The 57,671-nt window shown below is 58.5% G+C and carries 49 protein-coding genes and 4 pseudogenes (1 of these 53 running past the window's edge); 34 read left to right on the top strand and 19 right to left on the bottom strand.

Annotated features, from left to right (window positions below):
• A protein-coding gene (gene lpxO / locus ACIOWA_RS00265; RefSeq protein WP_339465106.1) for a lipid A hydroxylase LpxO crosses the window boundary here: on the bottom strand, positions 1–794 show its 5' portion. The gene continues 106 nt to the left of window position 1, outside the view; the window shows 794 of its 900 coding nt (coding positions 1–794); its start codon is at positions 792–794; the stop codon falls past the left edge of the window.
• A 383-nt stretch (positions 795–1,177) separates the two neighbouring features.
• Here lpxO and ACIOWA_RS00260 point away from each other — a divergent pair, with 383 nt between their 5' ends.
• Both ACIOWA_RS00260 and ACIOWA_RS00255 read left to right on the top strand, forming a co-directional pair.
• Positions 1,178–2,764, top strand: a complete 1,587-nt coding sequence (locus ACIOWA_RS00260; protein WP_401157582.1) for an ABC-F family ATPase — start codon at positions 1,178–1,180, stop codon at positions 2,762–2,764.
• Between the two features lie 251 nt (positions 2,765–3,015).
• A complete protein-coding gene (locus ACIOWA_RS00255) occupies positions 3,016–4,197 on the top strand; it encodes an MFS transporter (RefSeq protein ID WP_401157580.1) in 1,182 nt (393 codons plus the stop codon).
• Between the two features lie 30 nt (positions 4,198–4,227).
• Here ACIOWA_RS00255 and ACIOWA_RS00250 read toward each other — a convergent pair whose 3' ends face one another.
• Both ACIOWA_RS00250 and ACIOWA_RS00245 read right to left on the bottom strand, forming a co-directional pair.
• On the bottom strand, positions 4,228–5,265 hold the full coding sequence (locus ACIOWA_RS00250; protein WP_339494386.1) for a dienelactone hydrolase: 1,038 nt from the start codon (positions 5,263–5,265) through the stop codon (positions 4,228–4,230).
• 236 nt (positions 5,266–5,501) lie between these two features.
• Entirely contained in the window at positions 5,502–6,113 is a 612-nt protein-coding gene (locus ACIOWA_RS00245; protein WP_339465698.1) for an FMN-dependent NADH-azoreductase, read from the bottom strand.
• Positions 6,114–6,241: 128 nt separating this feature from the next.
• Here ACIOWA_RS00245 and ACIOWA_RS00240 point away from each other — a divergent pair, with 128 nt between their 5' ends.
• Both ACIOWA_RS00240 and ACIOWA_RS00235 read left to right on the top strand, forming a co-directional pair.
• Complete coding sequence (locus ACIOWA_RS00240) at positions 6,242–7,150, top strand: LysR substrate-binding domain-containing protein (RefSeq protein ID WP_401157577.1); 909 nt, start codon at positions 6,242–6,244, stop codon at positions 7,148–7,150.
• The gene (locus tag ACIOWA_RS00235; RefSeq protein ID WP_339465701.1) at positions 7,147–7,506 is read left to right on the top strand and encodes an MmcQ/YjbR family DNA-binding protein; all 360 of its coding nucleotides are present in this window, start codon (positions 7,147–7,149) and stop codon (positions 7,504–7,506) included. Before ACIOWA_RS00240 ends, ACIOWA_RS00235 begins: the two co-directional genes overlap by 4 nt.
• A 75-nt stretch (positions 7,507–7,581) precedes the next feature.
• Here ACIOWA_RS00235 and ACIOWA_RS00230 read toward each other — a convergent pair whose 3' ends face one another.
• The gene (locus ACIOWA_RS00230; RefSeq protein ID WP_401157575.1) at positions 7,582–8,010 is read right to left on the bottom strand and encodes a DUF1294 domain-containing protein; all 429 of its coding nucleotides are present in this window, start codon (positions 8,008–8,010) and stop codon (positions 7,582–7,584) included.
• The gene (locus tag ACIOWA_RS00225; protein WP_401157573.1) at positions 8,007–8,837 is read right to left on the bottom strand and encodes an undecaprenyl-diphosphate phosphatase; all 831 of its coding nucleotides are present in this window, start codon (positions 8,835–8,837) and stop codon (positions 8,007–8,009) included. The genes ACIOWA_RS00230 and ACIOWA_RS00225 overlap by 4 nt, the downstream gene beginning before the upstream one ends.
• 229 nt (positions 8,838–9,066) lie before the next feature.
• Here ACIOWA_RS00225 and ACIOWA_RS00220 point away from each other — a divergent pair.
• The 10 genes and pseudogenes from ACIOWA_RS00220 to ACIOWA_RS00175 all read left to right on the top strand — a co-directional run.
• Positions 9,067–9,918 (top strand): annotated as a pseudogene (locus ACIOWA_RS00220) (cache domain-containing protein); the annotation flags it as partial.
• Between the two features lie 123 nt (positions 9,919–10,041).
• Positions 10,042–10,776 (top strand): methyl-accepting chemotaxis protein, encoded by a 735-nt coding sequence (locus ACIOWA_RS00215; RefSeq protein ID WP_401138962.1) that lies wholly within the window; start codon positions 10,042–10,044, stop codon positions 10,774–10,776.
• A 118-nt stretch (positions 10,777–10,894) separates the two neighbouring features.
• Complete coding sequence (pnuC, locus tag ACIOWA_RS00210) at positions 10,895–11,458, top strand: nicotinamide riboside transporter PnuC (protein WP_339465706.1); 564 nt, start codon at positions 10,895–10,897, stop codon at positions 11,456–11,458.
• Entirely contained in the window at positions 11,455–11,991 is a 537-nt protein-coding gene (locus ACIOWA_RS00205) for an AAA family ATPase (RefSeq protein ID WP_401157572.1), read from the top strand. The genes pnuC and ACIOWA_RS00205 overlap by 4 nt, the downstream gene beginning before the upstream one ends.
• Positions 11,992–12,334: 343 nt before the next feature.
• Positions 12,335–12,784: a hypothetical protein gene (locus ACIOWA_RS00200; RefSeq protein WP_339507666.1), complete on the top strand. Its 450-nt coding sequence runs from the start codon at positions 12,335–12,337 to the stop codon at positions 12,782–12,784.
• Position 12,785: 1 nt separating this feature from the next.
• A complete protein-coding gene (locus ACIOWA_RS00195) occupies positions 12,786–13,361 on the top strand; it encodes an adhesin (protein WP_339465711.1) in 576 nt (191 codons plus the stop codon).
• Between the two features lie 71 nt (positions 13,362–13,432).
• The gene (locus ACIOWA_RS00190; RefSeq protein WP_339465713.1) at positions 13,433–14,422 is read left to right on the top strand and encodes a heme utilization protein; all 990 of its coding nucleotides are present in this window, start codon (positions 13,433–13,435) and stop codon (positions 14,420–14,422) included.
• Positions 14,423–14,485: 63 nt separating this feature from the next.
• Positions 14,486–15,166, top strand: coding sequence for a C39 family peptidase (locus ACIOWA_RS00185; RefSeq protein ID WP_339465715.1), 681 nt, complete (start codon positions 14,486–14,488; stop codon positions 15,164–15,166).
• Positions 15,167–15,208: 42 nt separating this feature from the next.
• Entirely contained in the window at positions 15,209–15,955 is a 747-nt protein-coding gene (locus ACIOWA_RS00180) for a hypothetical protein (protein WP_339465716.1), read from the top strand.
• 45 nt (positions 15,956–16,000) lie between these two features.
• Positions 16,001–17,299 (top strand): hypothetical protein, encoded by a 1,299-nt coding sequence (locus ACIOWA_RS00175; protein WP_339465717.1) that lies wholly within the window; start codon positions 16,001–16,003, stop codon positions 17,297–17,299.
• A gap of 65 nt (positions 17,300–17,364) precedes the next feature.
• Here the strand turns inward: ACIOWA_RS00175 and ACIOWA_RS00170 are convergent, their stop codons facing one another.
• Entirely contained in the window at positions 17,365–18,690 is a 1,326-nt protein-coding gene (locus ACIOWA_RS00170; RefSeq protein WP_401157569.1) for a sigma 54-interacting transcriptional regulator, read from the bottom strand.
• 345 nt (positions 18,691–19,035) lie between these two features.
• Between ACIOWA_RS00170 and ACIOWA_RS00165 the strand changes: the two genes are divergently transcribed.
• From ACIOWA_RS00165 to nhaB, 3 genes are all read left to right on the top strand, one after another.
• On the top strand, positions 19,036–19,302 hold the full coding sequence (locus ACIOWA_RS00165) for a hypothetical protein (protein ID WP_221731656.1): 267 nt from the start codon (positions 19,036–19,038) through the stop codon (positions 19,300–19,302).
• 282 nt (positions 19,303–19,584) lie between these two features.
• Positions 19,585–20,874, top strand: coding sequence for a hypothetical protein (locus tag ACIOWA_RS00160; protein ID WP_401157567.1), 1,290 nt, complete (start codon positions 19,585–19,587; stop codon positions 20,872–20,874).
• A gap of 61 nt (positions 20,875–20,935) precedes the next feature.
• Entirely contained in the window at positions 20,936–22,438 is a 1,503-nt protein-coding gene (nhaB, locus tag ACIOWA_RS00155; protein WP_401157565.1) for a sodium/proton antiporter NhaB, read from the top strand.
• A 117-nt stretch (positions 22,439–22,555) separates the two neighbouring features.
• Here the strand turns inward: nhaB and ACIOWA_RS00150 are convergent, their stop codons facing one another.
• The 3 genes from ACIOWA_RS00150 to gnd are packed head-to-tail and all read right to left on the bottom strand — an operon-like array spanning position 22,556 to position 25,874.
• Positions 22,556–23,377, bottom strand: coding sequence for an HAD family hydrolase (locus ACIOWA_RS00150; protein ID WP_339507667.1), 822 nt, complete (start codon positions 23,375–23,377; stop codon positions 22,556–22,558).
• The gene (gene zwf / locus ACIOWA_RS00145; protein ID WP_401157563.1) at positions 23,374–24,897 is read right to left on the bottom strand and encodes a glucose-6-phosphate dehydrogenase; all 1,524 of its coding nucleotides are present in this window, start codon (positions 24,895–24,897) and stop codon (positions 23,374–23,376) included. The genes ACIOWA_RS00150 and zwf overlap by 4 nt, the downstream gene beginning before the upstream one ends.
• Positions 24,894–25,874: a phosphogluconate dehydrogenase (NAD(+)-dependent, decarboxylating) gene (gnd, locus tag ACIOWA_RS00140; protein ID WP_339465725.1), complete on the bottom strand. Its 981-nt coding sequence runs from the start codon at positions 25,872–25,874 to the stop codon at positions 24,894–24,896. The genes zwf and gnd overlap by 4 nt, the downstream gene beginning before the upstream one ends.
• 273 nt (positions 25,875–26,147) lie before the next feature.
• On the opposite strand from gnd, the gene ACIOWA_RS00135 reads away from it, so the two are divergent.
• The 3 genes from ACIOWA_RS00135 to ACIOWA_RS00125 all read left to right on the top strand — a co-directional run bounded on the left by ACIOWA_RS00135 (position 26,148) and on the right by ACIOWA_RS00125 (position 30,669).
• The gene (locus ACIOWA_RS00135; RefSeq protein WP_221731650.1) at positions 26,148–26,330 is read left to right on the top strand and encodes a DUF6026 family protein; all 183 of its coding nucleotides are present in this window, start codon (positions 26,148–26,150) and stop codon (positions 26,328–26,330) included.
• A 202-nt stretch (positions 26,331–26,532) separates the two neighbouring features.
• A complete protein-coding gene (locus ACIOWA_RS00130) occupies positions 26,533–28,281 on the top strand; it encodes a phosphoethanolamine transferase CptA (RefSeq protein WP_339465728.1) in 1,749 nt (582 codons plus the stop codon).
• Between the two features lie 144 nt (positions 28,282–28,425).
• A complete protein-coding gene (locus tag ACIOWA_RS00125; protein WP_401157560.1) occupies positions 28,426–30,669 on the top strand; it encodes a TonB-dependent siderophore receptor in 2,244 nt (747 codons plus the stop codon).
• A 115-nt stretch (positions 30,670–30,784) separates the two neighbouring features.
• Here ACIOWA_RS00125 and ACIOWA_RS00120 read toward each other — a convergent pair whose 3' ends face one another.
• From ACIOWA_RS00120 to ACIOWA_RS00105, 4 genes and pseudogenes are all read right to left on the bottom strand, one after another.
• On the bottom strand, positions 30,785–31,276 hold the full coding sequence (locus tag ACIOWA_RS00120; protein WP_401157558.1) for a GNAT family N-acetyltransferase: 492 nt from the start codon (positions 31,274–31,276) through the stop codon (positions 30,785–30,787).
• Positions 31,277–31,521: 245 nt separating this feature from the next.
• Positions 31,522–32,640, bottom strand: coding sequence for a cell division protein ZapE (zapE, locus tag ACIOWA_RS00115; RefSeq protein WP_401157556.1), 1,119 nt, complete (start codon positions 32,638–32,640; stop codon positions 31,522–31,524).
• An 89-nt stretch (positions 32,641–32,729) separates the two neighbouring features.
• Positions 32,730–32,852, bottom strand: a pseudogene (locus ACIOWA_RS00110) (arginase family protein); the annotation flags it as partial.
• Positions 32,853–32,855: 3 nt separating this feature from the next.
• Positions 32,856–33,047 (bottom strand): annotated as a pseudogene (locus ACIOWA_RS00105) (spermidine/putrescine ABC transporter substrate-binding protein PotF); the annotation flags it as partial.
• Here ACIOWA_RS00105 and ACIOWA_RS00100 point away from each other — a divergent pair.
• The 3 genes and pseudogenes from ACIOWA_RS00100 to ACIOWA_RS00090 form a co-directional block, all read left to right on the top strand.
• Positions 33,043–33,375: pseudogene (locus ACIOWA_RS00100) on the top strand (LysR family transcriptional regulator); the annotation flags it as partial. The pseudogenes ACIOWA_RS00105 and ACIOWA_RS00100 sit on opposite strands and share 5 nt — an antisense overlap.
• 232 nt (positions 33,376–33,607) lie before the next feature.
• Positions 33,608–35,074, top strand: a complete 1,467-nt coding sequence (locus ACIOWA_RS00095; protein WP_339496148.1) for a nucleobase:cation symporter-2 family protein — start codon at positions 33,608–33,610, stop codon at positions 35,072–35,074.
• A 66-nt stretch (positions 35,075–35,140) separates the two neighbouring features.
• The gene (locus tag ACIOWA_RS00090; RefSeq protein WP_339465738.1) at positions 35,141–35,614 is read left to right on the top strand and encodes an LEA type 2 family protein; all 474 of its coding nucleotides are present in this window, start codon (positions 35,141–35,143) and stop codon (positions 35,612–35,614) included.
• Between the two features lie 227 nt (positions 35,615–35,841).
• On the opposite strand, the gene ACIOWA_RS00085 is transcribed toward ACIOWA_RS00090, so the two are convergent.
• Positions 35,842–36,765 (bottom strand): carbon-nitrogen hydrolase family protein, encoded by a 924-nt coding sequence (locus ACIOWA_RS00085; RefSeq protein WP_401157553.1) that lies wholly within the window; start codon positions 36,763–36,765, stop codon positions 35,842–35,844.
• 84 nt (positions 36,766–36,849) lie between these two features.
• Between ACIOWA_RS00085 and ACIOWA_RS00080 the strand changes: the two genes are divergently transcribed.
• Positions 36,850–37,758 carry a LysR family transcriptional regulator gene (locus ACIOWA_RS00080; RefSeq protein ID WP_401157551.1) on the top strand — a complete coding sequence of 303 codons (909 nt, stop codon included), beginning with the start codon at positions 36,850–36,852 and terminating at the stop codon, positions 37,756–37,758.
• A gap of 6 nt (positions 37,759–37,764) precedes the next feature.
• Here the strand turns inward: ACIOWA_RS00080 and ACIOWA_RS00075 are convergent, their stop codons facing one another.
• Positions 37,765–38,019, bottom strand: coding sequence for a hypothetical protein (locus ACIOWA_RS00075; RefSeq protein WP_038363082.1), 255 nt, complete (start codon positions 38,017–38,019; stop codon positions 37,765–37,767).
• Positions 38,020–38,173: 154 nt separating this feature from the next.
• On the opposite strand from ACIOWA_RS00075, the gene ACIOWA_RS00070 reads away from it, so the two are divergent.
• On the top strand, positions 38,174–38,491 hold the full coding sequence (locus tag ACIOWA_RS00070) for a DUF883 family protein (RefSeq protein ID WP_339465752.1): 318 nt from the start codon (positions 38,174–38,176) through the stop codon (positions 38,489–38,491).
• Between the two features lie 61 nt (positions 38,492–38,552).
• On the opposite strand, the gene ACIOWA_RS00065 is transcribed toward ACIOWA_RS00070, so the two are convergent.
• Positions 38,553–39,593: an Ldh family oxidoreductase gene (locus ACIOWA_RS00065; RefSeq protein WP_339465756.1), complete on the bottom strand. Its 1,041-nt coding sequence runs from the start codon at positions 39,591–39,593 to the stop codon at positions 38,553–38,555.
• 214 nt (positions 39,594–39,807) lie between these two features.
• On the opposite strand from ACIOWA_RS00065, the gene ACIOWA_RS00060 reads away from it, so the two are divergent.
• Positions 39,808–44,658 carry a dermonecrotic toxin domain-containing protein gene (locus ACIOWA_RS00060; RefSeq protein ID WP_401157548.1) on the top strand — a complete coding sequence of 1,617 codons (4,851 nt, stop codon included), beginning with the start codon at positions 39,808–39,810 and terminating at the stop codon, positions 44,656–44,658.
• Positions 44,659–44,848: 190 nt separating this feature from the next.
• Entirely contained in the window at positions 44,849–45,850 is a 1,002-nt protein-coding gene (locus ACIOWA_RS00055; RefSeq protein WP_401157546.1) for a FecR family protein, read from the top strand.
• Positions 45,851–45,904: 54 nt separating this feature from the next.
• Here the strand turns inward: ACIOWA_RS00055 and ACIOWA_RS00050 are convergent, their stop codons facing one another.
• Positions 45,905–48,250, bottom strand: a complete 2,346-nt coding sequence (locus tag ACIOWA_RS00050; protein WP_401157544.1) for an acylase — start codon at positions 48,248–48,250, stop codon at positions 45,905–45,907.
• A gap of 301 nt (positions 48,251–48,551) precedes the next feature.
• Here ACIOWA_RS00050 and ACIOWA_RS00045 point away from each other — a divergent pair, with 301 nt between their 5' ends.
• Positions 48,552–48,929 (top strand): fe2+ zn2+ uptake regulation protein, encoded by a 378-nt coding sequence (locus ACIOWA_RS00045; protein WP_339465762.1) that lies wholly within the window; start codon positions 48,552–48,554, stop codon positions 48,927–48,929.
• An 18-nt stretch (positions 48,930–48,947) separates the two neighbouring features.
• Here the strand turns inward: ACIOWA_RS00045 and ACIOWA_RS00040 are convergent, their stop codons facing one another.
• Positions 48,948–49,136, bottom strand: a complete 189-nt coding sequence (locus tag ACIOWA_RS00040; protein WP_221731631.1) for a hypothetical protein — start codon at positions 49,134–49,136, stop codon at positions 48,948–48,950.
• Positions 49,137–49,293: 157 nt separating this feature from the next.
• On the opposite strand from ACIOWA_RS00040, the gene ACIOWA_RS00035 reads away from it, so the two are divergent.
• The 6 genes from ACIOWA_RS00035 (at position 49,294) to ACIOWA_RS00010 (ending at position 56,746) form a co-directional block, all read left to right on the top strand.
• Complete coding sequence (locus tag ACIOWA_RS00035) at positions 49,294–49,434, top strand: hypothetical protein (protein WP_221731630.1); 141 nt, start codon at positions 49,294–49,296, stop codon at positions 49,432–49,434.
• A 261-nt stretch (positions 49,435–49,695) separates the two neighbouring features.
• On the top strand, positions 49,696–50,943 hold the full coding sequence (locus ACIOWA_RS00030) for an MFS transporter (protein ID WP_401157542.1): 1,248 nt from the start codon (positions 49,696–49,698) through the stop codon (positions 50,941–50,943).
• Between the two features lie 10 nt (positions 50,944–50,953).
• On the top strand, positions 50,954–52,084 hold the full coding sequence (locus tag ACIOWA_RS00025) for an acyl-protein synthase (protein ID WP_401157540.1): 1,131 nt from the start codon (positions 50,954–50,956) through the stop codon (positions 52,082–52,084).
• A 1-nt stretch (position 52,085) separates the two neighbouring features.
• A complete protein-coding gene (locus ACIOWA_RS00020) occupies positions 52,086–54,491 on the top strand; it encodes an aldehyde dehydrogenase family protein (protein WP_401157538.1) in 2,406 nt (801 codons plus the stop codon).
• A gap of 43 nt (positions 54,492–54,534) precedes the next feature.
• Positions 54,535–55,845: a phenylacetate--CoA ligase family protein gene (locus ACIOWA_RS00015; protein WP_401157536.1), complete on the top strand. Its 1,311-nt coding sequence runs from the start codon at positions 54,535–54,537 to the stop codon at positions 55,843–55,845.
• Positions 55,823–56,746 (top strand): GNAT family N-acetyltransferase, encoded by a 924-nt coding sequence (locus ACIOWA_RS00010; protein ID WP_221731625.1) that lies wholly within the window; start codon positions 55,823–55,825, stop codon positions 56,744–56,746. The genes ACIOWA_RS00015 and ACIOWA_RS00010 overlap by 23 nt, the downstream gene beginning before the upstream one ends.
• Positions 56,747–56,791: 45 nt before the next feature.
• Here ACIOWA_RS00010 and ACIOWA_RS00005 read toward each other — a convergent pair whose 3' ends face one another.
• The gene (locus ACIOWA_RS00005) at positions 56,792–57,325 is read right to left on the bottom strand and encodes a hypothetical protein (RefSeq protein WP_221731624.1); all 534 of its coding nucleotides are present in this window, start codon (positions 57,323–57,325) and stop codon (positions 56,792–56,794) included.
• Positions 57,326–57,671: the final 346 nt, after the last annotated feature.

The raw sequence follows: 57,671 nt of genomic DNA, 5'->3' as shown, positions 1-57,671 counted from the left end.
TTGTAGATTTTGGTAAACAACCGGTTGATCCCGCCAGTACGGTCCCCCGCATCATTCGGCGCACCCGCTGCCGACATCACAGTGCGGCTAAACCAGCCGTTGAACGCTGCGGCCCATCGATACTTCAGCGGCCGCTCGATGTCACAGAACAGGATGATCCGGTTCTTGTCGGTCTTGTTTTCAGCATAGTGAATGAACGTTTCGTCGAACATCACCGCTTCGCCATCGCGCCAGTGATAGTTCTCACCGTCTACATTGATATAGCAACCCTCATCGTTCGGCGTTTCCAGGCCCAAGTGATAACGATAAGAACCGGCATACGGGTCGCGGTGACGCACCAGTTTCGATCCCGGAGGCAACTCGGCAAACATTGCCGCCTTGATCGAACCGATGCTTTGTACCAGTTCGGTCGTTCTTGGGCACAACTTCATCGCCGACGGGTGACTGTCGCCGTACCATTTCAGGTAGAACCGCTTCCAGCCGGTTTTGAAAAACGAGTTGAACCCCACATCGTTGTATTGATCGGAACGTTTGATCTCGCCAGCGCGCAGCAGATTCTGCCCTTCTTCGCGAATCTCCTTCCAATGGGCTTGCAATGGGCTCAGATCAGGAAAGTCTGCCGGATCGAGATAAGGCTTGTTCGGCTTCTTCGAGAACAGATAGAGGAAGCAATTGATCGGCGCGAGAAACGTCGAGTGATCACTCAGTTGCCGGCCCAGTTTGTGGCGCACACGGCCACGCAGGTGTACGTATGCAATGGAAATGACATAAATAGCAGCAATGATAAGTTTCACGAAAAATCGTCACACGTCAGAAGTGAACAAACTGCGCGCACCCGGGAGCATGAACTCTGGCGTCTTATGCAGTGGTCTGAGTACACATGGCGCGTCCTTGAGCCCACGCCGTTCTAGGGCGCTAGGTGAATGGATGGCATTTTAGCCACACTTTGTAACCGATAGTGAGCTTTCATCTGTGAAAAACTGTCCCGCGATTGTGCCAATCGGCGTTCGTGGCGTGTTCGCCCTATCGTTTAAAGAGCCAGACCAGTACAATCGCCGCCAAACTTTACGCGCCCCCCTTGGTTGATGACGGGACCTCCCCGCTTCAGCGCACTTTGACTCGGGCCAAGCGCTCCGGCCGCACCCTCGCAATTCAGAATGCTTCGCAGGAAAAACTCTTGATCTCTACAGCTAACATCACGATGCAGTTCGGCGCCAAGCCGCTCTTCGAAAACGTTTCGGTCAAATTTGGCGCGGGCAACCGTTACGGCCTGATCGGCGCCAACGGTTGCGGCAAGTCGACCTTCATGAAAATCCTTGGCGGCGACCTTGACCCGTCCGGTGGTCAGGTCATGCTCGAGCCGAACGTGCGCCTGGGTAAATTGCGCCAGGATCAGTTCGCCTACGAAGAATTCACCGTGATCGACACCGTGATCATGGGTCACGAAGAGCTGTGGAAGGTCAAGGCCGAGCGCGATCGCATCTATTCGCTGCCGGAAATGACTGAAGAAGACGGCATGGCCGTGGCCGAGCTGGAAACCGAGTTCGCCGAAATGGACGGCTACACTGCCGAATCCCGTGCCGGCGAGTTGCTGCTGGGCCTGGGCATTCCACTGGAACAGCATTTCGGCCCGATGAGCGAAGTCTCGCCAGGCTGGAAACTGCGCGTATTGCTGGCTCAGGCGCTGTTCTCCGATCCGGAAGTGTTGTTGCTCGACGAACCGACCAACCACCTGGACATCAACACCATTCGCTGGCTGGAAAACATTCTGACCCAGCGCAACAGCCTGATGATCATCATCTCTCACGACCGTCACTTCCTCAACAGCGTGTGCACCCACATGGCTGACCTGGATTACGGCGAGCTGCGTCTGTTCCCGGGCAACTACGACGAGTACATGACCGTGGCGACCCAGTCCCGCGAGCAACTGCTGTCGGACAACGCCAAGAAGAAAGCGCAGATTTCCGAACTGCAATCGTTCGTCAGCCGCTTCTCGGCCAACGCCTCGAAAGCCAAGCAGGCCACTTCCCGCGCCAAGGCGATCGACAAGATCCAGTTGGCCGAGGTCAAGCCTTCGAGCCGTGTCAGCCCATTCATCCGTTTCGATCAAAACAAGAAGCTGCATCGCCAGGCCGTCATGGTCGAAAAAATGGCCAAAGGCTTCGACGGCAAGCCGTTGTTCAAGGATTTCAGCTTCCAGGTCGAAGCGGGCGAGCGCGTCGCGATCATCGGCCCGAACGGTATCGGCAAGACTACCCTGCTGCGCACCCTGGTCAACGAACTGACCCCGGATGCCGGCAGCATCAAGTGGACCGACGCCGCAGAACTGGGTTACTACGCTCAGGATCACGCGCACGACTTCGAAGACGACGTCACGCTGTTCGACTGGATGGGTCAGTGGACTCAGGGCGAGCAGATGATTCGCGGTACTTTGGGCCGCATGCTGTTCTCCAACGACGAGATCCTCAAGTCGGTCAAAGTGATTTCCGGTGGTGAGCAAGGTCGCATGCTGTTCGGCAAGCTGATCCTGCAAAAGCCGAACGTGCTGATCATGGACGAACCGACCAACCACTTGGACATGGAGTCGATCGAAGCGTTGAACCTGGCGCTGGAAAACTACCCGGGCACGCTGATCTTCGTCAGCCACGACCGTGAGTTCGTATCGTCCCTGGCTACGCGCATCATCGAGCTGAGCCCGGATGGCGTGACCGACTTCAGCGGCACCTACGATGATTACCTGCGCAGTCAGGGTGTGGTGTTCTAAGAACAGCTATTCGTTTTGAACTGCCAGTGAAAAGCCCTGTCCTTTGTGACGGGGCTTTTTGCAATCTGACGTGAGAAATATTGCGCTTCAGATACCTTCGGGAGCATGCCCACTCCCACAGTGGGAGCGCATTCAACCTGTAGCGCGCCGCAACGAAATCAGCGCTCAGGAAAATAGTTAGCCTGCTTTCTTTTGTTCTGCGCCCACGCCATGATGCGAACTCTCCCACCGCCGCCCGCGAACGAGTCCTCATGTCTGCTCCGCAAAGCTCTATGGCGATCACCCTGCAGATCGTATCCATCGTTTTCTATACCTTTATTGCCTTTCTCTGCATCGGACTGCCGATTGCGGTGCTGCCCGGTTATGTTCACGAACAATTGGGTTTCAGCGCCATCATTGCCGGGCTGGTGATCGGCTCGCAGTACCTGGCCACGCTGCTCAGTCGGCCGATGGCCGGACGCGTGTCGGACACCATCGGCACCAAGCGAGCGATTGTTTATGGGCTGCTGGGGATTGTGTTCAGCGGTGTGCTGACGCTGGTGTCGACGCTGCTGCAAAGCTTTGCGCTGCCGAGCCTGCTGATTCTGATTGCCGGGCGTTTGCTGCTGGGCATCGCCCAAGGCTTGATCGGGGTGGGCACCATCAGTTGGTGCATGGGCCAGGTCGGGGTCGAACATACGGCCCGATCAATCGGCTGGAATGGCATCGCCTCTTACGGCGCGATTGCCATCGGCGCGCCGCTGGGTGTGGTGATGGTCGCCGATTACGGTTTTGCCAGTCTCGGCATCGCACTGTCGGTGCTGGCCATCGGTGCGCTGCTGTTGATCCGCAATAAACCTTCAGTGCCGGTGGTGCGCGGCGAACGGCTGCCTTTTTGGGCTGTGTTCGGACGCATTGCACCGTTTGGCGCCAGCTTGAGTCTGGCTTCGATCGGATACGGCACGCTGACCACCTTTATCACCCTCTATTACCTTAATCGTGGCTGGAGCGGCGCCGCGTATTGCCTGACCGTTTTCGGCGTGTGTTTCATCCTGTCGCGCCTGCTGTTCATCTCTGCCATCAGTCGCTTCGGCGGTTTCAATTCGGCCATTGCCTGCATGACCATTGAAACCGTTGGCCTGGTCATGCTTTGGCTGGCGCCCTCCACGGCGTACGCGTTGATGGGGGCAGGCATGGCCGGGTTCGGCCTGTCGCTGGTGTATCCGGCACTGGGGGTCGAGGCGATCAAACAGGTGCCCAACTCCAGCCGTGGTGCCGGGTTGAGTGCTTATGCGGTGTTTTTTGATCTGGCGCTGGCGATTGCCGGGCCGTTGATGGGCGCGGTGGCGTTGAATCTGGGGTATTCGTGGATTTTCTTCAGTGCGGCGCTGTTGTCGGTGACCGGGCTGGGGTTGACGCTGCTGCTCAAGCGGCGGGCAGAATCTCAGGCCTGAAGTGCTTCGATCGTGATGAACCGACGATATTTATTGATCCGCTGTCTGCATCCCCGCTCGGCTCGGTTTGCCCAAGGTATGGGCGAAGAATCGTCCGGCCTCGGAAATCAGGTTGCGGTGGATGTCTTCACGATCCACGCCATCAGCATCGGTACACAGCGCCGGCATGGCGAGAATCTGCTCTTCGCTGCACGGCGCCATGAACACAAAGTGCCCTGCTCCGGCCAGTAGCTTGAAGTCCGGTGCAGTCGGCAGTTTACGCGCCAGCGCCGCCGCGTTTTTATCGAATGCGACGAGTTTGTCGCCATCGCCGCTGTACAGCAGCACGGGCACATGCACGTCGGCCAACGTTTGACGACCGAACTTCAGACTCAACGGCGCCATCAGCAACAAGGCATGAACACGCGGGTCGGCCACCGGTTGCAAGTCGTCACGATCAACAATGAGCTCGCCCTTGGTGTTGCAGGCGTCCCGATCATCCGGGCGCTCCTGGCAATAGCGGCGCAGGCGATCCAGATCCGGTTGTGCGCCAGAGAGAATCAAGGCTGTCTCGCCTCCCGCCGAATATCCAATGACTCCCACCTGATCAGCATTGACGAACGGCGCCAGCATGCGGTCGCCAAGGGTGGCGGTGATCGCTTCGGAAATCTGGATAGGCCGCCCGTAGAGATTGCTCAGGGTGCCCAGTCGGCTGTGATCCTTGGAGTTGTCACCGGGGTGGATCACCGCGACCACCACAAACCCTTTGCGGGCCAGCGAGGTGGCAAGATCGTGCAGCGCCAAGGGGGTGCCGGTGTTGCCATGGGACAGCATCAGCATCGGAAAACGGCCCATGGCGACCTTGGTGTCTTCGCCGGCTTCAATCGAGTAGCCCTCAAGCAGGCTCATGTGCTTGCGCTCGCTGGAGGGATAGAACGCGATGGCGCGCATCGGTTGCAGATCCAGCGGATCGAGGAATGTCATCTCGTGGTAGCCAACGCTCCAGACCGGGTGAACCCCAGGTGCAGCTTGCACTGAGTTCAGGCCGCCCAGCAGGCAAATCAGTAACGCTGCACCAAGACGCATCATGGGGTGCCCCACCCTGTTGTTACTCAATCGAAAGATCCGTTGCTTTGTGAGGCCGGTACGCCGGGAATTCGACGAACTGTGACGACAATGCATCCAGACGCTGATCGTTTGACTGCATAACCTGGGCCAGATTATGTAACAGTCAGAAACAAAAAACTCCGTATTCGGCCCTTGCAGAACCAGAATACAGAGTTTTCGGGGGATTGCCTGAACTTGAGCAGTTCTTTATGCAAGCCTTACGCGGCGGCGAAAAGTTGCTCGCTGATCTTCGCTTGAGCAGCAGTCATGGCGTTGTTGCGCACTTCTTCACCATACGCCAGGCCTTCGGCACGGACGATCTCGATGTCTGTGATACCAAGGAAACCCAACACCAGTTTGAGATATTCCTCGTGGGCAATGCCGCTCGCCTGGCCGGCATGGATACCGCCAGACGTGGAGACGATGACCACCTTCTTGCCACCGCACAGGCCTTCTGGGCCGGCTTCGGTGTAACGGAAGGTCTGGCCGGCAACCGCAACGCGGTCGATCCAGGCCTTGAGTTGGGTCGGCACGGTGAAGTTGTACATCGGCGCGGCGATCACGATAGCATCGGCGGCGATGAACTCGGCCAGCGTCGAAGCGCTCAGATCGGCTTCATGCTGTTGTGCGGCGTCGCGCAGTTCAGCGGTCGTACCGGCAGCAACCAGCGTGGTCGACGAGAAGTGGCTGATGGCGTCAGCGGCCAGGTCGCGATAGGTCACTACGGCGCTTGGCTCTGCAGCTTGCCAGGCGTTGACGACTTGGCTGCTCAACTGACGGGAAGCCGAGTTGTCGCCCAGAATGCTCGAATCGATATGCAGCAGTTTCATGTGGAATCTCCTGGAATGAATCGCCGGTGGCGACGGAATGGAGACAATCCTACGCAACAAACCAATAGCTGATTAGCCGCCAACAATGCGATAGTTCGTCCCACTGATAGAACAGTCGGATCTCAACCATGCAAGACCTCAACGATCTCTACTACTTCGCCAAAGTCGTCGAGGCTGGCGGCTTCGCGGCGGCCGGGCGTTTGCTGGGCATTCCCAAGTCAAGGCTGTCGCGGCGCATTGCTGAACTGGAAGAGCGTCTCGGTGCGCGCTTGCTGCAACGCACCACCCGCCAACTCAATTTGACGGCCGTCGGCGAACGATATCTGCGCCACTGCCAAGCAATGCTGCTGGAAGCAGAAATGGCTGACGAAGCCGTGGCCAGCATGTCCAGCGAGCCGCGCGGCCGTTTGCGGGTGTCATGCCCAACCGGTCTGGCGCGGGAAATGCTGCCGTCGGTCATCAGTGAGTTTCTTGGCAAATTCCCTAAGGTCCAACTGGAAATAGTCCTGCTCAACCGCCGTGTGGACCTGGTCGCCGAGGGTTTCGACGTTGCCCTGCGTGTGCGTGAACCGGGTGATGAAGACTCGCTGTTGGTGACCCGACGCTTGCGCCAGGCGCAAACGGTGTTGGTGGCCAGCCCGGCGTTTATCCAGGGGCAAACAATCAACCACCCGCAGGACTTGAGAAACCTGCCGGTGCTGGGGGCGCTTGAGGCTGATCGCCTGGTGCATGTGCGACTGTTCGATCAGGATGGCGGAAGTTTCGAGTTGAACATGGAGGCGCGCCTGGGCATTGATGACTTTATCGTGCGCAAGACCTGTGTCCTGGCGGGCCAAGGCTTCACCTTGCTGCCAATGATGTACTGCGAAAACGAGTTGCAAAACGGCACGCTGGTGCAGTTGCTGCCCGAATGGTCGCTGACCGGCGGCTGGCTGCAAGCGGTGTATCCGCATCGGCGCGGCGTGATGCCGGCCGTGCGCGCGTGGATCGATCATCTGGTCGAATCGTTCAGTGCCTGTGGGGAGCGGTTGTTATGAAACAAGGAAAGATGAGCGAAGCCGACGTGGCCGCGTTCTGTCTGGCATTGCCGGGCGCGCACGAAGACTACAAGTGGGGTGGCGTTCGGGTGTTTTCGATTGCTGGCAACAAGATGTTTGCCTTGCAAGGGCTTCGCGGCGATTCACTGGCGTTCAAGGTAGACAAGGATCTGTTTCTGGGCCATTGCGACCGACCGGGGATTCATCCGGCGCCCTATCTGGCAAGGGCCCAGTGGATCATCATGCACCCGCCCTACCCTTTGGCCGCTGAGGAGTTGCGGGGTTTGCTGCAACGTTCGCATCAATTGGTGGTGAGCAAGCTGCCGAAGAAAACTCAAGTCGGCCTGCGGTTGTAACCGAATCCGGCTGAAAACAACCCTTCGAAACTGTGGGGGCGAGCAAGCCGCTCCCACACGACTTCAACGTGTTGTTTAGAGCAGTGCCAGGAGGCTGGAGCCGAGGAAGATCTGGTCGATCCAGAACACCTGGTGCAACAGGACGATCACCCAGAACAAAATCTGATACGAGACCTTGCGTGTCTTGTGCCTGAACACCTGCTGGGCGATCAACGCACCGGGCCAGCCACCGGCCAGTTCAACCGCATGAAGAATGTTCTCCGGCGTGCGCCACGCATCGGCGCGGGCCTTGCGCTTGTCAGCCCAATACATGAAGAACGCCAGCACGCTGACGACGCCATAAGCCGCCAACGGCACCAGCGATATCCCGCGCCCCCCCATCGACAGCGAGCCGTACAACGGCAACGCACAGACGACAGCCAGAACAACCAGTTTCAGTTTCAGGTTCTGAATACCGCCGCCCGAAGGTCGACCTTCGGGGCGGCGTGCGCGGGTATCACTCACGGCTTGGCCGCCGACCAGTCCACCCAACCAAACTGCCACGTTGCCAGAATCACCAGACCAAAGACGATTCGATACCAGGCAAACGCTGCATAACTGTGGCTGGCAATGAACTTGAGCAAACCGCGTACCGCAATCATCGCGAAGATAAACGCAGTGACGAAACCGATGGCGAACACCGGAAAGTCGGCCGGCACAAACAGATGGCGGTACTTGAAACTGGAGTAAACCGCAGCACCGACCATGGTTGGCATGGCGAGGAAGAACGAGAACTCGGTGGCGGTTTTGCGTGACAGGCCGAACAGCAGGCCGCCAATGATCGTCGAGCCGGAGCGCGAAGTGCCGGGGATCATTGCCAGGCATTGCGCAAAACCGATTTTCAGCGCGTCGGTCCAGCGAATCTCATCGACCGTTTGCGCGTGCACTTCATGCTGTCGCTGTTCAGCCCACAACATGATGACGCCCCCCACCACCAACGCCGTAGCCACGGTGATCGGGTTGAACAGATACTGATGGATCAGATCGGCAAAGATCACGCCCAGCACAACGGCGGGCATGAAAGCGATCAGCAGGTTGGCGGTAAAGCGCCGCGCGCGGGGCTGAGTCGGCAAACCGACCACCACGTCGAGGATCTTGCGACGAAATTCCCAGACCACTGCGAGGATAGCGCCAAGCTGAATAATGATGTTGAACGCCATGGCCCGCTCGCCGCCAAAATTGAGCAGGTCGGCAACGATGATCTGGTGTCCGGTACTGGAAATGGGCAAAAACTCCGTCAGCCCTTCTACAACGCCTAGTATCAGTGCCTGCAAGGCAGTCCAAAGATCCATCAATCCCCCAAAGAGCGATGCGCTCAGGCATGCTCCGATAGTATTTTCTAACGTTCACTGCGATCAGCGTGGCCGGATATTGCGGTACCGATTTCGCGCGCTCAGGATCCACACGAAGGGGTCAAAATTCCGTGAAATATTAATTTGGATTCAGGTTTTCACACGCGGGGCCGAAATCCTAACAGACAAGCCTTATTAGCGCTGCCGCGTTATACGACTTGGGTCGCGTATGCCCGCTCACGAAATCGTGGTTGGATGCTGGCGGTCGTTTATTACAAGAAAAAGAATCAGGAGTGACAGCGTTATGAACAGCTTGCGCAGTGTGTCGATCAGCCGACGCTTGTGGCTCATCTTGATTGTGGCCGTGGTCATGTTGCTAACCTTGGGCGTGTTGATGCTCAAGCAGATTCACGATGACCTGTATCACGCCAAAGCCCAGAAAACCCAGCATGTGGTACAGACCGCCAGCGGATTGCTGACCTATTACCATGACCTGGAAACCGCCGGCACTCTGACCAGAGAAGCCGCGCAAAAACAGGCAGTCACCGCCATCCGTGGCCTGCGCTACGACCAGAGTGACTATTTCTGGATCAACGACCTCACGCCCGTGATGGTCATGCACCCCACCAACCCCAAGCTTGAAGGCCAGAATCTCTCGGCGATCCGCGATCCGGACGGTTTTGCAGTGTTCAACGAAATGGTCGCCATCGCCAAAGCCAAGGGCGCCGGCATGGTCGATTACCGTTGGCCAAAACCCGGTGCCACCGAGCCTGTTGCCAAAACGTCCTACATCAAGTTGTTTGAGCCTTGGGGCTGGGTGATTGGCTCTGGCGTGTATGTCGACGATGTGCAGGCCGAGTTCCAGGGGCAAGTCATCAAGGCGTCGGTCGTCGGCCTGGCGATTTCGCTGATCATGGCCCTGCTGGTGATTCTGATTGCCCGCAGTATCGTACGGCCATTGCAGGAAACCGTAAGCGCCATGGCCAACATCGCCAGCGGCGAAAGCGACCTGACCCGCAGCCTCGATACCCACGGCAAGGATGAGGTCACGGAGCTGGCTCGTCATTTCAACGCGTTCACTGCCAAATTGCGCCGGGTCATCGGTGACTTGCAGGTATCGGCCAGCGCCCTCGGCCAGTCGTCCTGCGAACTGGGCAACGATGCCTCGCAGGCCCAGGAACGCAGCCAGCAACAATCGCAACAGATGGAACTGGTCGCCACCGCGATCAACGAGGTGACTTACGGTGTGCAGGATGTGGCTAAGAACGCGGAGCATGCCGCCGCCGAAATGCGCGACGCCGAGGCGCAGGCACAACAGGGCCAGATCAATATCGACGGTAGCCTGCAACAGATCGACAAGTTGTCCGGCACCATTGATCAAGCCGTTGAAGTGATTCGTACCCTGGCTGACGAAAGTACCCAGATCGGCAGCGTGCTGGAAGTGATTCGTTCGATTGCCGAGCAAACCAACTTGCTCGCGCTCAACGCGGCCATCGAAGCGGCGCGCGCTGGCGAACAGGGCCGCGGATTCGCCGTGGTGGCGGATGAAGTGCGCTTGCTGGCGCAGCGTACGCAGAAGTCGACAGCGGAGATCCAATCGATGATCGAGCGACTGCAAAATCACTCCGAAGCGGCGGTCAAGGTGATCGGCGACAGTAGCAAGGCTTCGCAACTGACCATCGAACAGGCCGGGCTGGCCGGTGCCAGCCTGAACGCCATTGGCCAGGCATTGCGCAATCTCAATGGCCTGAACGCGTCGATTGCCAGTGCGACGCTGCAACAGGCGCATGTGGTTGAGGACATCAACCAGAACGTCACGCAAGCAGCCGGGTTGTCTCACAGCACCGCAATGGCGGCAGAGCAGTCGAGTGCGGCGAGTGCGCGGCTGGGGCAATTGAGCGAACAACTGAACAGCCTGCTGCGCCAGTTCCGCGTCTGACAACCATGCCCCTGAGGGAGTGAGCTCGCTCCCTCAGGTCAGGCGGCGCAGCGCTTAATGCCTCGGTCGTGTTTTTGGGTACAATCCGCCCCCCTTCAACTCCCCCAAAGGAACCTACATGTCCGGGCTTGAACTGTTTGCTGCCGCCCTCGGTGTGATCGCCGTTTGGCTGACGGTCAAACAGAACCCGTGGTGCTGGCCCATCGGTTTGGTCATGGTGTTGCTCTATAGCTGGATCTTCTTTGAAGTGAAGCTGTATTCGGACATGTTGCTGCAAGTGATCTACGCCGCCCTTCAGATCTACGGCTGGTGGCAATGGACGCGTGCCGGGACGATGCATGACGGGCGCGAAGTGACCCGCCTCGACACCCGCTCGATTTTCCTTGGCCTGTGCGCTGGCGCGGTTGGCAGTGTGTTGCTCGGTGCGGCCATGGCCCACTGGACCGACGCTGCACAACCGTGGCTGGACGCAGCACTCACCGGTTTCAGCCTGGTGGCACAGCTGTGGATGGCGCAAAAACGCCTGCAATGCTGGGCTCTGTGGTTCGTGCTTGATGTGATCTTTGTCGGATTGTTTATCTACAAAGGGCTTTACCTCACCGCCGCGTTGTACGGCTTGTTCACCCTGCTGGCGGTACAAGGCTGGCGTGAATGGCGGGCTGATCCGGCGTTGCGCACATGAAAGTCGTGGTTCTGACCGGCCCCGAGTCCACCGGCAAGAGCTGGCTGGCGGCCGGCCTTCAGCAGCATTTCGGTGGCCTGCGCGTCGACGAATACGTACGCTTTTTCATCGAACAGAACCCTCGGGAGACGTGTCTGGCCGATATCCCCGAGATCGCCCGCGGCCAACTGCAATGGGAGGATCAGGCGCGGGCGCAGCAACCGCCACTGCTGATTCTCGACACCCACCTGTTGAGCAACATCCTGTGGAGCCAGACCCTGTTTGGCGATTGCCCACCCTGGCTGGAGCCGCAGTTGCTGGCCCGGCATTACGACTTGCACCTGCTGTTGTGCCCGGAGCAGATCGACTGGACCGATGACGGGCAACGCTGCCAGCCGGATCTTGGCGAGCGTTTAGGGTTTTACCAGGCTACCCACGACTGGCTTGAGCAGCACCGGCAACCGTTTCAGATCATTCAAGGCCATTGGACCGAGCGCCAGGCGCAAGCCTTTGCTGCGGTCGAGCGATTGCTGGCCGAATCAGTCGACTCATAGGGACGCCGGCCTCATTGCCGCCGTCTCGCGGGCCAAAGTGTCCGTTTCTGAAACACTTGCCTGAGTGCAAAGCGCCCGTCTCAGTGGCCTTCACCGCGTTGTCATCCCAGTTGTTAAGCGGCTGAAACACATTGGCGCAAACCCTTCCTCCAGAGCTTTGTATCGACTTTGGTCGGATACTTGCCAGCCGGCCTGTTTCAACGCTGAAACAGTTCCTGTGTCAGCGTCGCATCCATTCCCAGTAACCCATTGAAATTCCAGAACAATCATAAAACGGCACGGGATTCGCTATCTCCTTCACAACGCTGACTAGGGCCAGCCCACTGAAGAAGGAATTGCAGCCGTGGGGAATTTCAAAAAAGGCTTGACCTGCCTTCTGCTGATCGGATCAGCCGCCAGCACCATTCTCAGTTTCAACGTTCAGGCCGAAGGCAATGGCGTGATCGTCCTCAATCGCGATGTCCAGCCGATTCCTATCGGGCGCAATGGTGGCAAAGACCCCTACCCGACCACCGTCAACGCCAACCCATCGGCGCGAATCAACCAGACTCTGAGCAATACCGAACTGAGCGACGGTGACTTTGCCAGCGTCGCCAGCGGCTCGTCGATTCGCGGCAACATCACCGCACCCAATTCGAATCTGCCCGGCATGAACACCCTGACCAACCCCAGCGGTATGCCAGGCATGAGTGCCGGCCATGGCGGCGGTGCCGGCGGCTCGATCTCCAACACGGTCAACCGTGCGATGAGCACTGGACTGGCTCCTTTGACCCGCATGGCTGGAGGCCAATGAGATGAATCGCTCCCTGCTCCTGCTCGCCTTCATCGGCTGCACCAGCGCTATGGCGGCCGACCCTGGCTCGGTAAACAACGCCAACATCCAGGATTCTGGTGTGCAGTACCGCGGCAACTTCAACGTCAACCAGGCAGCCGGTGACCAGATGCAGCAAGCCAATACCAAAGCCATCGCGATTGGCACCGACGCCAGCGCCAGCACCATCGTCAGGCAGCGAATCGACACGCCGGCCGACCGGTCGATGAATGCCAGCGCCACCATTGGCGGCACCTCTTTCAGTAATGGCAACGGAATCCTGGGAGTAAACCAGGGCGCCGGGGCCAACAACCAGATGGCCAACGTGACGCGCGTCAGCATCAGTGCTGCCCCGCAGAGCGTTGACGATAGCGCCCTTTCTCAACAGAACGTGGCGTTGTTACCGAGCTCAGGAGCAACTGGTACCTCACCCGGCAGTCGCCAGGTCACGACAAGTGATCAGGCCTTCACCGGCAGCCGAGGGGTCATCCAGGTGAACCAGAGTGCCGGGGTGGGGAACCGTATGGCTAACACCCTGAGCATCCGGGTCGCAGACTGACCCAAACAAAAAAAGCAGTGCAATTAGAAAAGTCCCAACACTTAACCAACTAATAAGCACGGAGAAACACCATGAAACCTACAATGGCTCTTAAACCACTGGTTTTCGCTCTTGCAGCAGTAATGGCAATGGCAGCTCAGGCAGGCGGTAACGATCATGGTAACAACGGCGGTCATGGTCACCAGCCTCCTCCACCAAAAGGCCCAACCCTGGAGCAGCTCCTGCAAATCACTGCCGGTGCCGGCGCCGCTGTACTGGATACACAGAACAGCGACGGCAACGTGGTGAAAAACCAGGGCACCAAAAACAACGCCACCACCGACAACTCGCTCAACGGTTCCAACGGCAACATGGGTGCCAACACCGCAGCAGGCGACGGTAACCAACAAGACAACGCTGCCGCTCTGGCGACCGCCGACGAAAGCTTCATCTTCGGCACTGCTGTTGCTGCCTCGAGTGCAACTCAGGTCAACAACAACAACTACGTAAAAAATTCGTCGACCGTCAACAACGCCACACTTAACAATGCAGGCAACAATGGCTCCGGCAACATCGGCGTCAACGTGACGGCTGGCAACTTCAACCAACAGAAAAACAACCTGGCTATCGCTGTATCGGGCGGTCGTGTCGCTCAGGCCGCAGCCGCGGCCAACCAGTCTTCCACTGGCCTGGTGGTCGAAAACAAAGGTGTGCAAACCTACAAAAAAGACACCCTCACCGGCACTTTTGCAGCCGCTGGTGTGTTTAAAGCCAAAGGCACTGCAACCATCGAAGGCGATGACAGCCACCACGGTGGGTACGGCAACAAAGGTGGTCATGGTGGTGGCAATGACGATCAAAAAGCCAAGTTCGAAGCCGTGGGTACTTTTGGCCTCGCTGGCGTAACCACTCAGCAAGTGTTGACCAAAGATGGCTGGAAAAACCCAGTCACCAACACTGCCAACATGACTGGTTCGATGAACAACTTCTCCGGCAACGGTGGAGCCAACGTCTCGGCCGGTGTGGGCAACCAACAAAGCAACTCGCTGTCCATCGCTGCAGGTTGCAAAGCCTGCATGTAATCGCGATCGAAACGAAAGCCCCGGCAACGGGGCTTTTCCTCAGTCCGCAAAGGCGTATCGATCATGCGTAAGACTGCCCTTATCGCTCTGCTCTGCCTGTCCGGCCTGTCCCAGGCTGCCCAGATGCCTGTGGCTGCCCTTCCCGGCGGCACACTCGTCTACAAGAACGTGCAAAGCATTCGTGAGCGCAAGTTTTCCGACATCGTCGAACAGAAAACCGATTTCAGTTGCGGCGCCGCCGCACTGGCCACGGTGTTACGCCAGGCCTATTGGCTCGACGTCGATGAGGAGCACATCATCAAAGGCATGCTGGTCAATTCCGACCCGGACCTTGTTCGCACTCAAGGTTTTTCCATGCTGGACATGAAGCGCTACGTTGAAAGCATCGGCATGCGTGCCAGGGGTTACCGGATTCCGCCCGAGAAGCTCGAAGCGGTGACCATTCCGGTGGTGGTACTGATGGAGATTCGCGGCTACAAGCATTTCGTGGTGTTGCAGCGTGCGGACAAGGATTGGGTTTACATCGCAGACCCGGTCTTAGGCCATAAACGCTACGGCCACGATGACTTTGTCAAAGGTTGGAACGGCATTGTCTTCGCCATCGTCGGTCCCGGATATGACAAAACCAATGCGTTACGAAGCCCTCCGACACCGCTGACCGCCAAGAACAAACTCGATGGTTTCAACCCTGTCCGAGACGCCGAGTTGATGGATTTCGGATTCATACAGAGCGACTTCTTTTAATCGCCGATAAAAGAATGGGACTGGACGTCCCGGGAGCAGCAGATGAAAACCTCATACTGGCTGGCCGCTGCCTGCCTGGCAGCGAGCGTTTCAGGCTACGCCAATGCAGGATTCAAACCCATCGAAGTCAAGGACCAGGAGCTCGCCGAGCTGCGCGGTCGTTATGTCATGCCGGGGCGAATCATCAGCTTCGGTATTGTCATGAGCAGTACCTGGCGCAATGCCAGTGGTGACCTGATCGGGGCATCGACCTCAATGCAACTTCAAGCGGCAACCGTAAAACCCGAATTCTATGTCCAGACAATCAAGGAACACGGCAACGGCAGCCCCCTGACAGCCGGCACCGGCACGATTACCGGTGGCGCCGCCCTCAACAGCAGCCAGGGCGTGACGCAAAGCGTGCGCGCCGCTGGCGACAGCAACACGGCCTACAATAACGTCGCAATCAATGTCTCAGAGGCTTCCAGGGCTCCAGCGCTGGTACCCGCTCAAGGGCAGGCGTTGATGGCCGGACAAACCATCACCGGTGGTAATGCTGCCGGGAATGTGGCCGTTTCGGCCACCGGCAGTGGCATACAAATGGCTATTCAGGCCTCCGGAAATCAGGGTACATCCCTGCAACAGGTCGCCCAGGGTGGTTTGCTGCAAAACACCCGCTTGCTCGGCAGTGCCAACGTGGTCAACAACATGACCCAACTCAACGTAGTTCTGAACAACAACGGCATGAGCGCCGGCGCATTGGACTGTAACCTGAGTCAACTCAGGGCCCTACGCAATATCGGATATTGAACTACGCTTGGTCTCGATCATTGGGTTTAAAGGGACGGCTTATTCATGTATCGATCAGTATCACTGCGTACAGCGGTTTGTTTGAGTACGCTTCTTCCCGCCGCCATGCTGCAAGCAGCACCCGACGCGGACGTCGCGACACTCAAGCAAGAACTTCTGGAACTCAAACAACGATACGAAGTACAACAAAAGGCCCTGGCGGTGCTCGAACAACGAGTCCGCCAGGTTGAGGAGCAACCCGTAGCCCCACCTCCCAAGCGCCTGGTCAAGTCGCCTGCAGACATGAAACGCAATGCCGTTGCAAACCGCACTGGCTCTGCCACTGCATCCGGAGGCGCTGCCGGTGGCAGTGGTTACGGGCAGTCGCTGGCCGACGATTCACAACCGGCGCAAAGCGTATCCAACCTGTATGACGAAGCCAGTGGCTTTTTTGGCGGCGGTAAATTCAGTCTCGAAACCGGCATTACCTACTCGCGCTATGACACCCGTCAGTTGATCCTGAATGGTTTTCTCGCACTGGATTCGATCTTTCTGGGCAACATCAACCTTGACCGTATCAAGGCCGATACCTGGACGCTGGACGTCACCGGCCGCTACAACTTCAACAATCGCTGGCAGTTTGATCTGAACGTGCCAGTGGTGTACCGCGAATCGACCTATCAGTCCGGTGGCGGCAATCAGGGGGCTGCCGGCGTAACAACAGAGCAGGACGTTACGCGAGATCCCACCATTGGCGACGTCAACTTCGGTATCGCCTATAAATTCATGGACGAGTCCGTCAACACCCCGGACGCCGTGGTCACCTTGCGCGTGAAGGCGCCGACCGGCAAGGACCCGTTCGGCATCAAGTTGCGCCAGACCGACGCCAACACCAACCTGTTCGTGCCTGACACCCTGCCGACCGGCAACGGCGTCTGGTCGATTACGCCAGGCATCTCGCTGGTCAAAACCTTCGACCCGGCGGTGTTGTTCGGCAGCTTGTCCTACACACATAACCTTGAGGAGTCGTTCGACGACATCAGCTCGACCGTCAACCAGAAAACCCCAGGCAAAGTGCGAATCGGCGACAGCTTCCAGATCGGCGCCGGTGTAGCCTTCGCCTTGAACGAAAAGATGAGCATGTCGTTCTCGGTATCTGATCTGGTGCAACGTCAAAGCAAGCTCAAACAAGACGGTGGGGATTGGCAGTCGGTGGTGTCCAGTGATGCCAACGCCGGCTACTTCAACATCGGCATGACCGTTGCGGCCACCGATAACCTGACCATCGTTCCCAACCTGTCTATCGGCTTGACCGATGATGCCCCGGACTTTTCCTTCAGCCTGAAATTCCCGTACTACTTCTGACCGCTCGATCACGAACAAGGCCCGCTGCGATTACGTCGCAGCGGGCCTTGTTCGTTTCCCCCGCCCTAGCGGATCTGATGCTTGTGCAACAAGCGATAAAAAGTCGGCCGCGAAACGCCAAGCACCTTGGCCGCGATACTGAGGTTGTCGCTGTGCCGGTTCAACACATCGCACAGCGCCTGGCGTTCGGCACGGGTTTTGTAGTCTTCCAGCGTCCCCATCGGAGTGGCGATTGCGTGCTGGCTGATCAAACCCAGGTCGCGCGCTTCGATCTGCCGACCTTCAGCCAATACCAGGCCTCGACGCACGCGGTTGGCCAGTTCGCGAACGTTGCCCGGCCAGTCGTGTTTGCCCATGGCAATCAGCGCATCTTCACTGAAGCTGCGCGGCCGGCGTCCGGTTTCGTGACTGTAGAAGTGGGAAAAGTGGTTGGCCAGCATCGACAGATCGCCGTGGCGCTCACGCAGGGGCGCGGTGGCGACTTGCAGAACGTTGAGACGGTAATACAGGTCTTCGCGAAAGAGCTTCTTGTCGATGGCGGCTTCGAGATCGACGTGAGTCGCCGCCAGAACGCGCACATCAACCGGGATCGGCTGACTGCCGCCAACCCGTTCGATGTGTTTTTCCTGAAGAAAGCGCAGCAGATTGGCTTGCAGTTCCAGCGGCAGATCACCGATTTCATCAAGAAACAGCGTGCCACCATTGGCCGCTTCGATGCGCCCGACCTTTCGCTGATGAGCGCCGGTAAACGCACCTTTTTCGTGTCCGAACAGTTCGGACTGGATCAAATGTTCAGGAATTGCACCGCAGTTGATCGCCACGAACGGCTTGTTGTGACGCTGGGATTGACGATGCAGCGTGCGTGCAACCAGCTCTTTACCGGTGCCGCTTTCGCCGCGGATCAATACGGGCGACTCGGTGGGCGCCAGTTTGCTGAGGAGTTTGCGTAGTTCGCGTATCGGTTTGCTGTCGCCGAGCAGTTCGTGTTCCGGCTGATCGATGTGGACCGTGCCCTGCCCGCGCAAGCGCGCCATGCCGAACGCGCGGCCGAGGGTGACCTGCACCCGCGACACGTCAAACGGCAAGGTATGGAAATCGAAAAACCATTCACAGACGAAGTCACCGACGTTCTGCAAGCGCAGGACTTCCTGATTGAGCACAGCGATCCATTCAGTGCCGCTGCGACTGATCAGTTCCTTGACGGCTTCGGGACGTTCCAGGTGAAAAGGCTGCAAACGCAGCAAGCCGACATCACAGCTACGGTCGGCGGCGTTTTCCAGGCTGCAGCTGTCGACATCCCAGCCTGCCGCACGCAAACCGGGTAGTAAGCGGTGACAGTCGTCGCAGGGATCGACCACCAATAAACGTCGTAATGCGGGCGCTTCACTCATGACTGTTCCTTGGCGCCAAATTTAAGGAATTTATTTTAAAAACAGTCATTTGGCAGACCTGGCTGTAACACTAGCAAGAATTTGACGGCGCCTTGTATCGATTGCTTATAGATCTACCGGCAAATACGTTATAAGAAACGTAATTATTAGCTAGCTATCGACTTGGTCTCTTTCAGTAAACTTTCAAGATCTCCAGAAAATCCGACTGCATAAAAGAAATTTGAAATTTCTTTGTTTCAAGTGTGACCTGCTCCCCGGTTGCGTGCATCAGTACAAGTAACCAGCCGATCGGTGAGCCCAACCGACGGCCTATCACTTGACTGGGCACTAAAGAGAGAAGACCCCATGACCGCCCCGCTCCGTATCAACGAAGCTCTTTTGATTGCCAACCACGCGTTTCAACCTTTCCAGTGCGTGGCCTGGGCCCCACAAGACGGCAATGGCGAATTGAGCCTGACTGTTATCGACCGCACCAATTCACGTATCGGCCGTAAACAGATTCCGAGCACCGCCTACTCCGACCCGGCACAGCTGGAACAGTTGCTGCAGCAGGCTCGCGCCGAACTGAGCGAAGAAGGTTACGCGTTACAATCGTGGTCGATGCCACATTGATAGCCGGGTAAGGCGGATGACTTTGAGGTCATCCGCTCTCCTGTTCTTAGTTGCTGTTTCTATTTTACTCCCCATACTTCTGTACAACTTTCAGCCACGCGCGGCAACGTAACTGCTTGGCAGGCTTGCCATTGGTTCAGAAAGACACTGTTCTGGCACAGTGTGACCCTCTACCTGTTAGTTCTTACAGTTGTACTTCCCTCTGTTCAGGGATTGAATGTTCCGCTCATGCAGTTACCCGACCGGCACCCGGTTCTGGTCAACTCGCAAGGAGATGCGTGCATGTCAACGTTGAATACTTATCTGCTCCCGACGCCATTTAATAATGCCGGTCAACTCGACAGGACATTTGCCGCCAACGGAGTCGCCCAGGTTTATTTTCCCGACAGTGTGTCCAGCCTGACTCAAGAGGTTGCCCTGGATGCGCAAGGGCGGATTCTTGTGGCAGCCAAAGTCGGCCTTGCACAAGGCAGCCGTTTCGGCCTTGCTCGGTTGCTCGCCGATGGTTCCACCGATCTATCATTCGGTGATCAAGGCTGCGTGATCGGCACCTTTGCACCTGGTTTCGAGGCCATGGGCGGTAAAGTGCAGGCGTTGCCCGATGGACGCATCCTGCTGGCCGGCCTGCACTATGAAAACACCCATCGCACACTGCCCGCCGTCGCTCTGTTCGACGCTCAAGGCAGACCGGATCAAACGTTTGGGGATAATGGCCGCAAAGTTGTATGCCTGCCGGGCGATTTGTCCATGGGCTCCCGTGACCCCTGGCTGCCTCCGGGCGTACCGGGTGCTGAGGCCTGCGATTTAGCGGTACAGGCCGACGGGCATATTCTGCTGATCGCCAACCACCATTTCGAACTCGCCGACCATGCCGGCATGCTGATTCGACTCAAACCCGACGCCAGCCTGGATGAAACCTTCAACGGTCGTGGCTTCGTGATGATCCGCCATCTGTTGCTCAATACCTGGCTCAGTAGTCTGCTGCTGCAGGAAGACGGGCGGATCGTGGTGGGCGGTTCAATCGATTTCCCTCAGCAAGGCCTGTTGGCGCGCTATCTGCCCGATGGTCGTCTTGACGAGCGTTTTGCAGTAGACGGCTTCATGACCATCAAGGCTGATGGGCGAAGCGCTCAGATCAGTCGGGTCCTTGAGTCCGAAGACGCCCTGCACTGTTTCGGCAGCAGTTTCGACCCGCTCCGCTGCCTGGCTTTCAGCCTTCACCCCAATGGTCGCCCCGACCTGCATCGCAATAACGGCCAGCCGCAACTGCTGGACATCGGTCCCAGCGGCTGCCAATGGAGCGCCGCCCAGCGCATGGCAGATGGCCGAATCATCGCCGCAGGTGCAACCATTGGCGGGATCGAAGCAGATTTCATCGTGGCCCGCTACCACGCCGATGGCCGCCCGGACCCAAGCTTCGGCCATGGCAATGGCTGGCTGCGCACCCGTCTGGGACACAGTCTCGACACGGCAAACTCACTGGCTGTGCAAGCGGATGGCGCTATCCTCGTCGGTGGTTATTCGCTGAATGGCCGTTACCGGGCCGTGATCGCGCGGTATCTGAACGCCTAAGAGCTTGATCTTCGTTCTCACATCCGGCAACTTGCGCGCTTCTCAAGACAAGGAGCAACCGATGTCCGGTTCAATGGCCCAGGCGTTCGCGCATAACTTTCTAGGGCATTCACCACGCTGGTATAAAGCGACCATCGTTGGATTCCTGATCCTTAATGCTGTCGTGCTGTTCACTGCCGGCCCCGTCGCGGCTGGCTGGCTGCTGGTGATCGAGTTTATCTTCACCCTGGCCATGGCCCTCAAGTGCTATCCGTTGATGCCCGGCGGTCTGTTGCTGATTGAAGCTCTGCTGCTGAAGATGACCACGCCGCAGGCACTTTATGATGAGCTGGTGCACAACTTTCCGGTGATCCTGCTGCTGATGTTCATGGTGGCCGGCATTTACTTCATGAAGGATCTGCTGCTGTTTCTGTTTTCGCGGCTGTTATTGGGCGTACGTTCAAAAGCGCTGCTGTCCCTGATGTTCTGCTTCCTGTCGGCGTTTCTTTCAGCGTTTCTCGATGCATTGACCGTCACAGCAGTGATCATCAGCGCGGGTGTCGGTTTCTACGCGGTCTACCACCGCGTTGCCTCGGGGAACGATCCACGGCAGGACAGTGAAATCAGTGATGACCAACACCTGCCCCCCCTGCAACACGACGATCTGGAACAGTTCCGCGAGTTCCTGCGCAGTCTGTTGATGCACGGCGCGGTGGGCACGGCGCTGGGTGGCGTCTGCACATTGGTAGGCGAGCCACAGAACCTGCTGATCGGCCATGAAATGGGCTGGCACTTCACCGAGTTCTTCTTGAAAGTCGCCCCGGTATCCGTGCCAGTGCTGGTGGCAGGTCTTGTGACCTGCGTTTTGCTGGAGAAGCTGCGCTGGTTCGGTTACGGCACACTGCTGCCGGAGAACGTGCGCGCCGTCCTCGCCAACTATGCCGCCGAGGACAACGCCAAGCGCACGAATCGTCAACGCGCCGCCCTGCTGGTGCAAGGCGCCGCCGCGCTGATCCTGATTGCCGGGCTGGCTTTCCATGTCGCGGAAGTCGGCCTGATCGGCCTGATGGTGATCGTGTTGATCACCGCGTTTACCGGGATCACCGATGAGCATCGTCTGGGCAGCGCGTTCAAGGACGCCATGCCGTTCACTGCCTTGCTGGTGGTGTTCTTTGCCGTGGTGGCGGTGATTCACGATCAACACTTGTTTGCGCCGCTGATCGAGTGGGTGCTGGCGCTGCCGGCTGACCAGCAACCGGGCATGTTGTTTATTGCCAATGGCGTGCTTTCGGCGATCAGTGACAACGTGTTCGTGGCAACCATTTACATCACCGAAGTGAAACAGGCATTCCTGGCTGGGCACATGACCCGCGAGCACTTCGAGACGCTGGCGATTGCGATCAACACCGGCACCAATTTGCCGAGTGTTGCGACACCGAATGGTCAGGCGGCGTTTCTGTTCCTGCTGACCTCGGCAATTGCACCGCTGGTGCGTCTGTCTTATGGCCGAATGGTGTGGATGGCAGTGCCTTACACCATTGTGATGGGTTCCCTGGGCTGGTACGCCGTCAGCTACTGGCTGTAAACACATAACTGATGTGGGAGCGGGCTTGCTCGCGAACGCGGTGTGTCATTCGACGATACGTTGACTGAAACGCCGCGTTCGCGAGCAAGCCCGCTCCCGCTTTTTTTTATGCGTGAATCAGCGAGGCAGGATGTATTTTTCGATCGCTTGGGCGACGCCATCTTCGGTGTTCGGCGCAGTGACCACATCAGCCTGACGCCTCACCGCCTCCTCCGCCTGCCCCATGGCAATCGACAATCCTGCGCAATGGAACATCGCCGGATCATTCCCACCATCCCCGATCGCGGCTGTCTGTTCCAACGGGATGCCAAGATGCGCGGCGATCGTCGCCAGCGCAGTCCCCTTGTGGGCTTCCAGCGCCGTGACGTCCAGATACACCGGTTGCGAACGCGACACCTGTGCCTGACCTTCAACCCTGGGTAGCAAACGCGCCTCCAGTTCGATCAGCAGTTCGGTGTTATTGCTGGTGGCAACGATCTTGTCGATACGCTCCAGATACGGCTCGAAACTCTCGACCACGACCGGCGGATAGCCCAGGCCATGCTGTTCGCGCGGGACCATCGGGCCGTGCGGATCCTTGAGTAACCAGTCGCCACCACTGAACACCCAGATTTCGACATCGGGCTGATCGGCGAACGTTGCCAGTGCCTGCAGCGCAGCGGTGGCCGGAAGATAATGCGCCACCAGCAGGCTGCCGTCAGGATTGACGATGGTGCCGCCATTGAAGGCCGCCGTCGGCAGATCGACGCCCAACGCCTCGATTTGCTGCAACATGGCTTTGGGTGGACGCCCGGTGGCGAGACTGAACAGTACGCCTGCTTCGCGCAATGAACGAACGGCCTCAATGGTGCGCTGGCTCAATGTGTGATCGGGCAGCAACAGTGTGCCGTCCATGTCACTGAGCAAAAAACGGATGGGTTGTTGCCGCGCGTCGTTCATCCGAGACCGTGCCAGACGCGACCATCGCGAGTCAGTAGATCTTCGGCGGCGGTCGGGCCGTCTTCACCGGCGGCATACGTCTGCACGCTGGCGTCCTGTTGCCAGGCATCGAGGAACGGCTGCACGGCGCGCCAGCCGTTCTCGATGTTGTCGGCGCGCTGGAACAGCGTCTGGTCGCCGGTCAGGCAGTCGTAGATCAGCGTTTCGTAGCCAGTCGACGGTTGCATCTCGAAGAAGTCCTTGTAAGCAAACCCCAACTCGATGTTGGCCATGTTGAGGGCCGGGCCCGGGCGCTTGGCCAGCAGGTCGAACCACATGCCTTCGTTGGGCTGGATCTGGATGCGCAGGTAGGTCGGTTGCAACTCGTCAACCTCTGTATCGCGAAACTGCGCATACGGCGCTGGCTTGAAGCAGATGACGATCTCAGTGTCGCGCACGCTCATGCGTTTGCCGGTGCGCAGGTAGAACGGCACGCCGACCCAGCGCCAGTTGTCGATCATGACCTTCAGCGCGACGTAGGTTTCAGTGCTGCTGTCGGGTGACACGTTGGCTTCCTGGCGATAACCGGCCAGCGGCTTCCCTGCGACTTCACCGGCGCTGTACTGCCCACGCACCGAGTTTGCCCTAGCCTCTTCAACCGTCCATGGCCGAATGGCACCGACCACTTTGGCCTTCTCGCCACGCACCGCATCGGCGCCGAACGCCGCCGGGGGTTCCATGGCGACCATCGCCAGCAACTGGAACAGGTGATTGGGCACCATGTCCCGCAAGGCGCCGGTGTGTTCATAAAAACTGCCACGGGTTTCGACACCAACCGTTTCGGCGGCGGTGATCTGTACGTGGTCGATGTAATGATTATTCCAGAAGGCCTCAAACAGGCTGTTGGAAAACCGGCTGACCAGAATGTTCTGCACGGTTTCCTTGCCCAGGTAATGATCGATCCGAAAGATCTGTTTCTCGGACATCACCTTGAGCAAGCAGGCGTTCAACGCTTCAGCCGTTTGCAGATCGGAGCCAAACGGCTTCTCGATCACCACCCTTCTGAATGCTTCGGGGGTTTCTTCAAGCAATTTGGCGGCACCCAGGCGGCGCACCACTTCACTGAAGAAACGTGGCGCGGTGGCCAGGTAGAACACCGCATTGCCGGTGCCGCTGTCGGCAATTTTTGCCGCCAGCGCGCTATAAGTGCTGTCGTCCAGGAAGTCGCCCTGAACGTAGCTGATACCTTTGGCGAGCTTGGCCCACAAAGCCGGATCAAGCATCTGATCGCCCTTGCCGACTTTCGCCGCCACTTCGGTACGGATGAAGTCTTCGAGCTTTTGCGCGAAGGCTTCATCGGTAATGGCGTTGTGGTCAACACCGACGATCCGCAGACCCTCATCAAGCAAACCGTCGCGACTGAGGTTATACAGCGCCGGCATCAGCAAGCGCTTGACCAGGTCGCCGTGAGCACCGAACAAAAACAGCGTGGTCGGTGGTGCGGGTTCTGCCTTGGATTTTCTGCGGATCGTATGGGTCATTTCTTTGGAGTCTCTACATGGCCACCAAAGCCGAAGCGTTGGGCCGACAGGATCTTGTCGCCAAAGGTGCCCTGACCGCGCGAGCGGTAGCGCGAGAACAGCGAGTTCGACAGCACCGGCACCGGCACCGCTTGTTCCATGGCCGCTTCGATGGTCCATTGACCTTCGCCGCTGTCTGCTACGGAACCGGAGAACCCGTCGAGTTTCGGGTCACCGGCCAAGGCGTCGGCGGTCAAGTCCAGCAGCCAGGACGACACCACACTGCCGCGACGCCAGACTTCGGCGATGTCGGCCACGTTGAGGTCGAAACGCTGATCTTGCGGCAGACGCTCGCTCGACTTGGTCTTGAGGATGTCGAAGCCTTCGGCAAAGGCCGCCATCATGCCGTACTCGATACCGTTGTGAATCATCTTCACGAAGTGCCCGGCACCGGCCGGACCGGCGTGAATGTAGCCGTGCTCGGCACGCTGATCGTCGGACTTGCGATCCTTGGTGCGCGCAATATCGCCCATGCCCGGCGCCAGGGCGGCGAACAATGGATCAAGACGCGTCACGGTTTCGGCGTCGCCGCCGATCATCATGCAGTAGCCGCGCTCCAGGCCCCAGACGCCACCGGAGGTGCCCACGTCGATGTAATGCAAGCCTTTCTCGGCCAGGGTCTTCGCCCGGCGAATGTCATCCTTATAGTTGGTGTTGCCGCCGTCGATGATGGTATCGCCGGCCTCAAGCAGGGTGCTCAGGGTTTCGATAGTGTCTTCGGTCGGCGCACCGGCCGGCAGCATGACCCAAACCGCACGCGGCTTGGCCAGGCCGGCGACCAGTGCCGGCAAATCGGCAACGCCCGTAGAGCCCTCGGCGGCCAGGGTGTCGACAAAGGCGGTATTGCGGTCGTAAACAACGGTGGTGTGACCGTTGAGCATCAGGCGCCGCGCAATATTGCCGCCCATGCGGCCCAGTCCAATAATCCCGAGTTGCATGTGCTGATGCTCCTTACTGCAAATAAATGTGTGTCATTGGTTATAGCCCAACGCGACTGATGGAGGTTAGTCCAGAGCGTTGCGATGAAGTTTCCGGGCATTGTGCCCGATCCAGACTGATAACGCCTTGAATCGTGGCGAAGACACACCGACCATGAAAAATAAAAAAGTTCCATTCACCGACAAAAGAAACCAAAATTGGCGCCGATAGTAAGTCAGCACCCCGAATCGGGGACGACTTACAGTTGAGACACGCCATTTGCGAGGTGAGCAATGGGCACAGTACACACAGCAATGCCGCCACAAACCCTGTACGTGACAATCCGTCGCGATGAATTGCGTCAATTGAAAAACGAACGCGACCAATTGAAGCAGGAGTTGGCGCAGTTGCGCCTGCTGACCCAAGGTGCCCAGCCGCAACCTTTGCCGGTCGTTCAGCGTAACCCCCAGGCCTGAATCCCCGCCCCCGCCAGCCCCCCGGGAACGGCAGACGCTGTTCCCGAAACGACCTGCCCCGCACCACGCCAGATCCTCACAAACTTTTCACATTCCCTTGGTAATACTGCGCCCGTTCTGGCCGTACGTACGCGTGCGGCCTTCGTTCGTCGGCTACAGGGATGCTCCGGCGGTGGTTGTCACGAGTGAGCTGGAGCGCCGAATGGCATTGTTCAAACGCAGCAAAACGACTGCGACAGGTTTTGATTGGGCCGGACTTCTCTGGCTGTTCGTGTTTTTCTGGTACTTCTCGGGTATCACCCAACTGCTGATCCAGTTGACCGGCACATCCGGTTTCTCCGGGTTCCGCCAGGCCTTCTTCATGAGCGCGCTGTGGCTGGCGCCAATGCTGATGTTCCCCAAACGCACAAAAATGCTCGCTGCCATTATTGGCGTAGTGTTATGGGCCTGCTCGATGGCGAGTCTGGGCTACTTCTTCATCTATCAGCAGGAATTCTCGCAGAGCGTCATCTTCATCATGTTCGAGTCGAACGTGTCCGAAGCCGGCGAGTACATGACCCAGTACTTTGCCTGGTGGATGGTTCCGGCGTTCCTCGCTCACACCGCATTTGCCTATTTCCTTTGGACGCGTTTGCGTCCGGTGCACATGCCCCGTGGCCGAGCGTTCGTGGCCGCAATGGCGATTCTGATCGCCGTAGTGGGTTATCCGCTGGTCAAGCAGACCCTGCGCATGGGCAACGTTGCCCAGGGTTTCGAGAAGTTCGAATCCCGCATCGAGCCTGCCGTGCCATGGCAGATGGCGGTGGCGTATCACCGTTATCTCGACACATTGGCCGACATGCAGGACATGCTGCACAGCGCCAGCAAGATTCCTCCGCTGCACAACCTCAAGGCTGCGAATGCCGATCAGCCTTCCACGCTGGTGTTGGTGATCGGTGAATCGACCAACCGCCAGCGCATGAGCCTGTACGGCTACCCACGCAATACCACGCCTGAGCTGGACAAACTCAAGGATCAACTGGCGATCTTCGACAACGTCGTCACCCCTCGCCCATATACCATCGAGGCGTTGCAGCAGGTACTGACTTTCGCTGACGAATTACATCCGGATCTGTACCTGGCCACGCCATCGCTTGTCAGCATGATGAAACAGGCGGGTTACAAGACCTTCTGGATCACCAACCAGCAAACCATGACCAAGCGCAACACCATGCTCACGACTTTCTCCGAACAGGCCGACGAGCAGGTGTACCTGAACAACAACCGCAATCAGAACGCCGCCCAGTACGACGGCGACGTGATCGAGCCATTTAACAAAGCATTGGCCGACGCTGCACCGCGCAAGCTGATCGTCGTGCATCTGCTCGGCACCCACATGAGCTACCAGTACCGCTATCCGCCGAGCTTCGACAAGTTCCAGGATCGCAACGGGGTGCCGGCCGGTGTGCGTGACGATCAGGTGCCGACCTACAACAGCTACGACAACGCCGTGCTGTACAACGACTTTGTGGTGTCGAGCCTGATCAAGGATTACGCCAAATCCGATCCGAATGGTTTCCTGCTTTACCTGTCGGACCACGGTGAAGACGTGTTCGACTCGGTGGGCCACAAGACCTTGGGGCGCAACGAAAACAAGCCGACCGCGCCGATGTACACCATTCCGTTCATGGCTTGGGCCTCGCCGAAATGGCGCGAAAACCATGACTGGAACCTCGCCGGCGACCTTCAGCGCCCTTACAGCAGCTCGCATCTGATCCACACTTGGGCCGACATGGCAGGTTTGAGCTTCGATGAGCTCGACCGTAGCAAGAGCCTGGTCAGTGACAGCTTCAAACCTCGTCCACTGCTGATCGGTAACCCCTACCAGCGCCAGCAGAAGGCATTGATCGACTTCAGCCTGATGAAGCCGAAAACGCCCGAAGGTCCGACACGCGCAGTGGTTAAGCAATAAAACCGAGAAGGGGCCGAGACTGGCCCCTTTTTCATGAACGAAATATCTACAAATAATAATAATTCGCGTTTATCACTAAATAGCAGTTCCTCGCTTCGTCTTTGAACAAACGGATTTTTTCTCAAAGACAAGGAGTCGGCTGCGATGCTTGCGCCCATCACCCGTTCAATAACCCTCACTCTCGGCTTCTGTGCAACCGCTCTGAGCCCCGATCTTTTGGCTGAGCCCGAGCCCGATAAAGCCCCGCCGCCAGCGTCTGCGCTGGAACTGGCATCGACCCACGTCACCGCCCAAGGCCTGGGTCGCACCACCGAAAACACCGACGCCTACACCACCGGAGCCATGAGCACCGCGACACGGCTTAATCTGTCGATCAAGCAAACCCCACAATCGGTGTCCGTGGTCACCCGCCAGCAGATGGATGATTTCAAGCTCAGCACGTTATCCGAAGCCATGAGCCAGACCACAGGCATTGTGGTGCAACACAACGACTCGGACCGTGTCAGCTATTCGTCACGCGGTTACTCGATCAACAATTTCCAGATCGACGGGATGCTAAACACCTTTGATCGCATGAAGACCGACGCCGACACCATCATCTACGACCGCATTGAAGTTGTGCGCGGCGCCACAGGCCTGACCACCGGCGCGGGCGATCCCTCGGCGACCATCAACATGGTGCGCAAGCGCCCGACGGCGCAATGGCAGACGCTCGCGGGGGTCAGTGGCGGCAGTTACGACGATTACTACAGCTACGTGGATGTTGGCGGCCCGCTGGCCTTCGAGGGTCGCTTGCGTGGGCGCACCGTGCTGGCTTATCGCGACAGCCAATCGTTTCGCGACAAGTACGCGCTGCAACGCGAAGTCGGCTACGGGATTATTGAGGCGGATCTGAGCGAATCCACCGTGCTGGCGGTGGGTTATGACTATCAGGACAAACAGGTGCAGGGCTCCTCCTGGGGCACCGTGCCCTACTGGAACGCAGACGGTAGCAAGGCCAGGCTCGGTCGATCGACGAATATGGCGACATCCTGGAGTTCGTGGCCGCTCAAGGACAAGACCGCATTCGCCACCCTTGATCAGGAACTGGCGGGAGGATGGCACCTGAAAGCCGCTTACACTCACCGCCAAAGCGACGTAGACGGCAAGGTCTACTACGGTGGGGAAGGTTTTCCCGAGGCTGACCGCAGCGGCATGGTCGCCTATAGCTCGCACATGATCGGCACGCAGAAAATGAACGTCTATGACTTCAACGTTTCAGGCCCTTATTCGCTACTCGGTCGCGAGCACGAAATGATGTTCGGTTACGGCGAGGCCCAGCACCGCTCCTACTCCCCCAAAACCGTCAATGGTCCGCGCGTTGCGGATTACGGCAGCCTAAGCGACTGGAAATACATGGGCGATATCGCCAGGTTCCCCGATACCGTCACCGGACTGACCGGTTCCAAGGGCAGCACCCGTCAGAAGGCTGGCTACATTGCTACTCGCTTGAGCCTGACAGACGAACTGCAGGCCGTGCTCGGTAGTCGTTATGGCAGTTGGGAAGGCAAAAATGCCGATCACTACTATGACGGGAACCTGCAACTGACCAGCGTTGACACAACCCGCCAACACCAAAACGACATCTGGACGCCCTACGCCGGCCTGCTCTATGACCTGACGCCGCAATACACCGCCTACATCAGCTACACCGATATTTTCAAACCACAGAGCAACCGTGACAGCAGCCGCAATTATCTGGAACCGGTCGTTGGCAGCAACTACGAAGTGGGACTCAAAAGCAGTTTGCTCGAAGAACGCCTCAACATGGCAACGGCACTGTTCTGGAGCAAGCAGGACAACGTTGCCGAAGTCGACAATTCGGTGCCGCCAGACCCCGTCACCCGCGAGCAGTTCTACAAATCCGGCGGCAAGGGCAACAAGGTCAATGGCTTCGAAGCCGAAGTCTCAGGCGAAATCCTCAACGGCTGGAATGTGACCGCCGGTTATACCTACACCCACTCGGCCAACGGCGAAAAAAAGCGCACCCACGAAAACCAGCCACTGCACCTGCTGCGGGTGTCCACGGCATATCGTTTGCCGGGCGAATGGCAAGCGTTGACCGTAGGCGGAGCAGTGAATTGGCAAAGCCGTATTTTCGGCGATTCGAATCGCCCGGTCAGGCGCAATGCTGCGGGTGACTTCGTCACCGAAAATGCCCGAATTCACCAGGGCGCTTACACCGTGGTCAAGCTGATGTCGCGCTATGCAATCGACAAAAACCTCTCGGCCTCGCTGAACGTCGACAACCTGTTCGACAAGAAGTACTACGAGAATGTGGGCTTCTACAACGGTGTGTTCTGGGGCGATCCGCGCACGGTGACGTTGAGTCTGGACTGGAGGCTCTGACGCTGATTGGCGGGACGAGGGGCTTGCTCCCTCACCCAAAATCCACTGTGAACAGACTCCCGTTCAGGCTTGGAGATGGACAGTTGGGCGCCCTCTCGAGGCGCCTTTTTTACGACTACAGTTCCTTGATCCAGAACAGCATGCGCCCATGAGCCGGGTCGAACATGCCAGGGGCGAAGCCGAATTTGCTGTAGGCGTTCTGTGCCACGGCGTTGCCTTCCAGCACTTCGAGGGTGATCTTGCAGCAGCCGCGCTGCCGGGCAATTTCCTCGACTTTGTGCAGCATCTTCTGGCTCAACCCCAAGCCGCGAAATGTGCTGATCACTGCCACATCGTGGACGTTGATCAAGGGTTTGCAGGCGAACGTGGAAAACCCTTCAAAACAGGTCACCAGCCCTGCCGGCTCGCCACCGACAAACGCCAACACGCTGAATGCGTGCGGGCGGCGCGCCAGTTCTTCGGGTAGCCGTCGCAATAATTCAGGATCGAGCGAATGGCCGCCACCCATCGGGTCTTCGGCATAGTGGTTGAGCACCACGCCGATGGCCTCGGCATGCAGTGGATTGGTGTAGCTGGCTTGAAGCACAAGAATTTCTGCGGAATCCATTTCCATCCCCGAACACACAAAAGCCCCGGCGCGCAAAGTGCGTACTGAAAGGCTGCTGCGACATTAGCGCGGGGGCCTGCGCGGCGACAACCGGCACGTCAAAAATTATTGTTCAGAGCCCCAGGATCACCTCTTGTGTCCAACCGGCTTCGGCGAAATCCTGCGCACGCAACCCGGCATCGCCCACGCAAAGGAATTCGTTCGAATGATGGATGGCGGCGGGGTCATGGTGGCGCCCTTTTCATTCAAGCGTCGGCAAAACGCTGCAACTGCATCTCCTGCAAGCGACTGAGCGTGCGGCGGAACGGGAACTGCAGATAGCCCTCGGTATACAGCGCCTCCATCGGCACCTGCGCCTCGACGTACAGCGGCACCTTGCGGTCGTAGCACTCGTCAACCAGGGCGATGAAGCGCCGTACGCCATCGTCGTGAACCGACAGCTGCGGCAATTGCCGATCGCCCGCCGCTACCCGCTCGGCGCCATCTTCGGTGCCACGAGCGATACGGCCCTCGCGTTTCTGCGCGCTGAGGTTCGGCACGTCGCTCACCACAATAGCCCGGTAACGGTCGCACAGCGTGATGAAATCCATGGCGGCGAAGGGTTGCTCGCACAGATCAGCGTAACGACACCACAACACCATTTCAGTGCTTTGCACCACGTTCAACAGCCGATGGCCGACCGTCACGGGATCAGTACGAGAGGATTGCCCCTCCGTCAGCGCTTCAAAGACCTGTTTCAAGGCGCTGGCCTCGCCTTGTATAGCGACAAAATAACGCTGCTGGATCGCGCCCGGATGCAAGCGATGATCCTCGGCGCCGTTCACCGCCACCACTTGCATATGCGTTTTGATCGCGGCGATTGCCGGGACAAAACGGTCGCGATTGAAGCCATCGGCGTACAAATCATCCGGCGGCAGGTTGGAGGTACAGACAATCATCACGCCTTCGTCGAACATCACCTGAAACAGCCGACCGAGAATGATCGCGTCGCCGATGTCGTTGACGAACAACTCATCGAAACACAGCACCCGCACCTCGGCGGCTAACTCTTTAGCCAGCGCCCGCAGCGGATCGGCGATCCCGGTCAATTGAAACGAGCGTTGGTGCACCCAGCCCATGAAGTGATGGAAGTGTTGACGCCGCGCCGGCACTCGCAGGCTCTGATAAAACTGATCCATCAGCCAGGTCTTGCCGCGCCCGACCGGCCCCCACAGATAGACGCCAGTGACCGAACGCGCATCGGCACGCAGGGCTTCATGGCATTTTTGCAGCGCAAAGACGGCATGTTCCTGAGCTTCATCCTGGATGAAGCCCTTGTGTTCGATGGCATGCTGCCAGGCGCTTAGAGGGGAGTCGAAAGTCATGCGCGGGAGTATGCCACGATGGCCTTCTGCATCCTGTGGCTTTTTCTGTGGGCGCGGGCTTGCTCGCGCCCACAGGGGCCATTGATGTTTTAGAGGTCGACTTTGTGTTTGGCGGCGTACAGGCAGAGCATTTCCATGGCCAATGTCGCTGCCGCCAAGGAAGTCACTTGCGCATGATCGTAAGCCGGGGCCACTTCAACGACGTCCATGCCCGGTTCCAGCACTTCGCAAGTATCGAAGGTGTCGTAGCGCACATGAATGCCGGTTTCCCGCTCGAAACGCTGCAAGGTTGCCGGCGGCACGTAATCCGCCCAACTGTAGAGGTTGAGGGTCTTGTCCTCAGCGTGGGCATGGATGGCCACGGACAACAACAGCGCGGGGAAACACAGCCTGGATAGGGGAAGCATGATTAGCCAGCAAATGGCCAAACTGGAAACTCGCTTGGGTTATCGCCTGTGCAGCCGTGGCAAGGGCGGGTGCAGCGTCACGCCCAAGGGCGAGCAACTGCTGATCGCCATCCGCACGTTGTTTGAATCGATTGAAGTCTTTCGTCATCAATCCAACGGTGTTGCCGGGCGCCTGATCGGTGAGGTGCGTTTGGGCATTTGCGAGGCCGTTGATCAATCGGTCTTGCAACGGGTCGCCGAAACGATCCGACGCTTTCGCGAGCGAGATGAATCTGTGCGCATCGAGTTGATCAGCGCGATGCCCGGCGAGATGGAGCGTTTACTGCTGTAACAGCGGCTGTGCGCAACAGGTCACCCGCTGTTTACCGACGATGCCCCCAGCGATGCGCAGATTGCCTTTGAAGAGGATTTGCTCCACGCGTTTGCTTGAATCGATTTGGCAGGCGCACCACAAAAGCTGACCTTTCAGGCAGTTTTATTGCGTTGCCCTCGCCGCCCTCTTCCGGCATTCTGCGCCTCCATTTTCTGACCCGGCCCCGCCTCACGGCGCGCAAAACACCATGACCGCCTCTGAAAAAGCCCCGCGCAACAACGATCTGATCTACGGCCTAAACGACCGACCGAACCTCACCGCCACGGTATTTGCCGCGTTGCAACATGTGCTGGCGAGCTTCGTTGGCATCATCACGCCGACCCTGATCATGGGCGGTGCTCTCGGTCTGCAAAGCGAAATCCCCTACCTGATCAGCATGGCGCTGTTCGTCTCCGGCCTCGGCACTTTCGTGCAAGCCAAGCGATTCGGCCCGGTAGGCTCAGGTCTGTTATGCCTGCAAGGCACCAGTTTTTCTTTTATCAGCGTGATCCTCAGTGCCGGGTTCATGGTCAAGGCACGGGGCGGTGGTACCGACGAGATTCTTTCAACGATCTTCGGTGTGTGCTTTTTCGCCGCGTTCATTGAAGTGGTGCTGAGCCAATTCATCGGCAAGTTGCGCATGCTGATCACCCCGGTGGTGACCGGCACGATCATCACGCTGATGGGCCTGTCGCTGATCAAAGTGGCGATGACCGACATTGCCGGCGGCTTCGGCGCGGCGGATCTGGGCGCGGCCAGCCATCTCTTTCTGGCGGCGCTGGTACTGGGCACCATCGTGGTGCTGAACCGGGTCGATGTGCCGTTCCTACGTTTGGGCGCGATTGTGATCGGCCTGACCTTCGGCTACGTCGTCGCGTGGCTGATGGGCACCGTCGATTTCGCCAGTTTGCCCCAAGTGCCGCTGGTTAGCGTGCCCGTGCCGTTCAAGTACGGTTTCAACTTCGATTGGGTGGCGTTCGTGCCGGTGGCGGTGATTTTCCTGGTGTCACCGCTGGAAGCGGCGGGCGATCTGACCGCCAACTCGATGATCTCCCGGCAGCCGGTCAAAGGCCCGCTGTACATCCGCCGGATCAAGTCCGGGCTGCTCGCCGACGGTCTCAACTCGGCCATGGCCGCCGTGTTCAACAGCATGCCGATGGTGACGTTCGCCCAGAACAACGGCGTGATTCAGCTCACCGGCGTGGCCAGCCGCTATGTGGCGTTCTTTATTGCCGGCCTGCTGGTGGTGTTGGGGTTATTCCCGATGATTGGCGCGGTGCTGCAACTGATGCCCAAGCCGGTACTCGGCGGCGCCGAACTGGTGATGTTCGGCACCGTGGCCGTGGCCGGGATCAAGATCCTCGCCGAGGCTGGCCTGCATCGGCGCAACATGCTGATCGTGGCGATCTCCCTCGGCATGGGCCTGGGCATCGCTGCCGTGCCGCAAGTCCTGCGCGAGTTGCCACAAGCACTGCGCAACATCTTCGAATCGCCGATCACCGTCGGTGCGTTGTGCGCTATCGTGCTGAACATCTTCCTGCCGGAAGAATTCATCGAACTGGAAGAAGATGACTTCGACCCGGAAGCCTCTATTCTTCAAGTCATGGAAAACCCGGACGTTGCGGCCAAAGGTGAACCTGCCTCACTGGCGGCTGTCGCACAGTTGAACCGCTAAACGCTACGCCTGCGAAAAAGGGCTGAGCCGGCAACGGTTCAGCCCTTTTTTGTTGAGAGACTGTTTATGCGCCGCCTCCACGCCGTCATCCTGTCCCTGCTTGTGCTTTCCCTCAGTGCCTGCGCGCTGTTCCCCAACCGCGACCCGGTGAACATCAATGTGGTCGGTATCGAACCGCTGGCCAGTCAGGATCTGGAAGTACGCTTCGCCATCAAATTGCGCGTGCAAAACCCTAACGAAACCGCGATCGACTACAACGGCATTGCCTTGGATCTGGAGGTCAACGGCCATTCACTGGCCTCCGGCGTGAGCGACCAGAGCGGCTCGATTGCGCGGTTCTCCGAAGCCATCGTCAGCGTACCGGTCAGCGTTTCGGCGTTTTCCGTTCTGCGCCAGACCCTCGGCCTGAGCCAGACGCAAACCCTCGACAACCTGCCCTACGTGCTGCGCGGCAAGCTCGCGGGCGGCTTGTTCGGCACCATGCGCTTTGTCGACAGCGGCAAACTCAGCCTGCCCAAGACCAGCGCCGCGACGTGGTAAAAATGCGTTAACCTGGCACGTTCTCGGCGCGCGCCGGGATGCGTCTGATTCGCCCCCCAGGAAACCTGGGAAATCACCCGCGAAGAATGGCTGCACCCGCGATAACCCCGAACACAACACAAACCCCCTGTGGGAGCGGGCTTGCTCGCGAAGACGGCGTAACAGACAACATCACTGTTGAACGTAAACACGCTTTCGCGAGCAAACACGCTCACACAGGTTTTTTATCAGCCGGTGAAACGCACGCCAGGTTTGGCCCGTTCGTCCACGCTCAGCTCGAAGATATCCGGCCGGGCGTAATGGCCAACCACATCGTAGTCATATCGCGCGCGCACCAACTCGTCAGTGTCGATTTCGGCAGTGAGCAACCCCGCCTCGCCGCGCAATGGCCCCGCCAACACATCGCCCATCGGGCCGACGATCACACTGCCCCCGGCAATCAACGGACGATCCGCCGGCCAGTTGGCAATCTCCACGCCCAGTTCATTCGGTGAGGCTTGCACCTGACAGGCGCTGACCACAAAGCAACGGCCCTCATGGGCGATGTGGCGCATGCTGACCTGCCACATCTCGCGCTCATCGACGGTCGGGGCGCACCAGACCTCCACGCCCTTGGCGTACATCGCCGTGCGCAGCAACGGCATCATGTTTTCCCAGCACACCAGCGCACCAAGCTTGCCGACCTGACTGTCGAGCACCGGCAACGTCGAGCCATCGCCCTTGCCCCAAATCAGCCGTTCCGTGCCGGTGGGCATCAGTTTGCGGTGTTTGGCGAGCAGCCCGGCCTGCGGATCGAAGTACAGCGCCGCGCAATACAGCGTGCTGCCGGCGCGCTCGATCACGCCGATCACCAGATTGGCCCCGGTGCGCGCAGATAACCCGGCGAGCGCTTCGGTTTCCACCCCCGGCACATCGATGGCGTTGGCGAAATATCGCGCATACGCCTCGCGACCTTCGGGCAAGCGATAACCCAGTTGCGTGCCAAAAGCCTCACCTTTCGGATACCCGCCGAGCAAAGCTTCGGGCATCACCACCAGCGCCGCGCCGGATTCAGCGATCGCCGCTTCCCAACTGAGAATCTGTTCCAGGGTGTCGCCTTTGCCACCGGGCAAGGCGCCGATTTGCAGCGCAGCAACGATTGATTTAGGCATGACGCTCACTCCATCAAGATCAGGTGTTGCTGATTCTCCAGCGCGGCGTGATCATGAATAAAGCCCCGTTTACTGCTGAATGATATGAGCCATATGAATATCACCACCGTCGACCTCAACCTGCTCAAAGTCTTCGAAGCCCTGCATGAAGAGTCGAGTGCCAGCCGCGCGGCGCTGCGTCTGGGCGTGACGCAATCGGCGGTCAGCGCGGCATTGCGCCGTTTGCGCGAGGTCTATGGCGATCAATTGTTTGTCCGCACCGGGCGCGGCCTGGCGCCGACGCTCAAGGCCAATCAACTGAAACCGGTGGTCAGCGAGGCGCTGAACAAATGCCGGCAAAGCCTGGCGATGGTCGATCCCGCAGCCAATCAGTATGAAGGCCGTTCCGTCACGGTGGGCCTGTCGGACGATTTCGAGATCGCCTACGGCCAGCGCTTGATCGAAGAAATCGCCCGAAGCGCACCGAAACTGCGACTGATCTTCCGTCAGACCCACAGCCAGATCGTCGCCCGCGCCCTGATGGAGCGCAGCATCGACCTGGCGATCACCGCTGGCGGTTTTGCCGAACGCCTGCTCAGCCGTCAGGTGTTGGGTGAAGGGGGTTATGCGTGCCTGGTCGATCCGGTGAGCCTTGCGCCCGGCCAGCAACAGATCGCTCTGCAAGAGTTTGTCGCCCGCGAGCACATTCTGGTGTCGTCCGGTGGTTTTATCGGGATCACCGATGAAGGGCTCGCGGCGCTGGGCTTGAGTCGCCGGGTGTGTGCCTCGACAACGCATTTCGCGGCGCTGCCGTACCTGCTCAAGGGCAGTCAGGCGGTGGCGACGATCCCGGCACATGCCGCCGAGCGCATCGCCGCACTCAGCGGTCTGGCGCTACTGGCCTGCCCGCTGGCCTTGCCGCGTTATCCGATTGAACTGGGCTGGCGCACCAGCACACAGATCGATCCCGTGGTGGTCAAGGTCCGCGAGGCGATTGCAGCCTGCTTCAGGTAAAACGCGTTACTTGTTGGCGGCCATCAAGCGGTTGACTTCACTGCGCACCATATTGGCAAACTCCGGCGGCGACATGCCGTCCAGCTCAGCCCGGACCCACTCGGCCCATTTGCCCTTGCGCTTGGCGCGTTCGCCGAACAAACGCGCAGCTTCGCCTTTGGCTTTGCCCAGATTGTTCTGCCAGAGTTCGAACAGACGGGATTTCTCGTCTTCCAGCGCGGCGCGCTCTGCGAGGGATTTGTCGGCCAGATTGAAACTCATGGGGAATTATCCTGCTGCGTAAAATGGCGACATCTTACACGCTCGGCGGAAATCTCCCGCGCAGGTTTTTGTCACTGAGCTAAATTCAGTGCAACTTTTTAGCTGACGCCGGACTCCATTGATCACTGTCCATTCACCTGCAAGGAGTCACCCAATGGCCCGCAAATCCGCCGCGCAAAACGCCGAGGATCAAATCAAGGATCAAGCCTTCAGCGAACTTCAGGCGCTGATCGAAGAGTCCGACAAACTGCTCAAGAGCAGTGCTTCACTGGTTGGAGAGGAAGCGGAGAACTTGCGCGGCCAAATCACTCTGAAACTGCAGCAAGCGCTGGATTCGGTATCGAGCGTGCGCGATCGCACCAAACCGGCCATCGATGCCACCGAGAACTACATCGGTGGCCATCCGTGGCAGACCGTGGCCATCTCGGCCGGTTTCGGTCTGGTGGTCGGTTTGTTGCTCGGTCGCCGCTAAGCCCCGTGCGACATGAAAAAGGCGAGTCTGGTGACTCGCCTTTTTCATGTCGGCGCAAAACTCAATAACCGGCCAGTTCCCGCAACTGCGCCAGGGTTTGCTCATCCAGCACAATGCCCTCGGCCTGCGATCTGGCACGCTGCAAATGCCGACGATCACCCGGCAATCGTTTAAGCCCGACACCGTGCATCTGGCGCACCAGTTCCTCGCTGCGTTCGGCAAATCCTTGACCGGCCGCTTTGCTCGGGTCAATCACGATCAGCAACTGCCCGGTCCACGGCGTTTTGGCGCCGGGATGGTTTGACCAGTCGAACTCGAATGAGAAATTGCCGCCGGTCAGCGCCGCTGCCAGTAGCTCCACCATCATCGACAACGCCGAACCCTTGTGGCCGCCAAACGGCAACAACGCCCCGCCTTCGAGAATCGCCCTGGGATCCTGGGTTGGCTGACCGAGGCTGTCCACGCCCATACCTGCCGGTAGCCGTTCGCCTTTGCGCGCAGCGATCTGCACGTCGCCATGAGCAATTGCGCTGGTGGCCAGGTCGAAGACAATCGGGGCAGCGCCGGCCCGTGGCGCGGCAAAGGCAATCGGGTTGGTGCCGAACAGTGGCCGATCAGCGCCGTGGGGCACCACACAGGTCATGCTGTTGACCACGCTCAGTGCCACCAGACCTTCTTCAGCGAAGGGTTCGACATCCGGCCACAGGGCTGCAAAGTGATGCGAGTTGCGAATCGCCAACACTGCGATCCCCGCGCTACGGGCCTTCTCAACCAGCAACGGCCGGGCGGCTGCCAGCGCTGGCTGGGCAAAACCGTTGCCGGCATCGACGCGCACGAAACCCGAGGCGACGTCTTCGACCTGCGGTATGGCATGTCCGTTGACCCAGCCGCTTTTCAGGGTCGAGACATAGCCCGCAATCCTGAACACGCCGTGGCTGTGGGCACCATCACGTTCGGCCCCGGCGCAGTTGGCGGCCAGCACCTTGGCGACCTCCGTCGACGTGCCATGGCGCAGAAAAATCGTTTCAAGCAATTGCGTCAGCGCTTCGAAAGTTAACGAGGTCGAGGCAGCAGAAGACACAGGGTTGAGTGGCGCAGACATCTGAAGCTCCAGAATGATGATTGGAGGGAACAACAGCGTACCGACAACTTGCGAACCGATTAACCACGCCCAAGCGCCCCCCTGTCAACCCTGCAACAGCATGACCCGCGCTCGCGCTCGCAATGCGATAACTATCTACCGCCTCTGCCCGCACCACACCGCTTAGTCTCTGGCCTCATTTTTTGCGCCCAGCGCGCCCTACCGAGACCCGATGATGCCTGAGACAGCCGCCCCACTGCTGTTCCCCGAAACCCTGAACTTTCCCGGTCTTTGGGAAAAAACAGGCAAATCCCACAACCTCAACAGCAAAGACTTCAGATGGCTGGCCCATGTGAAACTGGCCACACACGCGCTACGCAGCGAGCAATCGCCGCCGATGCTCGCCCGAGACATTCGCATCAGCGCCGGCACGGCTGCGCCCATCAGGCTGGCCGGCAGTTTCATCATCAGCGAAACCCCCGACGACAAGGGCGCAATCCTCTACACCCCTTACGATGGCATCCAGAAATACGACAGCCTTGCGACCCTAGAGGCGTTACTCGAAAAACGCTTGGAGGAAGCCAAAGAAGAGGATCAGTTGCTGGCTTTTCTCGCTTTATCCCAGCGCAGAGAAGTGGTCGAACAGAGCAGCCTTACGCTGAGCTACGAAACAATCGAGGGGGATATTTTCGATAGCCAGAAGAGCGCCATTCTGGCGTGCCAGAAACTGAACGCGGCGGCCATGCTTGGCGAGTTGAAGCGTTTGCCCTCGCTCACCTCCCTGATAGAAACGATCCTTGATGATCTGTTGAAAGCCGGTTTCCCCGACCTGAAGCAGAGGCAAACCCGAGTCAATTTTTACACGGACGCCGCCGTCACCAACCCTGACACCGCCTCAGGTTCGGAACCGGCCCGGCACTGGCATGACTCAACAAGCCTGAGCGAAGCCGTGCTGATGCTTTACCGGCATCGAAGCTGGCCGCCGGATCAATTGCATGAGTTCTCCAACCCCGGGCATGTGCCGGTCAAAGGTGATCAGATAATTTGGGAAGAGGCGCTGCAACAGGCATCGGGCAAGTTGCAGATGCTGCTGTTTCACGAAATTGAAGGCTATTGGAACGCTCCCGCTACGCAGGGATCAACACGGCGTGTCTTCTTCGGTGAAGCACTGAAAGAACAGGCACGCGCCAAATTGATGATCAAGCGCGAAACCGGCACCCTCGACGCCAGTCAATTCGCCACCCTGCACCAGATGATTCAGCCGGCGGCCTTGTCGACCCCTCGCCCGATCCTCGAAAAAGTGCGCCTGTGGGAGTACGAGCCCAACTATGTCGAGTTGGCGGGCTCTTTGATGATCAGCCACACAGACGCCTGTCTTTACACACCGACCATGGGTTTGCAGGTGCTTGAGGATTACAACGATCTGAAAGATACCGTGTTGAGCAAACTGCGCGCGCCTGGGCACGAGGACGAATTCTACGGCTTGTTGAACCTTGAAGAGCGTCAACGCTTTATTGGCTTCGACCGGCCTCAGGTGAGTGGCGAAAGCATCGGCGGCGATATTTTCAATGTGTTGTTCGAGGCCATCATCACCAAACAGAGGCAAAGCATCGAATTTGCCTTGCAGGTTTACCGCCACAGCGATGGCTGCGTTGATATCCATGCCATGTTCGATAAAGCCCTGGATATCCGCTCGATGATCAATGAGCGGTTGCTGGCGCTGGATGCCGGTAAACGGTGGTCGACAAGGCCGGTGCTGGCCGGCGTGCAACAACCGTCCAGGGTGCTGGCACACAGGGCCCGGGAAGTCGCGAGAACATGCGATGGCATCGATGCCTTGCTCACGGGCTCCTTCAGGGGGCAGCCCACCACCGCAAAGGAGCAGCGCAGTTACCTTGAGAAAATGAGATCACAGTTGGCCCACTCGCTGTTTGTCGGGGTAACCGGTGAAGCGGCGTTGAGGGTGCTCAGTGGCTCGCTTAAAACGGCCGAGCAGGCAATTGTCGATACCGTGTTCCATCCCGATCAGCCCAGCCGTGACAATAGACGTTCACTCAATGGATTTCGCCCCGACGCCTGGTCACTCAGCCTGGAAAGTCCCGGTGCGAAAGAGCCTTTGCCTTTGGCTCATTGCGTTTTGCTGACAGAACGTGGCGGGCTCGACGACCTGCACTCGGGAAGGGTGATTGTGTGGACACCCGCGCTGGGGCTGGAAGTTTTGCCCAATATTGCTGTTGCGCGGCAGGCGCTGGGCCGAAGACTGAAGGACAGCGTGGCGCGTCTGGCTTTTCTGGAAAACCTTGCGCCCCAGGCACGCCAGCACCATCAGGCGTACACCCTGGGTCCCTTACGGTTGATCGAGGACAATATTCTGCACAACCGCGCACAATCTGGCATTGAGCACTTCCTTGCACGTTGCGATGCGGTACGCGAACGCCTGAAGGACCGCGCCGGACGCGCCCCAGCCCTGGCCACGCTCAAAAGAACGGCAATCGATACCAACCTGCTGCGAACGATTCACCTGGCAACGGCCATCAACCAGCAACAATCGCTACCCGCCTGGCTGGGTATGGCACCCGTGGACGAGCAACAGTTGCATCTCGAACTGCTTGAGCAATGGCGCCGCAGCGTGGTCGATCACAAGGACTACCTCAGCGGCCTGCCCTCTCTGGCCGATTACGTCAGTCAGACGTTGAAGTCATTGCTCGACGCTCGATTCAAAGGCAACCCGCTCGAGCCGCAAGACATCGAGATCATCCCCAATCTGGCCTTGGCGGGCCCTGCCCTCGCGCTCACCGATTTTGCGTTGAACCACATCAACATCGCCCAGGGCACCGGCTTCAAAGTCGCCGCAAGGACGACAAAACCACTCCCTGCAGGCCTGGATCAAAATACCGTCCGGCAACTGTTGTTGTCGCTGGCGATTCCGACGACTTTCGCCAGAAAAATTACCGATGCGCTCTCCGGTGACCCTGCTCAGGCCCAAGCACGCAAAGAGCGCTTCATTCGGCAGACGCCCTGGCAACTGTTGCAACATGCACATGGATTGAAACTGCAACAGCAATTGTCAGCCAGCGCCTTCGATTACCTTTGCCAAGTGCTGGACATACCGGACGGCATAGCACGGGCAACCGTTGAGGGCGCTCATGCCACGGCATATCCGTTGTCGCTGGTCAAAACAGCAGGCGCAAGCGCTGTCGAAGCGCTTGGTCTTTACATCATTGGCCCGGGCGGCGGTCAGCCGGGGCCAATGGTCCTTTATGCGCCCTATGCGCAAGAGCTTTTTCGCGAATTCGCCGATGAGAAGAGCCTGATCGCGGCCGTGAACACGCCAGGCAGCTTTCAGGATCTGGTGATTCGCCGGCTGCCGATCGAACAGCAATCGGTATTTCGGGGGCTTTGGCAGGCGAGCGTCGGCGAAACCAGCGAAATGACACTGTCGGGCCGTGCCATTACCGGCAACCTGTTGCACAGGCTCTTCAGTGACAATCTCAAACTGCTGCCGCAATTGTTGAGTTGCCAGGCGCTCAGCCATGCTCAAGACGACTGGGAAGCGGCGAAAAACCTGTTCAGTCATGGCCCCCATCCGATCTCGGGGTTGCTGCCGGGCAAGCTCTCGTACGTGACATTCCTTTGGCAGGCATACAAGGATTTCAAGAATTCGGCTGAAAACCTGCAGGATCATCATTGGACGCAAGCCCTGAAATCATTTATCGACGGCGCAGTGCAGATGATCAGTCTGGGCCGCCTCACGAGCGAAAGCGCCGCCTCAGCAGAATCCGCGCTCTCCATTCTTTCTTCAACCAAAACAGAGAGCACCGCCGGTAACGTTGACGCATTGTCGAACTCGCCCGCCCTGGTGGCCCCGGCGTGGTCGCAGATCCGTTTAACGTCACCCAGGCGCACCGAGTTACAGGCGTTTGAAAACACGGCTGTGGCGCTTGAGGACCTCAAGCGTGACGCGAAAAACGGCACGTATGAGGATCCGATCACCAAGCGCACGTATACCGCTATCGACGGCAAGGTTCATCGTGTCGACCAACCCGGGGCGGTCTGGCAGATTCTTGACGATGAAAAGCCCGGTCCGTCGTTACGGTTGACCGGCTCGCGACTCTTGCTGGCGCCCGATCGCCATGCGGTGCACTACGGCAAAGCAATCTCCAGACTGCACAAGCGATACACCCTGGAGTTGGATCGCAGGGTCATGCTGAACATCGAAGCCATCGGTATGAAGGAGATACGCCGCAACCATCCCCAGAAAGCGCAAATACTGCAGCACGCTGTTGATCTTGCCCGCTTCTATGCATTCAACAGCCTGCACAATCTGGCCCAGTTGAAAGCCAACGTTCCTGGCACCCGCCTGGATGGATTTCTCAAAGTGTTTTTCGGCGTGGCCCAAGTCGATAGCGGTTTACTGAGCAAACTCAACAAGGCGATCGTGCCCATTTGCCGGGCGTTGGTGGATCCCGACGATGATCTGTTGAACACAGATCGCTTCGTTGTGGGCTCCAATGCTTTCCAGTCCTGCGTCATTGCGTTTGTGCTGAACGACGACCACCGCAAAATGGTTCACTTCACCGAAAACTTTTTCAACCCGCAGTTGAGCTGGTATGCACCGTCCCTCATCGAGCCTTTCGACATTGATGGCCACGCCCAAGCAGCGACACTGATCCACGAGTTTGCCCACCAGTATTCCAAGGCCAAGGATATTGCCACCCTGGAGGCACGGCGCCCGTTTCACGACTTGATCGAAACCCTCACGGTGTACGGCCAGACTATCGAGCAGGAGTTGGTAGACCTCCAGACCCAGGCGCTGTCGCTCACGACCCCGCGCGAAACGCTGTTTGCACGCTGGAGCAGGAAAAAAGGTTCATTTGTCAGTCTGGATAAAATCCCGGGGGCTGAGGACATCAGCAAAGACATTCTCGATCTGACCCTCACCCCGACCATGGACGAGGCGCGCGATGCGTTTCTTGATAGGCACTCAGCGGATGTGCGCATCGATGTGATTTTGCGCAACGCCGACTCCATCGCCCGCCTCGTTTGCGAGATGGGTCGGCAACTGGATCCGGTGCCGCGCCCCTGAAAAAGCACAAAAAAATGCGCAGGGATCGAAACCTGCGCACGCCTTCACAGCCATCACTCGGGTACGCGAATCAGTCCTTCTGGTTGGGTAGCCGAGAAAAAATAGTTTCCGTTTTGATGGGCAAATGCCATGACTGATGTTCTCGGCCACTTCCCGTCAAGGTTAGAATGTGCGAAATCAGGACGACTCAATGACCCAAGACACTCTCTCGGAAGCCGAATACGATGCCGTCACCGATGCCGCTGCGCACTGGTGCATGCGCCTGCACGCCGCTGACTGCACAGATGAAGAGCGTCGCGCTTTTGAGCATTGGCACGCCGCGCATCCGCTGCATGCGTTCGAGTATGAGGCCATGCTGGAGATTTGGGACGTTGCCGGACACCTGCCACGCCCCGAACCTGCCGTTGCTCCGCCGATTGCCCAGCCAGCCCGCTCGTGGCGTCAATACGTTATAGCGGCGACGGTCTGCGCGCTCACGTTGCCGCTGGCGGCCTACACCGGATGGAATCTTGGCTGGCTACCCAACAGCTATCAGCATCTCTCAGCCACCGACAATGTCCGCCAGGTCACGCTCAGTGACGGCAGTCAGCTCGAACTGAACCTGAACACCGATCTGACCTTCAGCAATTACAAAAACGAACGGCGAGTCACCCTGAAAAAAGGTGAGGCGTACTTTGCGGTCAGTCACGACCTGTCTCGCCCGTTCATCGTACGTGCCGGCGAGGGCCGGATTCGGGTAACCGGTACGCGTTTCAACGTCTGGAAGTATGAGGATCAAGTGCGGGTCAACCTGATCGAAGGCTCGGTGCTGGTGAGCAGCAACACCGCGTTGCCGGGCGATGGTTTGCGTCTCGGGCCGTCCATGCAGGCACGCTACAGACACGGCGACTACACGCCGCAGGTCAGCCAGACCTACCCCAACGACACATCACTGGCCTGGCGCAGCGGCAAACTGGTGCTGGACAACATGGCTCTCGATGACGCGTTGCCGCTGATCAACCGCTATCTGGCCAAGCCGTTGATGCTCGCCGACACCCACACCGGTTCGATTCGGGTGGGCGGCATTTACAACATCAAAGAACTCGACAACCTCGCCCACTCACTGCCCAAAGTCTTGCCCGTCTACCTGACGCGCAACAAGGAAGGCAACCCGGTAATCAATTCGATACCCAGGCAACCGCCAAAAAGCTGAAGGCCGCGCCCTTACGGGGTGCGGCCTTCATGCCTGGCTCAATGAACGCTGTACTTATTGCGCAGCCACTTCTGCCGCCTTGCCCAGCGAACCGTGAATGGTTTGCACCTGATATTGCGCATCCCCCTGAATCTGCTGTTCGGTAAACGGCAGCACACTCCACCGTTTCTTAGAGAACGCCTCGGTCTGGTCCCGCGAATACTTCGATGCCGGGTCGCTGGACAGCGAGAACGCCAACAGTCCCTGCGCGTGCGGACCTTTCTCATCGAAGGTCACGACTTGCAGATAACTGGTGCCGCTGACCACTTCAAGTTTGCCGTCTTCGCGGGGCACGCTCTGGATGGCATTGTAGATCCCCAGCGTACCCGGTCCGCCATGAATCGGCGTCTGCTGCCCACCACTGCTGGCCACTTGAATATCACCCCAACGGGTTTGCGGCGTGAGGCCCATCTTGTCGACCGACGCGACCGACGCCAGCATCGCTTCACGCAGTGCCTTGGCCACCGCTGGCTGCTCGACAGCCAGACCGCGCGGTGTGTGTTGTGCGTCTTTCGGATCGAAGGCCACGCGCCAGATATCCCCTGACGTCTGCAACGCTTGCATGATGTTCTGGAAATGCACCAGGCCCAGGCCCGCATCCAGATTGGCCCGACCGTCCCACGCCTTGAGGCTGGCACACAGCGGTTTCAGTGTTTGCGCATCGGCACCAAGATCGGTGGCGCAGAACGCCAACAGATCCGGTGCAACCTGGCTCGCCAGATAGACCTGATCATCCATCACCATTTGCTGCAGATCCTGCACCGCCACCGACCCTTTTTTACTCAGGCCAGCCAGACGCTCCAGCGCAAACCGGGAGCGCAAGCCCAACGGCTGGCCTTCCTGACTGATCAGCGGTGAGAAACCGGTGAGCGGTTGCGCCGGGTTGGCCAGCCAAGCGGAATCGTTGGAGTGCTGGACGAAGTCCTTGCGCAGCAATTGCGGCAATTGGCTGGACGCATAAATACCCTTTTGCGCTGCTTTCGGATCAATGTCCCAGGCGCAATCGCTGTTGGCGCCGTCCAGCACGATCATCTTGGTACCGGCTCGCGGGTCGCTGCACCTGGCCAGTTTTTCACGGCTGACGTTCGGCACCACGGACAGGTTCATGTACAGCGTTTGCCCCTTGTCATCCGCTGCGAGCGTATTGACCCACGGGATTCCCTGGATCTTGTGCACCGAGTTCTGCAATTGCTCGAGCGAGGAAGCCTGGTTCATTGCATACCATTGCTTGAGCACACGATCGTTATCGAGGTTGGCATCACGCAGGCTGTAGGCAAACTGATTATCCCAGTCGAGCTTGCCCGGCCACTGCACGATCGGCCCGAACTTCGAGCTATAGACGTCACGTACGTCCGGCACTACCTGCCCATCAGCCTGTTTGATCTGCACGGTCACCGTCTGCTTGCTCATCGGCACTGATTGACCGTCGAGCAAATAGTGCGTCGGGTCTTTCGGATCGAGTTGCAGCCGATACAAGGTGAAGTGCCTGGAAGCGTCGACTGTGTGAGTCCAGGCCAGGTGCTGGTTGAAGCCAATGTTGATCATCGGCAATCCCGGCAAGGCCGCGCCCATGACATCGAGCTTGCCAGGAATGGTCAGGTGCATTTGATAGAAACGCATACCGCCAACCCAGGGAAAGTGAGGGTTGGCCAACAGCATCCCGCGACCGTTGAAGGAGCGTTCACTGCCCACCGCCACGGCATTGCTGCCACGGTCCAGTGCGAAGCGCTGCAGGCGGGCGTCGGCCAACGCGTAGGCGTGACTGACGTGTTCAACCCGAGCCGTGGCATGAGGCGGCGTTGCGCCCGCCAGGGCTTCGGCGAACTGGCCGACACCCCCCTCGACCAACAGGCGACGCGTCAGTTTCACCAGGTCTTGAGGCGTGATATCGCGCACCCACTCGCCCTGACATTGTTGCGGCAGGCCCTGCTCACGGCGCTGGGCTAGATAGCGGTTATAGCCGGCGGCATACCCCTGCACCAGATCCCGCACCTGAACAGGTTGCGCCCGCCAGAATTCGTTGACCGCTTCAGGTGTATTGAGCCAGGTGAAAAACACATCGCTGACACGGTTTTCGCGCTGTTCGACGGTGAACTGCTCCGGCCCGAAATAACGTGAACGCTGACCATTGACCGTTACGATCTCATTGGCCAAAAGACACAGGTTGTCCTGTGCGTAGGCGTATCCGATCCCGAAACCGAGACCACGTTCGTCTTGCGCACGGATATGCGGCACGCCAAAACCGGTGCGCCGGATTTCGGCGCTGGTATCGAGGGCCGGGCTGAACGCATGGGCCGACAGGCTCAGCCCAAGAAACATACCGGCAGAGGTCAGTCTGGTTAAGTGCCTGGAAATAATCACGCTCGCTCCTGATCGAAATACCGAAGAGCGGACCCGGCGTTGCTGCGCCAAGCCAGTGAGGGGCCGCGGGTCCGCTCTGGAAACACCCATGCGTCCACGCGCAATGAGCCTGTGATGGAGACGAACCTGTAGAAAAAAATTTAGCCCTCGCAACAGCGGTTATGTGCCGTGATTACACAGAGAGGACGAATTTCCGACAAAATTTCTACATTTTTTCTTTCATGATTTGTCGGGTTGATACGTCTTGTTTGAAAGACCGTCAAAAACCTTTCCCGATCAGGCTCTGAAAAGGAGTAATCGCATGTACAACTCGCAACTACCAACGGACGGTAGCCAGGCCCCACAAGGAGCTTCCATGAGCCCCCACGCGAGCGATTTCGGGCAACGCGTCGACCGTCACGGCAATGAACGTATCCGGTTACTGCTGAAAAGCTTCGGTCTGCGCACCAGCCTGATCCGTCTGAAAGTCATCGACGCCCTGCTGGTTGCGGCCCAAAATGATCGGCATCTGGGCGTGCGCGGCGTCCACAGCCAATTGCTGGATCTGGGTATTCCGCTGTCGTTTCTCAGTGTGCGCGAAGTCCTCAAGCGTCTGTGCGCCGAGGGTGTGATCACCTTCAATGCAGACAAGAGCTACAGCCTGCATCCGCAGGCTGCTGCCGTTCTCAACAACGATTGATGCGTGCGGCGAGCGCCGTCAGGGTTTGACCTTGCGGCGCATCACGCCGTTGATCACGACCACGACCACCGCCACACCGATGGCGATGTACTGAAATGTCTTCTCACTGATCATGCCGGCGTTTTGCAGCCAGGACAGGCCGAGCATGATTGCCAGCACGGACACGGCGATCACAATCGAAAAAATCAAGCGTTGCTTCTGGGTCATTGCGGCTTCCTGAAACTTTGGAATGTATCCGGTTTGTATCCGCTTGCATGCCATGCGCTTACCGTTTTACGGGGATGCGCCGCTGCAAACGGGGTCTCATATTACAGCCGCTGAAGAGTTTTGGCTTCATGACGGCGTAACCATGAGGATTTTTGAAATGCTGCGTCGAATCACCTGGCTGATTCCGGTTCTTGCCCTGCTGACCCTGAGTGGTTGCATCATTTTCCCCCACGGCGGCTGGCATGGTGATCACCATCGCCATTACCAGGGAGGCCCTGGCTATTATCAACATCGTTAGAAGGAAGTCGTTCACCCTGCCCGTTTACCAATAATTGCGGCAGGTGGAAGCGCACAAAACCGACCCTGTAAACAATGCCCGCCATTCAGCGGGCATTGTTTTATCACAACTCGCCGACAACTTAGTGCGCCTCACAACTTTTCTGATCCATTAAATAACCTGCAAGCATTTGAAATTTAATGTCTCAGCAAAGCGCTAGGTGACAAGAGCACCTCCGCCTAGTCTCTGCAAACTTTTCCGCGACTATAAACAAGGAAGTCCATGCAGAGAACATTGATTAAAATCGCCCCACGACAAGTTATCGGATTCTGTCTGGCCCTTACGGCTTTTGAGTTACTGACTTATATGGCCAGTGACTTGATCATGCCGGCCATGTTGAACGTTACCGCGCAACTACAGGCCGATGCCCGTCATGTACCCAATGCTTTCAATCTTTATCTACTGGGGGGTGTTTGCCTGCAGTGGTTGATCGGAGCGCTATCCGATCACTGGGGACGACGGCGCGTGTTGTTGATCGGCTGCGCGCTGTTCGCCGCCGCTTGCACAGCCGCTTTCACCATCCACAGCATAGAAGCGTTCAATGTGCTGCGACTGGTGCAAGGCATGGGCGTGGGTTTTGTTGTGGCGGTCAGTTATCCGGCGCTTCAGGAAGTGTTCAGCGAGGCCGATGCTGTGCGCTTGATGGCGCTGCTCGGCAACGTTGCGCTGTTGTCGCCGCTGCTGGGGCCGATACTCGGCAGTCTATTGCTGGAATGGCTGACTTGGCGCGATCTGTTTCTGGGCCTGGGTCTGGCAGCCGCCGCCGTGTGGCTGGGGCTCTATGCCTACATGCCGGAGACCGTCGGCGTTGTGCGCCGAGATGGCAGCCTGCAAGCGCCGGAGCCCTTCTCCTTGCGCCAGATCCGCCGGCGCTACCTTACCCTGCTCGGCAACCGGAGGTTTCTCGGCGCAAGCCTCGCACTAGGGTTGATGAGTCTGCCCTTGATCGCCTGGATCGGCCTGGCACCGTTGCTGCTGATCCAGTTGCAGGGCCTGACGCCGCTTGAGTACGGACTATGGCAAATCCCGATTTTCTCTGCCGTGATCGTTGGCAACCTGATTCTCGACCGCTTGCTGGTCACTCACGCGTTACCACAGTTGATTCGTCTGGCGCTTTGGCCGTTCTGCCTGGGCCTGCTGACACTGATAGGTTGCGCACTGTCTGGCGCAGGTGTGGGGCCAGTGGTGGCCGGTCTGTCGCTGTACGCCGTTGGACTGGGTATCAGCAATGCCGCGCTGTATCGCCTGGCGCTATTCAGTACTGACGACAGCAAAGGTCTTGTCTCAGCCATGATCGGCATGCTTTCCATTGCCGTGATGGGTGTCGGCGGCTCGATCATTGCGGCGATCGGTGGCGGCACACGTCTCGAACTCTTCGCCATTTGCGCCGCGCTCAGTGGCCTGATGTGCCTGCCCTTGCTTCACGGGTTCTTGCGAGCCGCAAAGAACTGTTTCGCCCCTCCTCGATAAAGGACTATTGATGATCCACTTACCCTCAAGCGACGCGCTCTGCGCGTTGACACAGCCCTATTGCCCGGACTCAGTACCCTCGGGGCTGTTTGACCGGGCCATGGCTGAAATCAGCCGGTATCACTGCCAGCAGACGCCGGGCTACGAACACTGGTTGAACGCCAACGGGATCGAGGCCAGCGATCTGGACAGCCTGGATGACTGGTCACGTCTGCCGCCGATCTTTGCCAACTTCTTCAAACAGCAACTGCTGCTCAGCCGCGCTGGGGAGCAGGCTCTGGAACTGACGTCGTCCGGCACCAGTGGCCAGAAAAGTCGCATGCGCTATGACGAACGCAGCCTGTCTGCGGCCCAATTCATGGTCGCGCAGATCTTTCGTCATTACAGCTGGGATACCCCGGACACGCCGTGCAACTACCTGCTGCTCAGTTATGAGCCGCAAGGTCGCATCACACTGGGCACCTCATTCACTGATCAGTTTCTATGCCGTTTCGCTCCAGCCAATCGCGTGGTCTACGCCCTGCGCAGCAGCGGGGACGGCCATCAGTTCGATCTGTTTGGTGTCATTGCCGCCTTGCAGGCGTTTGCCGAAGAAGGTCTTGCGGTGCGCATTCTCGGCTTTCCGGCATTTTTGTGGCAAACCCTGCAACGGATGGAAGATAGCGGCGTGCCCGATCTGCAACTGCCCGCGGGTTCGTTGGCGTTCTTCGGTGGTGGCTGGAAAACCCAAGCGGCCCAAGAGATACCCAGACAGCAGTTATATGCGCGCATCCACCGGCAATTGGGCATCGAAACGTCGCGCTGTCGCGATGGTTACGGCGCAGTCGAACACGCCGTGCCTTACATCGAATGCGAGCACCATCATTTCCATGTCCCGGTCTATTCGAAGGTGTTCGTGCGCAATCCCCAGGACTTCTCTGTTCAGCCCTATGGCCAGCAAGGCTTGCTGGGATTTGTCTCGCCCTATATCTCGTCCAGCCCCGCGCACGCCGTGGTGATGAGCGATCTGGCCACACTGCACCCTGGCGCGAGTTGTGGCTGCTCACTCGCCGGCGACTGGTTCGAACTGCATGGCCGCGCTGGCACTACGGCAGGCAGAAGCTGCGCGATGGCGGCGTCCGAGTTATTGGGGAGGCACTGATATGTATTTGATCAACGGCCATTTGCATAACGATTCCACGCTCGACCAGGCGCTTGAACACCTCGACCATGACCTGGTGCAACACCTGAGCACGCCGCTTGAAAGCAACACCGTGATGGCGGCTGCCGCACGGTTTGCCGAGCAATTGCGCAGCCCCGATTACACGTCGGTACTCGATGCAGGGCAACGACAAAGCCTGATCGCTTTCTGCGACCCGCAAGCGTTGCAAGTCAAATTGCAACGCGAACTCGGCACGCAACCTGAATCATTGCGCCGAATCAATTATCGGCAAGCGTGTTTCGAGTGTTGGAGCCCGCTCGGACTGGTCGTGCACATCACCCCGGGCAACGCGCCGTTACTGGCATTCTGCGCCGTACTGGAAAGCCTGCTGGCTGGCAACGTCAACTGGTTGCGCCCCAGCAGCAGCGATCGGAACCTGACCGCGCAACTGCTCGGTGCATTCGTGCAATGCGATCTTACCGGTCAACTCGCGAATTACGTGGCGGTCTTGCCGGTCAAAACTGAACACATTGGGGCATTGTGCAAACGCGCCAACGGTGTCGCGGCCTGGGGCGGCGAATCGGCCCTGCACGCGATTCGCCAGCAGATCCCGGCTGGCTGTCGCTGGATCGATTGGGGACACCGCATCAGCTTCGTTTATCTGACACCCGATGCCGCCACGTCGCAGGCGCTGGATGCCGTCGCCGATGAGGTCTGCCGGCTGGATCAACAGGCCTGCTCCAGCCCGCAATGGTTGCTGGTGGACAGTGACGATCCGGTGGTGTTGCAAGATATCGGCGAGCGCCTGGCTGAAGCTTTCGAACGACGCAGCGGGCAGTGGCCGGCGCTGTCGCCCACGCCCGAAGAAGCCTCACAAATCATCACACACACGCACATGGCACGCCTGGCGCAGAGTTTCGCCCGGCAAACCGGTCGCGTGTTCAGTGCGTCGGGCTGGCGAGTGATCTGGGCGCATAACCGCCAACTCAGTCCGTCGCCACTGTTTCGCAGCGTGCTCTTGCACCCTGTGCCCCGCGCGCTGATCAGCGCCACCCTGTTGCCTTGGCGCAATGTCCTACAAAGCTGCGCGCTGCTGTGTGCCGAACCGCATATCGGCGAATTGGCGCGAACACTGATCGGCGCTGGTGTGACGCGTATCGCGCCAGTGGATGGCATCCACGACGGCTACGACGGCGAACCGCATGATGGCGTTTACGCGTTACAACGCCTCAGCCGACGGGTATCGGTCAGCGTGCCTGGCGCCGTCCTGCCAACCCACGCCACCCTCGACCGCACGCCGCTCAACGCGCCGCTGTCCGGCCAGCCGATCATGGACAAACACGCCTTCACCCACCAGCCGTTCAACCCAACGGCGCAGTTGTACTTCCGCTCTGGAGGCAGCAGCGGCACGCCGGCGCTGTCCGGCTACAGCTACCGCGACTTTCATCGGCAGATGCGTGCAACCGCTGACGGTTTGTTTGCCGCCGGTCTCGACCCATCGCGAGACCGGGTGATGAATCTGTTTTTCTGCGGCGGGCTCTACGGGGGGTTCCTCAGCTTTGCCAAAGTGCTCGAACTGCTGGACATCACGCACTTGCCGATGGGAGCCCCGGCTGATGACGATTACCGCGAGATTGCCCAACTGATCATTGACCAGCGTGTGACGGTCCTGATGGGCATGCCCAGCACCGTGCATCGCCTGTTCCTCAACGAACGCGAAAGGTTGCAGGCCTATGGCGCAGTCAAAAAGGTTTTCCTTGGCGGCGAGCACCTGAGCGAACAGAACCGGGCGCTACTGAGCGATTGCGGTGTTTCCAGCATTCGCTCGGCGATTTACGGCAGCGTCGACGCAGGCCCCCTCGGTCACGCTTGCCAAGCCACGGGCGACGGTGTGTTCCACCTGATGAATGACACCCAACAGCTGGAAATCGTCGCACTTGACGACGATCTTCCCGTCGTTGGCAATCAGGTGGGTCGACTGCTGTTTACCTCTATCGCTCGGCAAGGGCAGACCGTACAGCGTTATGACGTTGGCGACACCGGACGCTGGGTGCCCGGCCTGTGCCAATGCGGACTCACGTCGCCACGCTTCGAACTGCTGCAACGGCATGGCACGCTGATCCGCCTCGGCACCGACTTCATCTCACTGAGCGAATTGGCGTTGCACCTGCAGGTCCCGTTCCAACTGCTGCTGGATCATGCCCCCGACGGCATCGAGCGAATCCTGGTGCGCAGTGAACTCGAAGCGGCACAGGTACACACCCGGTTATCAAACTACTCGACCCTGATGACCGTTTATGAAGCCGGACTCTTAATACTGAAAGTTGAAGTCTGTCCGACTGAACACTTCACTCGAAACAAACACAGCGGCAAGACGCCGCTACTGATTGACTCAAGACGAAAATAAAAACCGGCTAACTCGATCAGGCCTTTATATAAAAGAGAACACTATGGAAACAACCGATCCTGTGAACGAGTTGATTACGTTCGTTCGTCAGCACTCACACTTTTACGGGAAACACTTCGCGGATATTCCCGAGAAAAAAACATCACTCGCGCAACTGCCGTTGATTGATCCTGTTGCCTACTGGAACAACAGTCAGAGCCTCAACACTTGGCCAGTGTTGACTGGGCCCGTGGAACACGCACTGGTTTTTAAAACCGGCGGTTCCACCAGCGCCGGCAAACTCTCGGTTTATACCCAGGATGAATGGCGACAACTGGTGAGTGACTTCGGCGACAGCCTGAATGGGCAGTTCAAATCCGGTGACCGGGTAGCCAACCTGTTCTTTGCCGGCGACCTCTACGCCAGCTTCCTGTTCATCCATGATTCATTGGCGCACGTCGCACAAGACATCACCGAGTTCCCGTTCACCGGCGACGTCGGCTCAGACGTTCTGGCCGAAGCCGTGGTGCAGCACTCGATCAATGTGCTGGCGGGTCTACCCGCGCACCTGCTGACCTTCGCCAGTTGGCTCAATCGTCGGGGGCAGACACTGCCCGGCGTCGACACCCTGCTTTATGGCGGAGAAAGCCTGTTCGCTTCGCAACGTCAACGCCTCCATCTGGCGTTTCCCAGCGCACGCATCAGCTCGATTGGCTACGCCAGCGTCGATGCCGGTTTCATCGGGGCCAGCCACCACGACTGTGTCGAAGGCGAGCATCGAATGCGTGACGACCACATCATTCTGGAGATCATCGACGAACAGTCCGGTGAAGTGATCGATGCCTGTGACCAGATCGGTGTACTGGTACTCACCCACCTCAAACGTCGATTGATGCCACTGATTCGTTACCCGGTGGGCGACCGCGCCTGTTGGCGAGAGCCCGTTGGCGCGGCGCGGCGCAAATTCGCGCTCAGGGGCCGCAGTGCGAACAGCCAACGGGTTCGGCTGGGTATTTTGTCACTGATCCCTCATGAAATCGGCGATTTGGTCCGGCGCACCGCGGCCAGTGACGACTGGCAACTGGTGATCGAACAGAGTGCGCACAAGGATGTGTTGAGCCTGAAATGGGTGCCAAGCACTCGATCCCCCGACCTGGATGAAGTCAACCGAAGCCTGAAGGCCGGGCTGATCGAACGGTACCCGTTGATTACGCAATTGCAGGCAAACCAACTTCTGGATCTGCATACCCAAAGCTGCACGCTTGAAGATCTGCCACGCCATCCGCGTTCGGGCAAATGCCTGCGAGTGCTGGATCGGCGCCGCTACGAACACAACGACAAGGAGGCGCCTGATGGAAACGTTGATCCTGCGTAACTATCGCGACACCGATGCGGCGGCAGTCAGTCAACTGTTCCGGCAAGTGTACGGCGACCATTACGTGCAACCCCATGTCTACCTGCCGCACATGATCAGCCAAAACCACGGCGACAAGCGCTGGCACTCGCTGGTCGCCGTGGTCGGACAGCAGATCCTGGGGCACGCGACCCTGTTCAGGGACAACGGCTCACACAGTGCCGAACTGGCCTTGAGCGTCGTTCACCCTGACACCCGCGGACAAAACATCGCGACGCGTCTAGGCCAGCAACTGTTGATTCACGCACAAGCGCTTGGCTGTCACGACGTTTCAATCAAGCAAGTGACCCATCATCCGTACACGCAACGCATGGCAATCAATATCGGTTTTCACAACACCGGACTGCTGCCGGATTACGTCCCTTCACCCTTCGGCTGCCCAACGCCTGAATCGATCGTCCTGGGTTGTCGCGTCATCGACGGGTATCAACGCCCATTGCCCAGACAGACATGGCCAGCCAGTTGTCGGGTTTTCATGCAGCACCTTTGTCGTGTATTCGGCACGCGAACGCATGCACTTCCCTGGCGTGGCGCACCGGTTCAACTTGAACAACACGCTGATCGGCATGACATGCGGCTAAAGGAGCTGAGTCCGAGCCTACTCAAGCAGTTACAGGCATTACCGCAACATTGGCTGATTTCGATACGCCTGAGACTGTCGCGCCATTTCGCCAGCGATCTGAACAGGCTAACGGCCATCGGCTTTGTATTTACCGGCCTGGCACCCGGCGACGACACGGAAGGGAGCTGGCTCGCGCTCTTTCATCGCGGCGTCCGACAATGCGCGCTAAAGCTGCATTGCCCGCGCATGCAGGTCCTGCATGATGAGGTTCAGCGCAATATCAGGGGAGGCTGGAATTAACACATTGGCCCGTCGCGATTGGAACGGGCCATCTTCTTCTGACGCTCACGCCTTGGAGCTGACGCCTTTGTCGGTTGGCGGCGTCGTGCCGTTACCCTTGCCATAGGTCTTGAGGTTCTGCAGCACGTAAATGGCTTTCTTGTACTCGGGGATCAAACCGTTGGCGTATTTGTCGCCCTTGATCGCGTTGGTCTGAATGGTATCGAGTTGCGTGGCGAAGTACTCCAGCGCACTGAACTTTGCATCCGGATCTTTCTGCACCCCGAAACGATCGAACTTGTCACCGGCGTTGAGCAGGGTCATTGCCGTCAGATCGGAAATCAGGCCTTTGCTGCGCAAGAATGTACTGAGGTTGCCCAACTGCTTCGCCGACACGTTATCCGGGTCGAAACCCTTGATGTTCTTGTGCAGCTTTTGCTTGTCCATCTCAGCGATGTTCAGCGCATTCGGATCGTTGCCGACCAGGGTCAGCATCTGCCTCACCTTGGTGCTTTGCGACACCTGTTTGCCTCTACTGCCGGTGTCCTGCACCAGCAAACCCGCCTTGCTCTGCCAAGCACCGGTATAGCCGATAGTCATGAGTGAGTTCCTTGAAGAACGAGCATGAAAATGTCCTTGTTGACCTACTTTGGTGCTCGTAAGTATCGGCGGGCCAACTAGTGGCACCAACCTTTTTATCCGTTTGCTTACAATTCTCGTACATTCAGGTAGAAATTCTCAAAACACCCCAAAAGATGGAACCGCGTGACTCATCTGAAATTGTCACGGGTAGCGTTTTTTGCACTGATCAACCCCCCCGGTGTCAGGATAGTTGTCGCCTCTCCGGTTTTTCCAAAAAAAGCATATCGGGGGCGGAAAGAGACTGGTCGTGCCGTACTATTCACCTGAACGCAGAGCCGCATTACTTAAGATGCTGCTTCCCCCG

Source organism: Pseudomonas sp. NPDC087614, from assembly GCF_044743485.1.
GTDB classification, from domain to species: Bacteria; Pseudomonadota; Gammaproteobacteria; order Pseudomonadales; family Pseudomonadaceae; genus Aquipseudomonas; species Aquipseudomonas baetica_A.
This window is presented reverse-complemented; position numbering and strand designations above follow the sequence as displayed.

Excerpts from the sequence above, each read along its gene's own strand:
- ACIOWA_RS00035 (WP_221731630.1), top strand. The coding sequence starts at position 49,294 with ATGCTGCGTCGAATCACCTGGCTGATTCCGGTTCTTGCCCTGCTGACC.
- ACIOWA_RS00065 (WP_339465756.1), bottom strand. The coding sequence starts at position 39,593 with ATGTCTGCGCCACTCAACCCTGTGTCTTCTGCTGCCTCGACCTCGTTA.
- ACIOWA_RS00245 (WP_339465698.1), bottom strand. The coding sequence starts at position 6,113 with ATGAAACTGCTGCATATCGATTCGAGCATTCTGGGCGACAACTCGGCT.
- ACIOWA_RS00235 (WP_339465701.1), top strand. The coding sequence starts at position 7,147 with ATGAAACAAGGAAAGATGAGCGAAGCCGACGTGGCCGCGTTCTGTCTG.
- ACIOWA_RS00135 (WP_221731650.1), top strand. The coding sequence starts at position 26,148 with ATGGGCACAGTACACACAGCAATGCCGCCACAAACCCTGTACGTGACA.
- ACIOWA_RS00130 (WP_339465728.1), top strand. The coding sequence starts at position 26,533 with ATGGCATTGTTCAAACGCAGCAAAACGACTGCGACAGGTTTTGATTGG.
- ACIOWA_RS00160 (WP_401157567.1), top strand. The coding sequence starts at position 19,585 with ATGTCAACGTTGAATACTTATCTGCTCCCGACGCCATTTAATAATGCC.
- ACIOWA_RS00225 (WP_401157573.1), bottom strand. The coding sequence starts at position 8,837 with ATGGATCTTTGGACTGCCTTGCAGGCACTGATACTAGGCGTTGTAGAA.
- ACIOWA_RS00175 (WP_339465717.1), top strand. The coding sequence starts at position 16,001 with ATGTATCGATCAGTATCACTGCGTACAGCGGTTTGTTTGAGTACGCTT.
- ACIOWA_RS00045 (WP_339465762.1), top strand. The coding sequence starts at position 48,552 with ATGTACAACTCGCAACTACCAACGGACGGTAGCCAGGCCCCACAAGGA.
- ACIOWA_RS00205 (WP_401157572.1), top strand. The coding sequence starts at position 11,455 with ATGAAAGTCGTGGTTCTGACCGGCCCCGAGTCCACCGGCAAGAGCTGG.
- ACIOWA_RS00150 (WP_339507667.1), bottom strand. The coding sequence starts at position 23,377 with ATGAACGACGCGCGGCAACAACCCATCCGTTTTTTGCTCAGTGACATG.
- nhaB (WP_401157565.1), top strand. The coding sequence starts at position 20,936 with ATGTCCGGTTCAATGGCCCAGGCGTTCGCGCATAACTTTCTAGGGCAT.
- ACIOWA_RS00025 (WP_401157540.1), top strand. The coding sequence starts at position 50,954 with ATGATCCACTTACCCTCAAGCGACGCGCTCTGCGCGTTGACACAGCCC.
- ACIOWA_RS00030 (WP_401157542.1), top strand. The coding sequence starts at position 49,696 with ATGCAGAGAACATTGATTAAAATCGCCCCACGACAAGTTATCGGATTC.
- ACIOWA_RS00255 (WP_401157580.1), top strand. The coding sequence starts at position 3,016 with ATGTCTGCTCCGCAAAGCTCTATGGCGATCACCCTGCAGATCGTATCC.
- ACIOWA_RS00215 (WP_401138962.1), top strand. The coding sequence starts at position 10,042 with ATGGAACTGGTCGCCACCGCGATCAACGAGGTGACTTACGGTGTGCAG.
- ACIOWA_RS00005 (WP_221731624.1), bottom strand. The coding sequence starts at position 57,325 with ATGACTATCGGCTATACCGGTGCTTGGCAGAGCAAGGCGGGTTTGCTG.
- ACIOWA_RS00165 (WP_221731656.1), top strand. The coding sequence starts at position 19,036 with ATGACCGCCCCGCTCCGTATCAACGAAGCTCTTTTGATTGCCAACCAC.
- ACIOWA_RS00055 (WP_401157546.1), top strand. The coding sequence starts at position 44,849 with ATGACCCAAGACACTCTCTCGGAAGCCGAATACGATGCCGTCACCGAT.
- zapE (WP_401157556.1), bottom strand. The coding sequence starts at position 32,640 with ATGACTTTCGACTCCCCTCTAAGCGCCTGGCAGCATGCCATCGAACAC.
- ACIOWA_RS00010 (WP_221731625.1), top strand. The coding sequence starts at position 55,823 with ATGGAAACGTTGATCCTGCGTAACTATCGCGACACCGATGCGGCGGCA.
- ACIOWA_RS00240 (WP_401157577.1), top strand. The coding sequence starts at position 6,242 with ATGCAAGACCTCAACGATCTCTACTACTTCGCCAAAGTCGTCGAGGCT.
- ACIOWA_RS00095 (WP_339496148.1), top strand. The coding sequence starts at position 33,608 with ATGACCGCCTCTGAAAAAGCCCCGCGCAACAACGATCTGATCTACGGC.
- ACIOWA_RS00180 (WP_339465716.1), top strand. The coding sequence starts at position 15,209 with ATGAAAACCTCATACTGGCTGGCCGCTGCCTGCCTGGCAGCGAGCGTT.
- ACIOWA_RS00080 (WP_401157551.1), top strand. The coding sequence starts at position 36,850 with ATGAGCCATATGAATATCACCACCGTCGACCTCAACCTGCTCAAAGTC.
- ACIOWA_RS00190 (WP_339465713.1), top strand. The coding sequence starts at position 13,433 with ATGAAACCTACAATGGCTCTTAAACCACTGGTTTTCGCTCTTGCAGCA.
- ACIOWA_RS00125 (WP_401157560.1), top strand. The coding sequence starts at position 28,426 with ATGCTTGCGCCCATCACCCGTTCAATAACCCTCACTCTCGGCTTCTGT.
- ACIOWA_RS00250 (WP_339494386.1), bottom strand. The coding sequence starts at position 5,265 with ATGATGCGTCTTGGTGCAGCGTTACTGATTTGCCTGCTGGGCGGCCTG.
- ACIOWA_RS00040 (WP_221731631.1), bottom strand. The coding sequence starts at position 49,136 with ATGACCCAGAAGCAACGCTTGATTTTTTCGATTGTGATCGCCGTGTCC.
- gnd (WP_339465725.1), bottom strand. The coding sequence starts at position 25,874 with ATGCAACTCGGGATTATTGGACTGGGCCGCATGGGCGGCAATATTGCG.
- ACIOWA_RS00085 (WP_401157553.1), bottom strand. The coding sequence starts at position 36,765 with ATGCCTAAATCAATCGTTGCTGCGCTGCAAATCGGCGCCTTGCCCGGT.
- ACIOWA_RS00185 (WP_339465715.1), top strand. The coding sequence starts at position 14,486 with ATGCGTAAGACTGCCCTTATCGCTCTGCTCTGCCTGTCCGGCCTGTCC.
- ACIOWA_RS00070 (WP_339465752.1), top strand. The coding sequence starts at position 38,174 with ATGGCCCGCAAATCCGCCGCGCAAAACGCCGAGGATCAAATCAAGGAT.
- ACIOWA_RS00120 (WP_401157558.1), bottom strand. The coding sequence starts at position 31,276 with ATGGATTCCGCAGAAATTCTTGTGCTTCAAGCCAGCTACACCAATCCA.
- ACIOWA_RS00195 (WP_339465711.1), top strand. The coding sequence starts at position 12,786 with ATGAATCGCTCCCTGCTCCTGCTCGCCTTCATCGGCTGCACCAGCGCT.
- ACIOWA_RS00015 (WP_401157536.1), top strand. The coding sequence starts at position 54,535 with ATGGAAACAACCGATCCTGTGAACGAGTTGATTACGTTCGTTCGTCAG.
- ACIOWA_RS00060 (WP_401157548.1), top strand. The coding sequence starts at position 39,808 with ATGCCTGAGACAGCCGCCCCACTGCTGTTCCCCGAAACCCTGAACTTT.
- ACIOWA_RS00075 (WP_038363082.1), bottom strand. The coding sequence starts at position 38,019 with ATGAGTTTCAATCTGGCCGACAAATCCCTCGCAGAGCGCGCCGCGCTG.
- pnuC (WP_339465706.1), top strand. The coding sequence starts at position 10,895 with ATGTCCGGGCTTGAACTGTTTGCTGCCGCCCTCGGTGTGATCGCCGTT.
- ACIOWA_RS00170 (WP_401157569.1), bottom strand. The coding sequence starts at position 18,690 with ATGAGTGAAGCGCCCGCATTACGACGTTTATTGGTGGTCGATCCCTGC.
- ACIOWA_RS00020 (WP_401157538.1), top strand. The coding sequence starts at position 52,086 with ATGTATTTGATCAACGGCCATTTGCATAACGATTCCACGCTCGACCAG.
- zwf (WP_401157563.1), bottom strand. The coding sequence starts at position 24,897 with ATGACCCATACGATCCGCAGAAAATCCAAGGCAGAACCCGCACCACCG.
- ACIOWA_RS00090 (WP_339465738.1), top strand. The coding sequence starts at position 35,141 with ATGCGCCGCCTCCACGCCGTCATCCTGTCCCTGCTTGTGCTTTCCCTC.